General features: G+C 36.2%; 61 protein-coding genes, 2 other RNA genes and 5 pseudogenes (1 of these 68 running past the window's edge). 24 read left to right on the top strand and 44 right to left on the bottom strand.

Translation table 11 applies throughout. The annotated features are described in order from the left end of the window. On the top strand, positions 1-401 hold the 3' portion of the coding sequence (locus JMM81_RS08655) for a hypothetical protein (protein ID WP_256241163.1). It extends 286 nt beyond the left edge of the window; only the last 401 of its 687 coding nucleotides appear in the window; the start codon falls outside the window, past its left edge; the stop codon is at positions 399-401. A 60-nt stretch (positions 402-461) separates the two neighbouring features. Here JMM81_RS08655 and JMM81_RS08650 read toward each other — a convergent pair whose 3' ends face one another. Both JMM81_RS08650 and JMM81_RS08645 read right to left on the bottom strand, forming a co-directional pair. Continuing rightward, positions 462-926: a DinB family protein gene (locus tag JMM81_RS08650; RefSeq protein WP_256241161.1), complete on the bottom strand. Its 465-nt coding sequence runs from the start codon at positions 924-926 to the stop codon at positions 462-464. A gap of 199 nt (positions 927-1,125) precedes the next feature. Continuing rightward, positions 1,126-1,485, bottom strand: coding sequence for a group I truncated hemoglobin (locus JMM81_RS08645; RefSeq protein ID WP_256241160.1), 360 nt, complete (start codon positions 1,483-1,485; stop codon positions 1,126-1,128). Between the two features lie 509 nt (positions 1,486-1,994). Here JMM81_RS08645 and JMM81_RS08640 point away from each other — a divergent pair. Beyond that, positions 1,995-2,576: an LOG family protein gene (locus JMM81_RS08640; protein WP_256241159.1), complete on the top strand. Its 582-nt coding sequence runs from the start codon at positions 1,995-1,997 to the stop codon at positions 2,574-2,576. A 145-nt stretch (positions 2,577-2,721) separates the two neighbouring features. Here the strand turns inward: JMM81_RS08640 and JMM81_RS08635 are convergent, their stop codons facing one another. Then, entirely contained in the window at positions 2,722-2,958 is a 237-nt protein-coding gene (locus tag JMM81_RS08635; protein WP_256241158.1) for a hypothetical protein, read from the bottom strand. A gap of 182 nt (positions 2,959-3,140) precedes the next feature. Between JMM81_RS08635 and JMM81_RS08630 the strand changes: the two are divergent. After that, positions 3,141-3,257, top strand: a pseudogene (locus JMM81_RS08630) (hydroxyisourate hydrolase); the annotation flags it as partial. A gap of 272 nt (positions 3,258-3,529) precedes the next feature. Here the strand turns inward: JMM81_RS08630 and JMM81_RS08625 are convergent. From JMM81_RS08625 to JMM81_RS08600, 6 genes are all read right to left on the bottom strand, one after another. Then, positions 3,530-3,919 (bottom strand): thiol-disulfide oxidoreductase DCC family protein, encoded by a 390-nt coding sequence (locus JMM81_RS08625; protein WP_256241157.1) that lies wholly within the window; start codon positions 3,917-3,919, stop codon positions 3,530-3,532. A 290-nt stretch (positions 3,920-4,209) separates the two neighbouring features. Next, positions 4,210-4,740 (bottom strand): chromate transporter, encoded by a 531-nt coding sequence (locus JMM81_RS08620; protein ID WP_256241156.1) that lies wholly within the window; start codon positions 4,738-4,740, stop codon positions 4,210-4,212. Then, positions 4,737-5,324, bottom strand: a complete 588-nt coding sequence (locus JMM81_RS08615; protein WP_256241155.1) for a chromate transporter — start codon at positions 5,322-5,324, stop codon at positions 4,737-4,739. Before JMM81_RS08615 ends, JMM81_RS08620 begins: the two co-directional genes overlap by 4 nt. A 194-nt stretch (positions 5,325-5,518) precedes the next feature. Then, a complete protein-coding gene (locus tag JMM81_RS08610; RefSeq protein ID WP_256241154.1) occupies positions 5,519-5,752 on the bottom strand; it encodes a hypothetical protein in 234 nt (77 codons plus the stop codon). Beyond that, positions 5,749-6,945 (bottom strand): amidase, encoded by a 1,197-nt coding sequence (locus JMM81_RS08605; protein ID WP_256241153.1) that lies wholly within the window; start codon positions 6,943-6,945, stop codon positions 5,749-5,751. The genes JMM81_RS08610 and JMM81_RS08605 overlap by 4 nt, the downstream gene beginning before the upstream one ends. A 490-nt stretch (positions 6,946-7,435) precedes the next feature. Next, the gene (locus JMM81_RS08600; RefSeq protein ID WP_256241152.1) at positions 7,436-7,582 is read right to left on the bottom strand and encodes a hypothetical protein; all 147 of its coding nucleotides are present in this window, start codon (positions 7,580-7,582) and stop codon (positions 7,436-7,438) included. A 259-nt stretch (positions 7,583-7,841) separates the two neighbouring features. On the opposite strand from JMM81_RS08600, the gene JMM81_RS08595 reads away from it, so the two are divergent. Together JMM81_RS08595 and JMM81_RS08590 are read left to right on the top strand one after the other, a co-directional pair. Next, a complete protein-coding gene (locus JMM81_RS08595; RefSeq protein WP_256241151.1) occupies positions 7,842-9,305 on the top strand; it encodes a CoA-acylating methylmalonate-semialdehyde dehydrogenase in 1,464 nt (487 codons plus the stop codon). A gap of 166 nt (positions 9,306-9,471) precedes the next feature. Further along, complete coding sequence (locus JMM81_RS08590; protein WP_256241150.1) at positions 9,472-10,827, top strand: aspartate aminotransferase family protein; 1,356 nt, start codon at positions 9,472-9,474, stop codon at positions 10,825-10,827. A 97-nt stretch (positions 10,828-10,924) separates the two neighbouring features. Here the strand turns inward: JMM81_RS08590 and JMM81_RS08585 are convergent, their stop codons facing one another. From JMM81_RS08585 to JMM81_RS08555, 7 genes and pseudogenes are all read right to left on the bottom strand, one after another. Beyond that, positions 10,925-11,173 carry a hypothetical protein gene (locus tag JMM81_RS08585; protein WP_256241149.1) on the bottom strand — a complete coding sequence of 83 codons (249 nt, stop codon included), beginning with the start codon at positions 11,171-11,173 and terminating at the stop codon, positions 10,925-10,927. 174 nt (positions 11,174-11,347) lie between these two features. Further along, positions 11,348-11,773: pseudogene (locus tag JMM81_RS08580) on the bottom strand (amidohydrolase family protein); the annotation flags it as partial. Positions 11,774-12,054: 281 nt separating this feature from the next. Then, on the bottom strand, positions 12,055-12,219 hold the full coding sequence (locus tag JMM81_RS08575) for a hypothetical protein (RefSeq protein WP_256241148.1): 165 nt from the start codon (positions 12,217-12,219) through the stop codon (positions 12,055-12,057). A gap of 40 nt (positions 12,220-12,259) precedes the next feature. Continuing rightward, positions 12,260-13,630, bottom strand: coding sequence for an MFS transporter (locus tag JMM81_RS08570; protein ID WP_256241147.1), 1,371 nt, complete (start codon positions 13,628-13,630; stop codon positions 12,260-12,262). Between the two features lie 256 nt (positions 13,631-13,886). Next, entirely contained in the window at positions 13,887-14,045 is a 159-nt protein-coding gene (locus JMM81_RS08565; RefSeq protein ID WP_256241146.1) for a hypothetical protein, read from the bottom strand. 279 nt (positions 14,046-14,324) lie between these two features. After that, entirely contained in the window at positions 14,325-15,695 is a 1,371-nt protein-coding gene (locus JMM81_RS08560; RefSeq protein ID WP_256241145.1) for an MFS transporter, read from the bottom strand. Between the two features lie 491 nt (positions 15,696-16,186). Further along, positions 16,187-16,378 (bottom strand): hypothetical protein, encoded by a 192-nt coding sequence (locus JMM81_RS08555; RefSeq protein WP_256241144.1) that lies wholly within the window; start codon positions 16,376-16,378, stop codon positions 16,187-16,189. 211 nt (positions 16,379-16,589) lie between these two features. Here JMM81_RS08555 and JMM81_RS08550 point away from each other — a divergent pair, with 211 nt between their 5' ends. After that, the gene (locus tag JMM81_RS08550) at positions 16,590-16,805 is read left to right on the top strand and encodes a hypothetical protein (protein ID WP_256241143.1); all 216 of its coding nucleotides are present in this window, start codon (positions 16,590-16,592) and stop codon (positions 16,803-16,805) included. Positions 16,806-16,834: 29 nt separating this feature from the next. Here JMM81_RS08550 and JMM81_RS08545 read toward each other — a convergent pair whose 3' ends face one another. From JMM81_RS08545 to JMM81_RS08525, 5 genes are all read right to left on the bottom strand, one after another. After that, positions 16,835-17,704: a CheR family methyltransferase gene (locus JMM81_RS08545; RefSeq protein ID WP_256241142.1), complete on the bottom strand. Its 870-nt coding sequence runs from the start codon at positions 17,702-17,704 to the stop codon at positions 16,835-16,837. Between the two features lie 19 nt (positions 17,705-17,723). Next, positions 17,724-20,957: a response regulator gene (locus JMM81_RS08540; RefSeq protein ID WP_256241141.1), complete on the bottom strand. Its 3,234-nt coding sequence runs from the start codon at positions 20,955-20,957 to the stop codon at positions 17,724-17,726. A gap of 33 nt (positions 20,958-20,990) precedes the next feature. Next, positions 20,991-23,093, bottom strand: coding sequence for an EAL domain-containing protein (locus JMM81_RS08535; protein ID WP_256241140.1), 2,103 nt, complete (start codon positions 23,091-23,093; stop codon positions 20,991-20,993). A 76-nt stretch (positions 23,094-23,169) separates the two neighbouring features. After that, positions 23,170-23,352, bottom strand: a complete 183-nt coding sequence (locus JMM81_RS08530; RefSeq protein ID WP_256241312.1) for a diguanylate cyclase domain-containing protein — start codon at positions 23,350-23,352, stop codon at positions 23,170-23,172. A gap of 27 nt (positions 23,353-23,379) precedes the next feature. After that, entirely contained in the window at positions 23,380-26,187 is a 2,808-nt protein-coding gene (locus JMM81_RS08525; RefSeq protein ID WP_256241139.1) for a PAS domain S-box protein, read from the bottom strand. Positions 26,188-26,358: 171 nt separating this feature from the next. Here JMM81_RS08525 and JMM81_RS08520 point away from each other — a divergent pair, with 171 nt between their 5' ends. Next, a complete protein-coding gene (locus JMM81_RS08520; protein ID WP_305367760.1) occupies positions 26,359-26,697 on the top strand; it encodes a PCYCGC motif-containing (lipo)protein in 339 nt (112 codons plus the stop codon). A 114-nt stretch (positions 26,698-26,811) separates the two neighbouring features. Here the strand turns inward: JMM81_RS08520 and JMM81_RS08515 are convergent, their stop codons facing one another. From JMM81_RS08515 to JMM81_RS08505, 3 genes are all read right to left on the bottom strand, one after another. Beyond that, a complete protein-coding gene (locus tag JMM81_RS08515) occupies positions 26,812-27,039 on the bottom strand; it encodes a hypothetical protein (protein ID WP_256241138.1) in 228 nt (75 codons plus the stop codon). A 642-nt stretch (positions 27,040-27,681) separates the two neighbouring features. Then, a complete protein-coding gene (locus tag JMM81_RS08510) occupies positions 27,682-28,323 on the bottom strand; it encodes an MOSC domain-containing protein (RefSeq protein ID WP_256241137.1) in 642 nt (213 codons plus the stop codon). Positions 28,324-28,431: 108 nt separating this feature from the next. Further along, positions 28,432-28,650 carry a YdbC family protein gene (locus JMM81_RS08505; protein WP_256241136.1) on the bottom strand — a complete coding sequence of 73 codons (219 nt, stop codon included), beginning with the start codon at positions 28,648-28,650 and terminating at the stop codon, positions 28,432-28,434. Between the two features lie 214 nt (positions 28,651-28,864). On the opposite strand from JMM81_RS08505, the gene JMM81_RS08500 reads away from it, so the two are divergent. Continuing rightward, positions 28,865-29,302 carry a hypothetical protein gene (locus JMM81_RS08500; protein WP_256241135.1) on the top strand — a complete coding sequence of 146 codons (438 nt, stop codon included), beginning with the start codon at positions 28,865-28,867 and terminating at the stop codon, positions 29,300-29,302. Between the two features lie 124 nt (positions 29,303-29,426). Here the strand turns inward: JMM81_RS08500 and JMM81_RS08495 are convergent, their stop codons facing one another. Both JMM81_RS08495 and JMM81_RS08490 read right to left on the bottom strand, forming a co-directional pair. Further along, positions 29,427-29,909, bottom strand: coding sequence for a DinB family protein (locus JMM81_RS08495; protein WP_256241134.1), 483 nt, complete (start codon positions 29,907-29,909; stop codon positions 29,427-29,429). 198 nt (positions 29,910-30,107) lie between these two features. Beyond that, complete coding sequence (locus JMM81_RS08490; protein WP_256241133.1) at positions 30,108-31,349, bottom strand: cysteine desulfurase-like protein; 1,242 nt, start codon at positions 31,347-31,349, stop codon at positions 30,108-30,110. A gap of 585 nt (positions 31,350-31,934) precedes the next feature. On the opposite strand from JMM81_RS08490, the gene JMM81_RS08485 reads away from it, so the two are divergent. Continuing rightward, complete coding sequence (locus JMM81_RS08485) at positions 31,935-32,624, top strand: YetF domain-containing protein (RefSeq protein ID WP_256241132.1); 690 nt, start codon at positions 31,935-31,937, stop codon at positions 32,622-32,624. An 87-nt stretch (positions 32,625-32,711) separates the two neighbouring features. Here the strand turns inward: JMM81_RS08485 and JMM81_RS08480 are convergent, their stop codons facing one another. Next, positions 32,712-33,362, bottom strand: a complete 651-nt coding sequence (locus JMM81_RS08480; protein WP_256241131.1) for an SDR family oxidoreductase — start codon at positions 33,360-33,362, stop codon at positions 32,712-32,714. A gap of 283 nt (positions 33,363-33,645) precedes the next feature. Here JMM81_RS08480 and JMM81_RS08475 point away from each other — a divergent pair, with 283 nt between their 5' ends. Next, positions 33,646-33,855, top strand: a complete 210-nt coding sequence (locus tag JMM81_RS08475) for a hypothetical protein (protein WP_256241130.1) — start codon at positions 33,646-33,648, stop codon at positions 33,853-33,855. Positions 33,856-34,051: 196 nt separating this feature from the next. Here the strand turns inward: JMM81_RS08475 and JMM81_RS08470 are convergent, their stop codons facing one another. Then, the gene (locus JMM81_RS08470; protein WP_256241129.1) at positions 34,052-34,501 is read right to left on the bottom strand and encodes a hypothetical protein; all 450 of its coding nucleotides are present in this window, start codon (positions 34,499-34,501) and stop codon (positions 34,052-34,054) included. A gap of 444 nt (positions 34,502-34,945) precedes the next feature. Here JMM81_RS08470 and JMM81_RS08465 point away from each other — a divergent pair, with 444 nt between their 5' ends. Continuing rightward, positions 34,946-35,752, top strand: coding sequence for an undecaprenyl-diphosphate phosphatase (locus JMM81_RS08465; RefSeq protein ID WP_256241128.1), 807 nt, complete (start codon positions 34,946-34,948; stop codon positions 35,750-35,752). Positions 35,753-35,913: 161 nt separating this feature from the next. On the opposite strand, the gene JMM81_RS08460 is transcribed toward JMM81_RS08465, so the two are convergent. Together JMM81_RS08460 and JMM81_RS08455 are read right to left on the bottom strand one after the other, a co-directional pair. Further along, a complete protein-coding gene (locus tag JMM81_RS08460) occupies positions 35,914-36,141 on the bottom strand; it encodes a cupin domain-containing protein (protein WP_256241127.1) in 228 nt (75 codons plus the stop codon). A gap of 18 nt (positions 36,142-36,159) precedes the next feature. Continuing rightward, complete coding sequence (locus JMM81_RS08455; protein WP_256241126.1) at positions 36,160-36,513, bottom strand: cupin domain-containing protein; 354 nt, start codon at positions 36,511-36,513, stop codon at positions 36,160-36,162. A gap of 352 nt (positions 36,514-36,865) precedes the next feature. On the opposite strand from JMM81_RS08455, the gene JMM81_RS08450 reads away from it, so the two are divergent. After that, a complete protein-coding gene (locus JMM81_RS08450) occupies positions 36,866-37,351 on the top strand; it encodes a substrate-binding domain-containing protein (protein ID WP_256241311.1) in 486 nt (161 codons plus the stop codon). 55 nt (positions 37,352-37,406) lie between these two features. On the opposite strand, the gene JMM81_RS08445 is transcribed toward JMM81_RS08450, so the two are convergent. Further along, positions 37,407-38,186: a Cof-type HAD-IIB family hydrolase gene (locus JMM81_RS08445; RefSeq protein ID WP_256241125.1), complete on the bottom strand. Its 780-nt coding sequence runs from the start codon at positions 38,184-38,186 to the stop codon at positions 37,407-37,409. Between the two features lie 168 nt (positions 38,187-38,354). On the opposite strand from JMM81_RS08445, the gene JMM81_RS08440 reads away from it, so the two are divergent. Continuing rightward, positions 38,355-39,464 carry a GIY-YIG nuclease family protein gene (locus JMM81_RS08440; protein WP_256241124.1) on the top strand — a complete coding sequence of 370 codons (1,110 nt, stop codon included), beginning with the start codon at positions 38,355-38,357 and terminating at the stop codon, positions 39,462-39,464. A gap of 140 nt (positions 39,465-39,604) precedes the next feature. Further along, positions 39,605-40,030, top strand: coding sequence for an OsmC family protein (locus JMM81_RS08435; protein WP_256241123.1), 426 nt, complete (start codon positions 39,605-39,607; stop codon positions 40,028-40,030). A 164-nt stretch (positions 40,031-40,194) separates the two neighbouring features. Here the strand turns inward: JMM81_RS08435 and JMM81_RS08430 are convergent, their stop codons facing one another. After that, positions 40,195-40,386, bottom strand: a complete 192-nt coding sequence (locus JMM81_RS08430; protein WP_256241122.1) for a hypothetical protein — start codon at positions 40,384-40,386, stop codon at positions 40,195-40,197. A 219-nt stretch (positions 40,387-40,605) separates the two neighbouring features. On the opposite strand from JMM81_RS08430, the gene JMM81_RS08425 reads away from it, so the two are divergent. After that, positions 40,606-41,130 (top strand): hypothetical protein, encoded by a 525-nt coding sequence (locus JMM81_RS08425; protein ID WP_256241121.1) that lies wholly within the window; start codon positions 40,606-40,608, stop codon positions 41,128-41,130. A 66-nt stretch (positions 41,131-41,196) separates the two neighbouring features. On the opposite strand, the gene JMM81_RS08420 is transcribed toward JMM81_RS08425, so the two are convergent. After that, on the bottom strand, positions 41,197-41,520 hold the full coding sequence (locus JMM81_RS08420) for a BC1872 family protein (protein WP_256241120.1): 324 nt from the start codon (positions 41,518-41,520) through the stop codon (positions 41,197-41,199). Between the two features lie 756 nt (positions 41,521-42,276). On the opposite strand from JMM81_RS08420, the gene JMM81_RS08415 reads away from it, so the two are divergent. Further along, positions 42,277-42,954, top strand: coding sequence for a DUF3889 domain-containing protein (locus JMM81_RS08415; RefSeq protein ID WP_256241119.1), 678 nt, complete (start codon positions 42,277-42,279; stop codon positions 42,952-42,954). Between the two features lie 54 nt (positions 42,955-43,008). Here JMM81_RS08415 and JMM81_RS08410 read toward each other — a convergent pair whose 3' ends face one another. Further along, on the bottom strand, positions 43,009-43,506 hold the full coding sequence (locus JMM81_RS08410; RefSeq protein WP_256241118.1) for a YhcN/YlaJ family sporulation lipoprotein: 498 nt from the start codon (positions 43,504-43,506) through the stop codon (positions 43,009-43,011). A 342-nt stretch (positions 43,507-43,848) separates the two neighbouring features. On the opposite strand from JMM81_RS08410, the gene rnpB reads away from it, so the two are divergent. From rnpB to JMM81_RS08395, 3 genes are all read left to right on the top strand, one after another. Beyond that, positions 43,849-44,237, top strand: an RNA gene (gene rnpB / locus JMM81_RS08405) — RNase P RNA component class B. Between the two features lie 64 nt (positions 44,238-44,301). Continuing rightward, an RNA gene (gene ffs, locus JMM81_RS08400) (signal recognition particle sRNA large type) lies at positions 44,302-44,567 on the top strand. A gap of 144 nt (positions 44,568-44,711) precedes the next feature. Next, entirely contained in the window at positions 44,712-45,287 is a 576-nt protein-coding gene (locus JMM81_RS08395) for a biotin transporter BioY (protein ID WP_256241117.1), read from the top strand. 276 nt (positions 45,288-45,563) lie between these two features. On the opposite strand, the gene JMM81_RS08390 is transcribed toward JMM81_RS08395, so the two are convergent. From JMM81_RS08390 to JMM81_RS08370, 5 genes and pseudogenes are all read right to left on the bottom strand, one after another. Next, on the bottom strand, positions 45,564-45,716 hold the full coding sequence (locus JMM81_RS08390; protein WP_256241116.1) for a hypothetical protein: 153 nt from the start codon (positions 45,714-45,716) through the stop codon (positions 45,564-45,566). A 152-nt stretch (positions 45,717-45,868) separates the two neighbouring features. After that, positions 45,869-45,976: pseudogene (locus JMM81_RS08385) on the bottom strand (SDR family NAD(P)-dependent oxidoreductase); the annotation flags it as partial. 174 nt (positions 45,977-46,150) lie between these two features. After that, the gene (locus JMM81_RS08380) at positions 46,151-46,375 is read right to left on the bottom strand and encodes an SDR family oxidoreductase (RefSeq protein ID WP_256241115.1); all 225 of its coding nucleotides are present in this window, start codon (positions 46,373-46,375) and stop codon (positions 46,151-46,153) included. 176 nt (positions 46,376-46,551) lie between these two features. After that, positions 46,552-46,986: a hypothetical protein gene (locus JMM81_RS08375; RefSeq protein ID WP_256241113.1), complete on the bottom strand. Its 435-nt coding sequence runs from the start codon at positions 46,984-46,986 to the stop codon at positions 46,552-46,554. A 252-nt stretch (positions 46,987-47,238) separates the two neighbouring features. Further along, positions 47,239-47,781 carry a glutathione peroxidase gene (locus JMM81_RS08370; RefSeq protein WP_256241112.1) on the bottom strand — a complete coding sequence of 181 codons (543 nt, stop codon included), beginning with the start codon at positions 47,779-47,781 and terminating at the stop codon, positions 47,239-47,241. Positions 47,782-48,025: 244 nt separating this feature from the next. Between JMM81_RS08370 and JMM81_RS08365 the strand changes: the two are divergent. Then, positions 48,026-48,151 (top strand): annotated as a pseudogene (locus tag JMM81_RS08365) (sodium:calcium antiporter); the annotation flags it as partial. Positions 48,152-48,209: 58 nt separating this feature from the next. On the opposite strand, the gene JMM81_RS08360 reads toward JMM81_RS08365, so the two are convergent. Further along, positions 48,210-50,909 (bottom strand): DEAD/DEAH box helicase family protein, encoded by a 2,700-nt coding sequence (locus JMM81_RS08360; protein WP_256241111.1) that lies wholly within the window; start codon positions 50,907-50,909, stop codon positions 48,210-48,212. A gap of 299 nt (positions 50,910-51,208) precedes the next feature. Between JMM81_RS08360 and trhA the strand changes: the two genes are divergently transcribed. Then, positions 51,209-51,847 (top strand): PAQR family membrane homeostasis protein TrhA, encoded by a 639-nt coding sequence (gene trhA, locus JMM81_RS08355; RefSeq protein WP_256241110.1) that lies wholly within the window; start codon positions 51,209-51,211, stop codon positions 51,845-51,847. A gap of 49 nt (positions 51,848-51,896) precedes the next feature. Here trhA and JMM81_RS08350 read toward each other — a convergent pair whose 3' ends face one another. After that, positions 51,897-52,820 carry an AEC family transporter gene (locus JMM81_RS08350; protein WP_256241109.1) on the bottom strand — a complete coding sequence of 308 codons (924 nt, stop codon included), beginning with the start codon at positions 52,818-52,820 and terminating at the stop codon, positions 51,897-51,899. 437 nt (positions 52,821-53,257) lie between these two features. Here JMM81_RS08350 and JMM81_RS08345 point away from each other — a divergent pair, with 437 nt between their 5' ends. Together JMM81_RS08345 and JMM81_RS08340 are read left to right on the top strand one after the other, a co-directional pair. Next, the gene (locus tag JMM81_RS08345) at positions 53,258-53,422 is read left to right on the top strand and encodes a hypothetical protein (RefSeq protein WP_256241108.1); all 165 of its coding nucleotides are present in this window, start codon (positions 53,258-53,260) and stop codon (positions 53,420-53,422) included. Between the two features lie 329 nt (positions 53,423-53,751). Further along, positions 53,752-54,207, top strand: coding sequence for a hypothetical protein (locus JMM81_RS08340; protein WP_256241107.1), 456 nt, complete (start codon positions 53,752-53,754; stop codon positions 54,205-54,207). Between the two features lie 27 nt (positions 54,208-54,234). Here the strand turns inward: JMM81_RS08340 and JMM81_RS08335 are convergent. Beyond that, positions 54,235-54,477, bottom strand: a pseudogene (locus JMM81_RS08335) (aldo/keto reductase); the annotation flags it as partial. A gap of 257 nt (positions 54,478-54,734) precedes the next feature. On the opposite strand from JMM81_RS08335, the gene dacB reads away from it, so the two are divergent. Beyond that, complete coding sequence (gene dacB / locus JMM81_RS08330) at positions 54,735-56,201, top strand: D-alanyl-D-alanine carboxypeptidase/D-alanyl-D-alanine endopeptidase (RefSeq protein WP_256241310.1); 1,467 nt, start codon at positions 54,735-54,737, stop codon at positions 56,199-56,201. Between the two features lie 107 nt (positions 56,202-56,308). Here the strand turns inward: dacB and JMM81_RS08325 are convergent, their stop codons facing one another. Then, positions 56,309-57,475, bottom strand: coding sequence for a hypothetical protein (locus JMM81_RS08325; RefSeq protein WP_256241106.1), 1,167 nt, complete (start codon positions 57,473-57,475; stop codon positions 56,309-56,311). Continuing rightward, a partial coding sequence (locus JMM81_RS08320) for a hypothetical protein (RefSeq protein ID WP_256241105.1) occupies positions 57,454-57,671 on the bottom strand: 218 nt, incomplete at its 5' end. The genes JMM81_RS08320 and JMM81_RS08325, both read right to left, overlap by 22 nt.

The raw sequence follows: 57,671 nt of genomic DNA, 5'->3' as shown, positions 1-57,671 counted from the left end.
TAATCAGTGCTCCTGAGGTGATGGATTCCGGTTTACAGGCTACATTATTTGGGATGAACTTATCACTCTATTCTTTACTAATCGGAATGATCCTTTTTGCAGTCATTTCCCTTTGGAAAGGAATCGTTTCACCTTTTGGGTCATCTCTTCTCCTGATTGGGTCAATAACTGAAATCTTTAGACCCTTCGTCGGAACGGGTTCCTATGAATCAATAATAGCACCTATCATAATAGGCCTTGCCTTTTCTTCGTTAGGATATTCCCTTTTTCTAAAGCAATATCAAGATCAAGATATGTTTGAGGACCTATCTGAGAATAAGACTGCCGATATACGTGACGCTAACCAGGAACAGGGAATCTCAAGAAGTCAAGTTCAAGCTGAAATGAGTTCGTCTGTATAATTGGAATACAATAAGTAAAAAGCTGGAATCCAAATGAAAGAGGGTTCCAGCTTTTTATCTTTAGTTCGATTTTGCTAATGAAGCTTCAATGAGGCGTTTCATCGCATGAATTTGTCCGAAATGATAGGTTTCATGATAAAAAGAAAAACCAGCTAATTCTCCAACTGTTGAACAACCCAGCTTTGGTTCCGGTAATGCTTCGTTAAAACGTTCAGTTGGAATTTCATTAATACGTTCCTGCTGTTCCTTTAACTGCCCTATGAGTGTTGCAACACTTGGAACCTCACCACTCCAATCGGAAGGCTTTGTACCTGGAGCAAATAACTCTTTATAATTAACAGGAAGTTGTCCATTTTCTGCAAATAGAAACACTTCTGTAACGGTTAATAAATGCCCCAAATTCCAACGAATCGTATTATTAAACCCTTCTGGCTGTACATCAATAATTTCCTCTGATATTTCCTCAACCCTAGGATATAATCTCACTCTTAGCAATTCAAATTCCTTTTTGATTAAATCTCCCATTCTATTACCTCCACATTCTTTTTTCTTTCTCTACTATTATGTAATATTATGAATAGTAAGGCAACAAATAACAACCACCCTATCTCTTATTTAAATAGCGGACGTCCCAAAAGCAAAGGTGTCAAATGCAATTTTGTGGATGTCAGACACCTTATGGGACAGCCCCTCTACGTAACTATTTTCAAAAAATGAAGGGACCTTATTTATACAAAATATCGCCTTTTAAAGAGGCTACTTTTGTTAAAGCCGTGTCAATATCGGATTGCTCGATCCCAAAGTGTACCAGTGCATCATGCAGATGTGTCGCAATCGCCTGAAAATGTTCCGTTTGTAAATTCATTCCTTCATGTGCTTTTTCCATCGATTTTCCTGAATATTGTTTAGGCCCCCCCAATGCAAAGCTGATAAATTTTGTTTGGTGGCTGCGTTGTTCTTCCATATCTGTATGCTCGAAAAAGTGACTAACTGTTTCATCCTTTAAAACGAGTTCATAAAAATAATCCACAACCTTCGATATCGCTTCTTCTCCACCTACTTTTTCATATATTGATTCTGTCATAACAATCATCTCCTTCTAAAAAGTTCGTACTGAATTATTATTCCAAAATACGTGACAATTATTCAACTTTTAGCAAAATGAAATTCAAATGAATATTTACCCAACTCTTCCTAAATTTAAACTTCTTTAATACCTATCCTCACAAACCCGAGTAGATGGTATAATTTTATATTAGAAGAGTTAGAGATTCTGTATGCATACTAGAGTAAAACAACTGATTCGTTTCTCGATTATTTTCATAACATCGTTTGAAAGGAAACTAAAATTTATGGAGACCAAGCCCATTTGAATATACAAGTGGAAACAACGAAAGTGTCCGATAACCTATACAAACTTAGTCTTTGAATCCTCCCAAATAGCTACAGTACTAACGGCCAAACAACGAGAAAGACCTTTACGATTGACTTAGCTGAAAATAAGATTTTACAACTAACAGATGTGCGCTGATATTCTGAATAACTTCCGTACGATCATAAAAGATGAAGTAACGAAAAAGGAGGAGAAAATCATTGAAAAGTATAGCTGTTTTTTGCGGATCAAGAAATGGAGCATCTGATGTTTACATTGAAAATGCCAAAATACTTGGTGAAGAATTAGCGAAACGAAAGATTACACTTGTTTATGGTGGTTCAAGCGTTGGAATAATGGGTGCTGTTGCTGACTCTGTTTTAGAAGCAGGTGGAAAAGCAATTGGTGTCATGCCACGTTTTCTAGATGCAAAAGAAAGATCCCATAAGACCTTGTCAGATCTAATTATTGTAGAATCCATGCATGAGAGGAAAGCAAAAATGAGTGAGTTGGCCGATGGTTTTATAACTTTACCGGGTGGAGCGGGAACCTTAGAAGAATTCTTCGAGATTTTTACTTGGGCCCAGTTAGGACTCCATCAAAAACCTTTAGGTCTCTTAAATATCAATCATTATTATGATCCTCTTGTCGCTTTATTTAATCATATGACAGATGAACAGTTTATGGATGAAAAGCATCGTTCTATGACACTTGTAGATGCCGAACCAGGTGGCCTACTTAATCAATTTATCCAGTTTGAATCACCAATCCTCAAAACACACATGACTGAAAATCAGACCTAATGATAAAAAACAGGGGGCTATCCCAAAAGCAAAGGTATCAGACACCACAATACACGATCTAGTATCAATAGATTGAACATGATTCTAGATGAATGCAATTTTGTGGATGTCAAACATCTTATGGGACAGCCCCTGTTTTTAGATTTTATACTCTTTTTAATACTTTATCGCTTGATGTAAATCCTTTTAACCAACTTCTTTGCCCTTTCTGCTCCACCATTCTCCCATTGTCATAGATCACTTTTCCATTGTTGATGGTGGTGTTAATCATACAAGGAAAAGTCTGTCCAAGATAAAGACTTTGTTTATGTTTAGCAAAAAAGGTCTTTTCCGTGACTGTAGAATCGTCTTCTAAAGAAACAATCGCAAAGTCAGCGTCCATTCCAACCTGAATCTTTCCTTTAGAATCAAGACCAAATCGTTCTACAGGCGCAGAAGCTCTCCATACTTAACTGTTCTGATACCCGCTCAAACTCAGAAAAAATATCTGTGCAATACCGATCAAGTACCTCTTCATTATAATGACGAATGTCTAAACTACATTCCACTTTACCTGCTACGACAGAGCCTATTTTCTTGGATCAAGTGCCTGTTCGATTCGGCATAGCCAATCCAAAGAGCCACTATCACGTACCTTTACTTGTCTCTCCATGGGGCTATCAAGTCTATCGTGGTAGGTAGCTAAACAAAAAACTCCTTCTGTTAACGCAAGTCTAAGACAAGCGCTAACAGAAGGAGTTTTTTACTATAGAAAAAAGCGAAAGGTATCTCACTTATGAAGAATACCAAGTCCACATACCTTCTTCTGCATGGACCACCATTCTACAGAGCGATATGCTCATAAACCAATGGCACCTGGAGCTAGCGTGCTATCTTCGTTCAGAAAAGTTCTTCTTTAAAAACTCTATGTTTCTAATGACTATACCGAATGCCAGATGCCCCCCTCCACGCCTCTATAAAAAACGTTTTCGAACGTTCGAAGGTAACCTCGTACAACTTTCCTTTTTTCTAAACCACTTATATCGGTTCTTTGCGACCCAATCATAGATACTATTTCTAACAGAGCTTGGAATTATATGAAACATATAAAGGAACTTCCACACTCCCCTTAAATGACGACAAATTCTTAATGCTGCATCGGATTGAACATACGCTTTTCCTTTTTCAACGACTACCATACTGTCGATATCCACTGGAACCTCATACTTCTCTAATAACTCCTGCCCTATTTTACTCTGCAAAGAGGCGAAACGAAAAATTCCTTTAGGATCTCTCTTTATGATAAACTGTACACTCCAATTACAAAAATGACATTCTCCATCAAATAGTACGACTCGTTCCATAGCTTTCATCTCCCGCTGAAATCCTTTAAAATCAACCATATTGAAGACGCTTCATATTCTTTGAGACTTCGAACTAGTCCTCTCCATTAACTAATTGTTCTTTCAATAATACCATTCTATTGTATATCCTATCGTTTTGCGGTTATTTTGATCTATTCTATTAACTATTTTAACGAAGATCAAGTTAAAAAAAACATCTTCATTTTTCAACCAACAAAAACAAACACGACATTTTATCGTGTTTGTTTTTGTTCTATCTATTATGGCTTTTCTGTTCATCCATGAACACGTTAAATCAAAAATACTGAACCGAAAGCTAATCCCCCAACAATAACAAACGCTGGATGTACCTTCCACTTTTCTAAAAGCAGCAAACTTAAGATAACTATAATGAATGTTTCCCAAAGTCCATTTGAGGAATAAGAGGTTTTAAAAAAGTCAAATGCAAGTGCTCCCATTAAAATGGCGACAGCTGGAAGAACGATCTTTGACAACCGCTTCACCTTTGGTGAATCTTTATAGCGATAAATCAAACTTAACAGAACAATCATTAAAAATAACGAAGGTCCCACTGTGGCAAAAACAGCCACGACTGCACCGAGTGCTCCTCCTACTTCAAATCCAATATAACCAGCCATCTTGGTCGCAATTGGACCTGGAAGAGCATTCCCTAATGCCAGTACTTCACTAAATTCACTTGTTGTCATCCAATCGTATCGATTAACAACCTCATGTTCTATTAACGGAATAGAAGCAGGTCCTCCACCATAACCAACAATACCCGGTATAAAAAACGCTAAAAATAATTGTATATAGATCATAAGCTCTCACTTTTTCCTTCAACTTGTACTTGAATTTTATTTTTACTTTTCTTATCTGGTGTTACCAATGCCGCAACCAATAGCGCCGCTATGACCATACCAGGATGTATATTTATGATCTCGATTAAGATAAAACTACCAACAAGAAGGATGATACCCACCTTCCACCCTAATCCATCTTTCGTTTTTTTCAAAAATCCCCAAGTCAAAACGGCCAGCATCACACCTACTATTGGGACAACCGCATTTGTCATTCCTTGAACCCTTGGGTTATCCTTAAATTGATTAAAGGAAGTCAATAAAATCATCATTAAAATGATGGTTGGTAAAATGGAGGCAATAAGAGCATTCAACATTCCTACTACCCCACCCACTCTATATCCTATATATCCGGCCATTTTGGTCATAATAGGACCCGGAAGCGTATTTCCTAAGGCTAAAACATTACTAAATTCCTGATCATCCACCCATTTAAATGTACCGACAACCTCTTTATGAACAAGGGAAATCGTAGATGGACCTCCGCCAAACCCGAGCATCCCAGACCGAAAAAATGCAATAAAAAGATTTAATTGAAGTTTCATGTCATAACTACCTTTCTACTTGAAGTCATATAGCTAAAATGATGTAGTTTAATAGTAATCATTCACCTATTCTATTAAAAAATTAACATCCGAGTGCCGCTCCATCTCCTCGAGGGTCAGCTCCACCATATTTAACCTTATTTTTCAGATCAATTTTAATCACACCAGCATGGCCCATGACATCCGTGAATTCTTCAAGAACCTCTATATTTCATTTGAATGGATCGTTCTACCATTAATTTATCTATTCCTTCTTGCTGATACCAACGATTGAGTTGTTCTAATTGATTCTTTTGTAACAGATCAAACACATCGGTCTCCCACTGTGCTTCTTCTATTCTATTTATATCACGAATTAAAATGACTCCTTCATTATATACAATCGCAGCCTGCTCCATGCTATTAACTTTTACGGTTGCTAATTTCATAATTCATTTTCTTTCCCTTCAAGTGATTTGATAAAGTGAGTCGCCCATTTTAATAATTTCAGATCTTGATTTTGATTGGCGATAAAAGATAGTCCAATCGGTAATCCATTATCTTTACATACTGGTATCGTTAGTTGTGGAAATCCTGATAGCCCCGCAATACAGGTTAACATCATCGTTCTTGAGCGATATTGTTCCATTTTCTCGTTTGACAGCTGACGTTTCGGCGCTTCTCCTGGCGCTGTCGGAAGGACTAACAATCCATTATCTTTTAATAGGTTTGACAAGTCATTCTTTATTTGCTTTCTTAATAGTTGATTCGGTTCTAGTTCATTTGAATCCAATGTACTGGTCCATGAAAAACGCTCCGCAATACCTGGTCCGAACTTTGGATTCACCTTCTCGATCCACTCTCCATGTTCGTTCCAAATTTCTATCCCTTGAATGTTCCGAAAAGTGTTAGCCCAATTTGAAAGTCCTTCCACCGAAACCTTGATCCATTGACTCAAGTCGCTCTTATCTTCTAAAGTAGAGGAAGCTTCTGTTAACTTTTCTGTTGATTCTTCGTCAATGAATGACCATGCTTCTTGTTCAAAATATAGATGAGGAAACGAAATCTCCTCCGATTGATCCTGCTGAATAAGAGTTTCACCAATTTGAGCTAATAATTCTGGATCTCTCGCCATCCACCCCACTGTGTCAAAGCTTTTAGCAAGCAGAATCACACCCTCTATATCAACGACACCATAGGTAGGCCTAAATCCATATAGCCCACAATAAGAAGATGGAATACGAACGGATCCCCCTGTATCTGTTCCAAGAGCAAAGTCTACTAAACCAGCCGCAACGGCTACAGCAGAGCCACTTGAAGAGCCGCCAGGAATTCTGTCATGTGCACGCGGATTAACAGGTGTACCATAATGAAAATTTTCCCCGTTTAAACTGTACATAAGTTCATCTGTATGCACGGTCCCCTTTAGAGTAGCACCTTGTTTTAATAGTTGATCGATCACAGGTGCATTTCGTTTTGCAGGAGAATGTGTTCGATACCAGTCAGGGTTGCCAGCCGTATTCGTATAATCTTTTACTTCAAATACATCTTTTACAGCAAATGTTAATCCATTTAGCTTACCTGAACCCATAGAACTCACATCCAGATTGTCTTTTACAAATGCATTCCAGTTATCTTTCATTTTGAGTCCCTCCCACCGTTTTACTTTTTCATGATTTTTTGTTAAATTGATTTGTTTTTTCATATGATTGTTTCTCGTTTGCTTAAAGGTACCACTTATGTTTAAAGAAAGGGACCAACTCACTGAATACGAGTTAGTCCTTGACCTTTCATTTTTTCCTCATTTAAAATATATTATATTTATTCATTATTAAAACCTTTTGTATCCTGAATGAATCATCTCACTCGCTTCACCACTTATATTAGGTTTCCTAACACGCATTTATTATAGTCGGAAAATTTCAATACGTCTTTAGTGACTTTAACTAAAATTTTTAAATCATTTTGTATAACTTCACTAAATGCAGTTTGTGAAGTTATAGACTTCCCCACGATCAACTCGATTGGCTGAGATTATTCGTCTTGGCAGATCTCGTAGAAGCTAAGTTGACAGTGATTGATCCTAATTAGATAATCCATTCCCTTGAAAAAAGTTCCATTACTGACGTTTTTTATTCCCTACCACTTTCATGCTTATTTTCATTAACAAGATTCTTTGCATCTTCTACCATTTGATCAAAAGTTTGATTAACCCGATTCATGAGTTCATCTTGAGAATTACTCTTATGTTGACTACTGTCACTACGATCTTTGTTCAAGTTCAATCACCTCCACTTAAATAACATTTGAAGAAACCAAAAAAATATACAGGTTTTCAACATGTAAATACATAGTAATATGAAGTTTGTCATTTTATATTAAACATCAGAATATCAATGTTATTAATGGAAATAAAAATACATACGTAAAATATTTCCTTCTTTTTTCAATCTATCTAATTATTTATTTCGAATATTATTTATATTAATAATGCTAAGTTATTTCATTGGATGTCTATTTTAAAAAGGGGATATTTACATGACAATTTTTACAAAAAAAGTGAAACAATTAAAAAATTATATTGGAGGCGAATGGATTGGCTCTACTTCCGATAAAACAGAAATTATCATTAATCCAGCAACCGGTGAAGCCCTTGCCGAAATTCGACTTTCTACAAAAAAAGATGTTGACCATGCGGTTCAAGTAGCCCACGAAGCTTTTAAAACATGGTCGAAGACAGCTGTTCCAAAACGGGCCCGTATCCTATTCAAGTATCAGCAGTTACTTGTTGATAACCAGGAGGACCTTGCCAAGCTTGTCACGATTGAAAATGGAAAAAGCCTTTCAGAAGCAATGGGAGAGGTACAGCGCGGGATTGAATGTGTAGAATTTGCCGCTGGTGCACCGTCATTGATGATGGGGAAACAGCTTCCCGATATTGCAACAAACCTTGAATCTGGCATGTATCGCTACCCGCTTGGCGTGATCGGTGGTATTACACCATTCAACTTTCCAATGATGGTCCCATGTTGGATGTTCCCACTTGCCATTGCCTGTGGAAATACATTCGTCTTAAAGCCCTCTGAACGTACACCCATCCTTGCAGCACGTCTTGTTGAATTATTTGAAGAAGCCGGTCTTCCGAAAGGGGTTTTAAATATTGTCAACGGTGCACATGATGTGGTCAATCGTCTCTTAGAACATAAGGATGTCAAAGCCATTTCATTTGTCGGCTCACAGCCTGTTGCTGAATATGTATACAAAACAGGAACAGCAAACTTAAAACGTGTTCAGGCACTCTCTGGAGCAAAAAATCACTCAATCGTATTAAAGGATGCAGATCTAGAACTTGCAGCAAAAGAAATTACTAGTGCTGCTTTTGGATCAGCTGGTGAACGCTGTATGGCAGCGGCTGTCGTTGCTGTGGAAGAAGACATTGCCGATGAATTAATCAGTAAATTAGTTCAATTAGCTAATCATATTACGATTGGCAACGGCCTTGATGACGGGGTTTTCCTTGGACCTGTCATTCGTAAAAGTCATAAAGAACGGACGATTCATTACATTGAATCTGGTATTTCTCAAGGGGCTATACTTGTTCGTGACGGACGTAAAGATGAAGCAGTAAATGGTGGGGGCTATTTCGTCGGACCAACCATTTTTGACTATGTCACACAGGAAATGAAAATCTGGCAGGATGAAATCTTTGCACCTGTTCTTTCAATTATAAGAGTCAAAAGTTTAACTGAAGCGATTGATGTGGCCAATGCTTCAAGGCTTGCAAACGGTGCTTGTCTATACACAGACAGTGCAGCTGCCATCCGTGATTTTCGTGAAACGATCAATGCTGGAATGCTCGGCGTAAATATAGGAGTACCAGCTCCAATGGCTTTCTTCCCTTTCTCTGGTTACAAAGATTCCTTCTATGGTGACTTACATGCGAATGGTACGGATGGTGTTGAATTCTATACTCGAAAAAAAATGCTAACTGCACGCTATTAATAAGTAGATTGTATAAAACCATTATGAATATAGTGCATACAACGAAATTAAGTTTCACACTCTTGATTTTGATGTGATCAATTGAATAGAATAGGTATTTGATTTAGACACCTCAGAAGAAGCCAACCATGTATTTTTGACAAATGTTGCGAGAGGGAGAGAAAATATGTCCATGAAACAGAATATAGGAGAGATCATGGAAACAGACCACAAGTATTTATGGCATCATATGACTCCATATAAAGAAAATGGAGCTCCAACGGTTGCTGTAGAAGGAAAGGGTTCTTGGATCACAGATATAAACGGCGGGAAGTATTTGGATGCGATGTCTGGATTATGGTGTGTAAATGTGGGATATGGCAGAGAAGAACTCGCAAAGGCTGCGTATGATCAGTTGAAAACCATGCCCTATTTTCCACTCTCGCAAAGTCATCTTCCAGCGATTGAATTAGCTAAAAAATTAAACGAATGGTTAGAAGATGATTATGTTATTTTCTTTTCAAACAGTGGTTCTGAAGCAAACGAAGCAGCCTTTAAAATGGTGCGACAGTATCATCAGCAAAATGGAGAACCCAGCCGTTATAAATTTATTTCACGTTATCGTGCCTACCATGGAAATTCAATGGGAGCATTAGCGGCAACAGGTCAGGCCGTCCGAAAATATCATTATGAGCCACTAACCGCTGGTTTTATTCATGTCAGCCCGCCTGATAGTTATCGTCGTCCAGAAGGATTATCGGTTGAAGACTACAACCTGCAATGTGCCTTAGAAATTGAGAAAACGATCATTTGGGAAGGAAAAGAAACCATTGGAGCTATTATTATGGAACCGGCTATTACGGGCGGAGGCATTCTTGTTCCACACCCTATCTATATGGAGAAAGTCCAAGAAATTTGTCAACAGTATGGTGTCCTCCTCATCATCGATGAAGTCATATGCGGCTTTGGCCGTACCGGGAAAAAATTCGGTCATATGCACTTTAAGATCAAACCAGACATCATCACCATGGCGAAAGGGTTAACAAGCGGCTATCTTCCGTTGTCCGCAACAGCTGTTCGTCGTGATCTTTATGAAAAGTTTCAAAATAGTGATGAGTTTGGCTATTTTCGCCATGTGAATACCTTTGGCGGAAATCCCGCAGCCTGTGCCTTAGCATTAAAGAATATAGAGATCTATGAGAAAGAAAATCTTATTGAACGTTCCCGTATATTGGGTGAACGTTTAAGACAAGAAATGAAGGAAGTAGAGAATCATTCTCTTGTTGGAGATATTCGAAGTTTTGGTTTTCTTCTAGGCATTGAACTAGTAAAAAATAAAGAAACAAAAGAACCTATATTCCCTTCAAAAATAGATCAAATTATAGCTGAATGTAAATCCAATGGATTGATTATCGGCAAAAATGGTGCAACGGTAGCGGGCTTTAATAATATCCTTGCGTTGTCGCCACCATTATCGTCTACCGATGAAGATGTAGACTTTATTGTCACAACATTAAAAAAGGCCCTATACAAAGCAATTTAAGCGCTATTCACAAGTGATATAAAATGAGCATTACAAAAAAGTAAAGCTGAAACCCCCAATCTAAAAGGGAATTCAGCTTTATTTTTTTCCCTTCTAACTATTCGCGCTCCATCATCTTCTCATTGCATTCCTGTTGTTGGAGCAATCTCACAGAAAAATACATTCGAGCATTCGGTGTTAATATGTGTAAGGTTTCTCTCTTCATTTCCGTCTTATGACTCTCGCTTTTTTCAAATTCAACAACCGCACCACTCAAATTTTCGATAATATTTTTGATTTTATACCCTTTTTGAATTAAAAAATCAATTCGATCGCGTTCTTGTAAAAACTGTTCGTATTCTGACATCGTCTCTCCCCCTAGAATCATTTCTCACTTACATTCTGTCATCCATAACCCCTAGTACAACGAACAACGACCACTTCTTCTTCGACAGCAATATCCCAAATCCCTTTCTCTATAGATCTGTAGAACGGCAGTAACCTACACCTAATTTCACTCTTATTTGTAATAGAAAAATAGTTAAATCGTTAATGTATTGATTTCAATGCTTTGTTGGTTTACACCATATTTAGCACGTTTTAAATACTGTCCAGCACCTTTTCTTCCGACAAACTGTCTATCACGAATAACGAATTCTCCACGAGATAATACAGAAATAGGCTCCCCTGTCACTTTCATTCCTTCAAACGCGTTATAGTCTACGGCCATATGGTGTGTTTCTGCAGAAATGACTCTCTCCACTGTCGGGTCAAAAATAACGATATCTGCATCCACACCAATCGCGATCGTTCCTTTCTTTGGATAGAGCCCAAATAATTTGGCTGCTCTTGTTGAAATAAGATCAACAAATTAATTTAGAGTAATTCGTCCCTTTTTTACCCCTTCTGAGAATAGGATGCTGACTCGATCCTCGATCATCGGTCCCCCGTTCGGAATTTTGAAAAATCATTCTTTGTAAACTCCATTTTATTCCTATTTTTTTAAAAGAAAATTTCATCTCCTCGCACAACGAACTTTAATAAATATAAATGAATTATATTCTGATTCTTTTGAATATTAAATAAAAAAGAGAGGTTATCTGACATAAAATTTTGTGAAAACGTTAATAATATAATGAAACAAGATTTTATTTTCCATTGAAATCTAATTTTGTATTATTTCCACTAGAAACAAAAAACGCTCTCTATTAGCCTAAATAAGACTAATAGAGGGCGTTGCTTTACGGTTTAATTGTCAACTATACTTACTGTATTATTCATGTTTGGGTAAGAATTCTGTCGTAAAATTTCATTTGCATCAAATACTTCATCTACTAAACCTAGTTCATGTAACTGTTCAATCAGTGTGCTCCATCTTTCTTCCTTCATATAGCAATAAAAAACAAGCGCCAAGCAACATCCAAATTTTGGATGTATCCTGGCACTCTTTACTCTATTCGGTAGATGTTGCTACTTCTTTATTCTTACTTGACTCGATATCCTCATCACTATCAATTAGATTGCTAGCAGAGTATTTATCAGCAATCATTAATAGAGCAAGGGCAGCGACAACACCAATTACTGCAAATATCATGAAACTCATGTAAGTCGGTAAAGTGAGCGTTAACAAGAATCCGCCTAAAATTGGTCCAATCATACCACCTAATCGTCCGATCCCCGATGCTACACCTAAACCTGTTGATCTCATTTCTGCAGGGTAGTACGCTGTTACATAAGCCTGGATAAGAACTTGAGCTCCTGTTGTAGCAGCACCTGCAATCGCTACTAATCCTAAAATCACTAACATACTTCCACCAAATCCAAGTGATGCCAAAGCAATTGCTCCTGCAAGATACGTTGGGATAAGCACTCTTTTAGAACCAAATTTCTCACAAAGTTGACTAAGAACAAGGATCCCAGCAACTGCTCCACTTTGAAGGGCAATAAGGAAACCTAAACTTGAATTCAATCCATATCCAGCTTCAATCATTAACTTAGGCAACCAAGTATTTAAACCATACACCATTAATAGGGCACAGAAGAAGACAAGCCAGAACATAACAGTACTTAAAGCACGACCTTCTTTAAACAAGCCTGCAACAGGAGCTTTCGTTGCCGTTAATTTCACTACTTCAATTTCATCATCTTTACTAAAAGTTAACCCAGGGCTTACTTTAGCTAATGTAGCAAATAGTTTTTCTTTTTGGCCAGTTCGAATCAGATAGCTTGTTGATTCTGGAAGTTGCTTCATCATAAATGGTATAGCCAAAAGTGGTATTCCAGCAACAATAAACACAGACGCCCATCCAAATGTCGAGATTAAAATAACACCAACTGTTGGTGCAAGTGCTCCACCAAGTGCAAAACTGACTAATGTAAGAGAAACTAATCGAATTCTCATTGATTTAGGAGCATAGTCCATTGTCAAAGCGGCAATATTTGGCATAATGCCTCCAAGTCCTAGTCCTGCTATAAAACGAAAGATAGAAAAAGCCACTGCAGATTCAGCAAAACCACATAATAATGTAAATGCGCTAAATAGGAATACATTTAGCATAATAACTTTCTTTCTTCCAATACGGTCAGCCATAATTCCAAATATGATAGCACCAAACATCATACCAAACAGTCCATAACTCCCCATCGTTCCTGCTGCAACAGGAGACAAGTTCCATTCTTCCATCAAGAGCGGTAAAGCTGTCCCGTAGACGGACAAGTCATATCCATCAAACAAAATGATCATAAAACTCCATATGAACAGACTTAAATGAAAGCGGGTAAATTTACTATCGCTAATAATTTTAACTGGATTAATTTTCGCCATTACTATCTCCCTTTCTCCATGTAAACTAATGTCTTAAAACCCTACCTTTTATTGTCAACTATACTTATTGTATTATTCATGCTCGGATAAGAATTCTGTCGTAAAAATTTCATTTGCATCAAATACTTCATCTACTAAACCTAGTTCATGTAACTGTTCAATCAGTGTGCTCCATTTTTCTTCCTTCATATAGCAATAAAAAACAAGTGCCAGGCACCATCCAAAATTTGGATGGTGCCTGGCACTTGTTTTTTATTTAACAGCATTCACTACCTAAAAAGGCGAAACTTCTTCTTTCTTTATCATAATCAAATACTAGACCTTTTGTATATTCTTCTAAATCCTGTTCAATCGCTACTTGGATTTGATTAATGACCTGTACATGATCATTTAATTGAGGCTCATCCAGAGACACTCCAAAATTCGGGCCACCTCAGCCAAAGCCATTAAAATATATGCGAATTCCAGAAGCATTCTGCGACTGTAATACTAAGGTTAATTCATCGCGAGCAATATCAGTAATATTCATATCTCATCACTCCTTTAGATTCTTATAATTTCATTATATACCATATAAGGTATATAGAAGAGTGATTTATTTTCCTCATCACAAAGTTAGTCTTACCGATTTTTTCGGTAAAAAACAAGTGCCAGGAACCACCCAATTTCTGGATGGTGCCTGGCACTCTTTACTCTATTCGATAGATGCTGCTACTTCTTTATTCTTACTTGACTCGATAGCCTCGTCACTATCAATCAGATTGCTAGCAGAGTATTTATCAGCAATCATTGATAGAGCAAGGGCAGCGACAACACCAATTACTGCAAATATCATGAAATTCATGTAAGGTGGTAAAGTGAGTGTTAACAAGAATCCAAACAAAATCGGTCCGACCATACCACCTAATCTTCCGATTCCTGATGCTACACCTAAACCTGTTGATCTCATTTCTGCAGGATAGTAGGCTGTTACATAAGCCTGAATAAGAACTTGAGCTCCTGTTGTAGCAGCACCTGCAATCGCTATCAATCCTAAAATCACTAACGTGCTTCCACCAAATCCAAGTAATGCCAAAGCAATTGCTCCTGCAAGATACGTTGGGATAAGCACTCTTTTAGAACCAAATTTCTCACAAAGCTGACTAAGAACAAGGATCCCAATAACTGCTCCACCTTGAAGGGCAATAAGGAAACCTAAACTTGAATTCAATCCATATCCAGCTTCAATCATTAACTTAGGCAACCAAGTATTTAAACCATACACCATTAATAGGGCACAGAAGAAGGCAAGCCAGAACATAACAGTACTTAAAGCACGACGTTCTTTAAACAAGCCTGCAACAGGAGCTTTCGTTGCCGTTAATTTCACTACTTCAATTTCATCATCTTTACTAAAAGTTAACCCAGGGCTTACTTTAGCTAATGTAGCAAATAGTTGTTCTTTTTTGCCAGTTCGAATCAGATAGCTTGTTGATTCTGGCAGTTGCTTCATCATGAAAGGTATACCTACAAGTGGTAGTCCAGCAACAATAAACACAGATGCCCATCCAAATTGCTCGATTAAAAGAACACCAACTGCTGGTGCAAGTGCTCCACCAAGTGCAAAACTAACTAACGTAAGAGAAACTAATCGAATTCTCATTGATTTAGGAGCATAGTCCATTGTCAAAGCGGCAATATTTGGCATAATGCCCCCAAGTCCTAGTCCTGCTATAAAACGAAAGATAGAAAAAGTCATTGCAGATTCAGCAAAACCACATAATAATGTAAATGCGCTAAATAGGAATACATTTAGCATAATAACTTTCTTTCTTCCAATACGGTCAGCCATAATTCCAAATATGATAGCACCGAACATCATACCGAATAGCCCATAACTCCCCATCGTTCCTGCTTCAACAGAAGATAGACCCCATTCTTCCATCAAGAGCGGTAAAGCGGTTCCATAAACGGACAAGTCATATCCATCAAACAAAATAATCATAAAACTCCATATGAACAGACTTAAATGAAAGCGGTTAAATTTACTATTGTTAATAATTTTAACTGGATTAATTTTCGCCATTACTATCTCCCCTTCTCCATATAAACTAATGTCTTAAAACTCTACCTTTTTAGGTATTACTTGAAACCTACTCTTCATAAAATTTGTTTTTCTTTTAACTACTTTTACTTCAGATAATCTTTTGTACTATAATAATCTAAAAAATATTATAAAATTTTAAATTATTGCAAATACTATTTCTCTACCTTTTACTCTTTAGTATTTTCCTACTATACTGCATTCCCCCTTGTAAATATAATATTATAACTTTAATAACATTAACAACATCAATATATTAAAAATTATAATATAAAATTAACAATTAGTATACTAAAAATTTATAATAATTATTTAGCTATACGTATTATATCTAGTATTAATTGAGAACGCAATACAATTGTGAATAATTTTCAAACTTTTTTAAATAGACTAAAGAAATAGATTTTTCTCCTGAATATTCGACACTTTTCACGTTATTTTTCACTTGAAATTAAGATAAACCCAAAAAGGACCTACCCTTTGGGTAAGTCAAGTGCTTGGTATGCTAACTGATACTTGCCGCCTTCAGCAACTTCTGAATGATATAAAGCCTTAAGAGCGAAATTCTTCTCAAGCTCGTGTTCTTTCATCAACTCTTTTAAACGCTTCTGCAATTCAGTATTATCTTTGATCAGTTGTTTCATTTGCGATTTCATATACTTCATGGGATATCACCTCTTTTCAAATCCTCATCGACCAAGTATACCACTAATCACCTTAGTATTTTATCAACAAATAATGATAAACATGCAAAACTTATCAGATTCTTTAATCTATCATTTCCGATTCTCTTTTCACTTACCAATATTTATCTAGGATAATCCTGTCATAGGAGGAAACAATATGACTAATCTCAATTGATAAGGAGATTTCATCATGTGGAATTGGTTTAAGAAAAACAAAGTAGAAAAAGATCATTCTAAAGAGCTATTAACAAAGTCTCGCGATTATACAGAAGTTCAATTCACAAATGAAAAAACGAAGGCTTCTTTTTGTTTAGCTTACCTATCCACGCTCGTTGATGAAATAATAATAAATGAAAGTGCTCTGAAGGAAAACTTTAGTCACATAGACACGCTATTCCCTCTATAATCGATAATGAACCAACCTACTCCACAAATTCATTTGATCTTCTTATAGAGCTTATTCTTTCTGCTTATGTCTTCATAACTCCCCATTATATCTGTATAGTAAAGGGTTTCTTTATCACCGAGACCAAGAATTCCAAACATGCCTAAGCTTTCATAAAAGAGTTCATGTACCTTCTTTTGCAATGATTTATTAAAATAGATTAATACATTTCTGCATAGTATGACATGAAAGGTATTAAATGAGCGGTCTGTCACAAGATTATGCTGAGCAAAAACCACATTTTTCGTTAAAAACGGATGAAACTTAACTCCATTTTTTGTAACACTATAATAGTCCGAAAATGCCCTCTTGCCTCCCGCTTGCAAATAATTATTTGTATACTTCCTCATATTTTCTAGCGAGAATAAACCACTTTTGGCTGTTTTCAACACATTCGTATTAATATCCGTTGCATAAATTTTCGCATTTTCATATAAGCCTTCTTCATGAAGCAACATTGCCATAGAGTATACCTCTTCACCCGTTGAACAACCCGCATGCCAGATTCGGATAGATGGATACGTGCGCAACAAGGGTACAACTTTTTCCCTGAAATCCAAGAAAAAGAGAGGATCTCGAAACATCTCTGTTACATTGATTGAAAAGTCAGCGATCAGCCTTTGTAAACAGGCAGGATCATGTAGAACCGTATCAAGTAGCCCTGTAATACTCTTTAATTTTTCCTCATGAACTCTGTGCCAGACTCTCCTTTTTACCGAATGATAAGCATAATCTCGAAAGTCATAGCCACACCAATCATATAAACCCTTTAATAACAATTCAATTTCGATTTTCTCTAATTCACTATTAGATGCACTTTGTTTTGAACTTATACTTGTTGTATCCATTGAATCGTTCATACCGTTACAATTCTCCTTCTTATTGGTATAGCCAAACTCTTATTAAAGAGATCAGTTGATCAGGATCAATAGGCTTTACGATATAATCTGATGCCCCTACCTCCATACACTTCTCACGGTCATCTTTCATTGCCTTCGCAGTTAAAGCGATAATAGGTAGATTCTCGAATTGAGGGATTTCTCTTATTCTTTTAGTCGCTTCATATCCATCCATCTTAGGCATCATAATATCCATTAATACTAAATCAATATCCAGGTTTTCCTGTAATAACTCAAGACTTTCAATTCCATTTTCCGCAAAAACAACCTCTATACCACCCATCTCAAGGATACTAGATAAAGCAAATACATTTCGAACATCGTCATCTACAAGAAGAATCTTCTTCCCTTTAAGGCCCGAGGTCAGGCTTATTTCTTCATAATTTGACTGATCACTCATTTTCACCCGTTTACTACTTTCATTTAAATATAGCTCGAGCTCGTCCTTCAATCGTTGTGGAGAATGTTCATTTTTGATGATAATCGTATGAGCGTGCTTATTTAATTGCATTTCCTCTTTTGAGGATAAATCACGTCCCGTATAAACGAAAACTTTTACTTCATTATTTTCGTCACTTTCTTTCATTCTTTCCAATAAATCAAAACCGCTTGTATCGGATAAACCTAAATCAAGAATCATACAATCAAAGTGATTGACCTTTAATTCTTCTATTGCATCACGACCTGTAGAAACAGCTTTGATAATGATATCCATGTCACCAATCAGTTCCATTAAGCTGTTGCGCTGTGTTCGATCATCGTCTACAATCAATAATCTCTTAATGTGACTCTTTTCTATTGCAGACTGTTTTGGTTCCAAATCTAGACTTTCACTATTTTCCAGGTTTGGGGTTGTTTTTTCAATCGAAACAGCAGCCTCATCTGTAGCAAGTATAATGTCTTCCTTTCCTTCACTCTCATAGTCACCTACATAGAAAGAAAATGTACTTCCTTTCCCCACTTTACTTTCAACAACAATCTTCCCACCTAAAAGAGCAGCAATTTCTCTACTAATCGACAATCCCAAGCCTGTTCCACCATAATTACGACTCGTTGTACCGTCAGCCTGTTGAAAGGCTTCGAAAATGAACTCCTGCTTTTCCTTTGAAATGCCTATTCCAGTATCCATAACAGAAAATACAAGAATGTTTTGTTTACTAGATTTTGAATGTAAATCGATTTCTACTGTTACTTCACCTTGCTCAGTAAACTTAAAGGCATTTGATAACAGATTTTTCAATACTTGCTGCAATCGGACTCTATCACTATAAATAAAACGTGGTAAACCTTCTTTTTGTAAAATATTAAAATTCAAATTCTTTTGATTTGCGATCGGTTTAAAACTACTCTCAACAAAGTTCACTAGATCTGTTAGCATGACTTCACTTGGATTCACTTCCGTTTTTCCAGACTCAATTTTTGCTAAATCCAGTATATCGTTTATGAGTAATAATAAGTCATTCCCAGAGGAATAAATGGTTTTTGAGTATTCTACTTGTTTAGGTGTAAGGTTTCCACCTGTATTATCAGATAATAGTTTTGATAGGATTAATAAACTATTTAACGGAGTACGTAGCTCGTGCGACATATTAGCGAGAAATTCTGATTTGTATTTCGAGCTTAATGCAAGCTGCTTTGCTTTTACTTCAAGCTCATCTCTTGCTTTTTCTACCTCTCGATTCGTACGTTCAAATTTCTTGTTCTGTTCCTCTAAACTCTTGGCCTTTTCTTCTAAGTTCGCATTTGTTTCTTCTAGTTCTTCTTGCTGCATTTGGAGTTTTTCCTCGGATTGACGAAGAGCTTGTGTTTGTTCCTCGAGTTCTTCATTTGTCGCTCTTAGTTCCTCTTGTTGATTTTGTAGTTCTTCCGATTGTGCTTGAATTTCCTCCATTAACGTCTGTGATTCTTCTAATAATTGGGCTAATTGAATTCTACTTATAACACTTTCAAGAATAACCCCTACGTCATGTATCAATTCTTCTAAAAAGCTTTGCTGCATTTCACTATAAGGTTTGAATGAAGCGATCTCTAACACCGCTTTTACTTCTCCTTCAAAAAGAATTGGTAATACGTATAGATTGATAGGAGATGCTTCACCTAGCCCTGATGAAACACGAATATAATCGGATGGAACTTGTGTAAGAATAATCGGTGATTTTTCAAAGACTGCTTGTCCAACTAGTCCTTCACCTAAACGAATTGTATTCGAGAGATGCTTCCTTTCTTTGAAAGCATAGGATGAAATAAGTCGATAAATAGGCTCGTTATTCTGTTCATCCATATCTTTCACATAAAAGACAGCATGACTTGACTCCAGCAATGGAACAACCTTTGAAAGGAATATACTCCCTAATGTTTCTAAATTATGTGTGCCACTTAAGCTTGAAGTAATCTCAGCAATATTTGCTTTCATCCAAGTCAGTTCTTGTTCCTTTTTCATTTGTTCTTCTAAAGATTCAGCCATTCGATTAAATGATTTTGCGACCTGATCAATTTCATCATTTGATATTACTTGAATCTTTGTACTTAGATCAGTATTTTCATTTGCTATATTACTCATTATTGTAGACATTGAATTTAATCTAATAGAAAGTGTCCAAATACTTTTAAACAAGATACCCATAATAAGGATTATCCCAACGGCTAGTACAGCTGAGCCTATTATAATTCCATTCTGAAAATCTTTTATTAGCTTTATTAAAGACGATTCCATATTGGAATCAAAGGTATCTGTTATATTCGAAATAACTTCAAAAAAGTCATCATGTAAGGAAACCGAACTCTCATCAATGAGCGCTAATGCTTCTTCCTTTTTTCCTTCAGAGACAGCTGCAATGACTGTGTCTTGATAAACATTAAATTCATTGTTTGTGTTTTTTAAAGTTGCAATCAACTCTTTTTGTTCTGAAGTAGCTTCTTTTGCTTCTAAAAGACTTATCTTGTCCTTTATAGCTTCACTTTCCAATTGCAGAGCAGTTACTTCTTCCTGTATGGCATCCTCATCAGTAAAAACCACTAAATTTCTTAATCGAATTCCTTCATTTTTAATATCCGTATGAATTTGTGCAGCTATAATCGATAAAGCATAGTTTGTTTCTAGTAAACGACTTTCCTTATTGAGATGAGTAATTTGAATCCAACCTGTTCCAATGAGAATGAACAGAAGGAGGGGTAACGTACTAAGTGCCAATAATAGCTTCGTTCTGATTTTCATCCTTGCGCTCCCTTCCTATTTCTATGTTTCACACTAAATAAAGAGCTTATCCCCTTCATGAATACATGTTTCGTATACCATTGCGATTGCTTGTACTCGGTCCGTTACATTTAATTTTTGAAGAATATGTGTGATATGATTTTTAACTGTATGTTCACTGATAAATAGTTGTTCTGAAATTTCCTTATTGCTTAGACCACTCACAATTAATTTAAATACATCCACTTCCCTTGAAGAAATGGAATGTATTTCTTTTATATGATAGATAGCGGCTTCAATGATTTCTTGTTTAAGTTTTTTTTCTTGACTATGATATAAATTTAATAGGTCACTATGATGATTCGACATGGATTGCTTGATCGCTTCATTATTACTTTCTTTTTTATACGAAACCTGATGTTGAGACTTATTGGATAAGAATTCCTCCAAGTCTTTTGCTAATATAGGAGGACTACATAAATATCCCTGAAACTCTTGGCAATGATAATTCCTTATAATATTCAATTGTTCCTCTGTTTCCACGCCTTCTGCTACTACGGATAGATTTAAGCTGTTCGCCAATGAGGAAATGCATTCTACGATTGCCCGACTATGATTCTTATTTTGGGAAATATCTTGAATGAAGGATTGATCAATTTTTATCGTATCGACAGGAAAACGCCTCAAATAATTTAAAGAGGAGTATCCAGTTCCAAAGTCATCAAGACTAATAGGGATCCCTATTTTTCTTAGTTGTTGTAATGTGTGTGTAATCATGTCTTCGTTTCCTAAAATAACGGATTCCGTAATCTCTATTTCTAAAAATTCTGGGTTTACACTCGTTTCAGTTAGAATCTGTTGAATATGATCAACTAAATGTTTTTGTAAAAATTGTTGAGCAGAGAAATTAACCGCGATCCGAACCGGTATAATGGTTTTCTCTTTCCAAGCATGTATTTGTTCACAAACCTTCCTTAGTACCCATTCACCTATTTCAACAATTTGACCAGTTTCTTCGGCTATTGGCATGAACTCTACTGGTGATACCGTTCCCCAACTTGGATGATTCCACCGTAATAAAGCCTCTGCACTCGTTACTTTTCCCGATTCAATACTTACTCTAGGTTGATAAACAAGTACAAGCTCCTCTCTTTCAATCGCTTTACGCAAGTCGTTCTGCATATGGAATGCACGGTAAGATTGAATATTCATTCCCGAGTGAAACACTTTATATTTATTCTTGCCTTGTTCTTTCGCACGATGTAATGCTACATCAGCGCTCTTTATAATCGAAATAGAATCTTCACCATCATAAGGAAAGATACTTAATCCAATACACGTTGTCATAAATAATTCATAACTATCAATAAAAAAAGGCTTTTTAAATGCCTCCAAAATATTTTCGGCCACCACTAGAGAGCTCTCCCGATCCGTTTTTGGTAGGATAATATTGAATTCATCGCCACCCACTCGTGACACGAAATCGCTTTCTCTTACAGCAGAAACCAATCTTTTGGCAATTTCTAAGAGTAGTTTGTCTCCTATAACATGGCCAAGCGAATCATTTACATATTTGAATCGATCCACATCTAAATACATAACCCCGAACGTTTGGTTCATTTTCTTTGCTTGATTCAAATGTAAGAGTAATTGGTCGTTAAACATTCTTCTATTTGGTAAATTCGTTAAACCATCATGATAAGCCATATATTCGATTACTTTATTCTTTTCGGAAAGCTCATCAGCTTGCCTAATCAGTTTTTGCTTCATTCGATACAGCTCAACGAACCCTTCAACCTTTGACTTTAAAATAAAGGGATCAAAAGGTTTACGGATATAGTCAATCGCTCCTACAGAATAACCCATGAAAATATGCTCTGAATCCATATGATTTGCTGTAATAAATAAGATCGGGATGTTTTTTGTTTTTTCACGTGTCTTGATGATCTTAGCTGTTCCAAAACCGTCCATTCCTGGCATTTGAACATCTAATAGAATAGCTGCGAAGTCATATTTCAATAAATATTTAAGTGCTTCTTCACCTGAAAAAGCTTTAATTAAATGATAATCATCACTCTCAATAATAGCCTCCAAAGCTAATAGATTTTCAGGGCGATCATCTACTAAGAGAATATTAATTTTTTCTTCCATTTTCATAGCGCATAAACTCCATTCCCAATAGGTACATATTCTTATATATTAGAATATCATAATTATAGTAAATGGGTCAGAGTTAATACTTGGAGTGCACATACAATTCATTCCATGAATAAATTTGGTAATTATTCTTCCTGCTTACCTTCGCTCGATACAATGCTGCATCTGTATTCTTAATCATTTCCTCTACCATTGTTCCATCAGAAGAAAAGGTGCTAATTCCTATACTTGCTGTCATATATAATTCAAAACCCTCAATAAACTCATTGAGTTAAAAATTCTATCCTTATAATGAAAATGTATTTCCACCACGGTCTTTAGATTTATAAAGGTTTTGATCGGCCTCTTTAAATAACTGATCAACATGATCAGCATCTGTTGGATAAAATGAAATACCAATACTCGTAGTAATCTGTAATTCATGACCTTTGATATGCATAGGTTCTCTAGTCACTTCCACAACTCTTTTTGAAACTGCTATTATTTCATCTGTACTCGTTAATTCTGGGAGAACGATGGTAAATTCATCACCGCCCACTCTTGCAAGAGTATCCATCTTACGTAAAGAAGATCTAACTCGTCTGGCAAATTCTTTGATGACCTCGTCACCTATATCATGGCCATACGTGTCATTAATTGGTTTGAATTTATCACAATCAAGAACCAATAAAGCGGTTAGTTTACCCGTTCTTTCCGATGTGAAAATGGCTTGATTAAGTCGATCTGTGAATAACCGTCTATTCGGAAGTCCAGTTAAATAGTCGTAAAACGCCATCTTAGCTAACTTTTCTTCTTTTTGTTTTGATTCCGTAATATCACTTGATATGACGATGATTTTCTCCATATCCCCTTCTGAAGAAAGAACCGGTATAAAATGTGAGTGCAGCCATATAGAATATCCGTCTTGATGTACATGTCTAATATCAATCTCAAAATACTCTTTCGACCTTTTCATTTCTTCCAGAATGGTTATCGCTTCACTTACATCATCTTGATGAATCTGATCTAAAAATGACTTTCCAATTACATTTCTAATTGGATGACCTAAAGTTGTTTCAAAGGAAGGAGATGCATAAAAAACTTTTCCTTCTAGATCTAGTATTTTTATAATATCTTTAGAATGTTCAGCAATGATTCGAAAACGTTCTTCACTTTCTCTCAATGCTTTCTCTGCTCGCCTTTTTGTTGTAATATCCCGAAACATGACTATAACTGATGTTTTTCCTTGTTCTTGAATCGGTGCAGATGCTGTTTCTACGTATATCTTATCTCCCTCAAAGGTAAGATATTTCTCCTCCACTAATTCACCTTTTTTTCCATTTTTAATGGCTTTCTCTATGCGTTCCGCTACTTGTTTTCGATTACTATCATGAACAAAGTCTAAAACGGGTTTGCCAATTACTTGATTTGTATTCTTTGCTTTTATAAGGTCAAGTCCAGCTTGATTAACATAAGTAATTTTCCCTTCAGTGTGCATAACCAAGGCATCGGGTGAAAATTCTAGAACTTTTCGGTATCTTTCTTCACTTTCTTTCAGTTTCAACATCACTCTTTTTTCTTCAGTCACATTTTTGTAAGTAGCAATCGCTAACGTTTTCCCTTTGTTAATTGGTCGATAGGTTGCCACTACATCTATGATCGATCCGTCTTTATATTTTCTTCTAGTGTCGAAACTTAATATTTCTTCGTTCTCTCGTAAACGTGTTAGTAATTCTTCTTGTTGATTTAGCTGGTAATCAAGGTAAATACGTGATAAAGCCATCCGGTCTATTTCCTCTTTATTCCAACCAAATAGAGCTTCAAACGCTGGGTTTGCTTGGAGGATGGACCCATCTTGTCCGATCATAAAAATAGCGTCTGTTGAATAATTCCAAACAAGTTCGAGTTCTTCTTTTATTTTCATCATTTCGATTTCCGTCTTTTTATTTTCCGTAATATCACGGCATATCGTGGAAATACCTGTCACATGCCCAGATTCATCATTAATGGGAGACAATGTAATACTAATATCACGTAATTCCCCAGATTTCTTCTGTCTTTTCACATGAATATCTTGCACTTTTTTCCCTTTTAATACCTGCTCAACCAGTTGATCTTTTTCTTTTTTTAACCAATCAGGAATAATGGGATTCTCTTTCCCTAATACATCATTTTCTGTATATCCAAAGGTTTTTGTAAAAGCCTCATTGATAAATTCAACTTCTCCATTTAGATTTATCAGGGATATGGAATCAGTACTATCATTTATAAAGGACTCTAGCTGTAATTTTACACTATGGAGTTCTTCTAATGCTTTTTTCTCATTTGTAATGTCCCTTGCGATTCCATATACGCCTATGATTTGGTCTTCTATAATAATGGGAATGTTTTTCACATTTAAATAAACGTTTCTTCCTTCTTTATGATAAATAAACGATTCGTAACGAACCGTTTCTCCTTCAGTAGCCTGTTGAAAAAGCTTCTGTACCCTTTTAAGTTCTTTTTTGGACGTGATTTGCGAAAAATGAGTTCCAATCAATTCTGTATGGTTATATCCAGTAATGTGTTCGGCAGCAGGATTGACTTCTAAAAAAGTTCCTTCCCTATCAAACATAAATACAGCATCTTCGTTATTCTCCATAAGAGAGGATAATCGTTTTTCATTTTCTTCTAGTAGTTGTTTAGAAAGCTGAAGTTCCCGTAGTTTTTTACTCTTATCCGTCACATCTCGTACAACAGCAATAATATAAATATCATCATCGTCACAAATAGGCGTTAGAACCGTTTCACAAAACATCGTTTGTCCATCCTTAAGCTCGACTTCATCCTCAAATGTGATAACTTTTTTCATTTTTGCTGCTTTTCGATAATAACGCTCTAAGCAATCTGCTTTGTCTTTTTGTAAAACTTCCTCAAATGTTTTTCCAATTAGCCCTTGATTGGTATTCAACACTGATAAACCTGCTTGATTAGCAAACAAATAGGTGAATTTCTCATTTTCAACACCAATAATGTAAATAAAATCTTGTAACGAGTTAAATGCGCTTGTTGCTAACGTGAATAATTGTGACAAGTCCTTCGTCAAAAGCTTATTTATAGTTTGGTTCATTTGCATTCTTCAATCATCCTTTTGTATAATCATCCCCCATTTTCTATCTAGAGGAGATTTTTTTCACGCTCTTTTTCTTATTATTTATCCTTAGCTTTATTTTGCTTAAATATAACAGGAATAGATATCACCATGTGTTCTTATTCTTCATAGGAGGCCATTCCTATTTCTATCAAAATGATTCCAGACTTTCTAAAAGAGAAACCTGAAGAGATGAAAGTAATTTATACAACTGTAGCAAGCCATAAAGAGTTACTCGAAAACATCCCATGCTATTGCGGATGCGGTGATTCCGTCAATCATAAAAATAGTTATGATTGTTTTATCAATGAGAACAAAGAAAATGGAGCGATCATTTGGGATGATCATGGAACGAAGTGTGGGGTTTGCTTAGAAATCCCCGCTCAATCCATTCTAGATGATAAAGATGGAAAAACGATAGAAGAAATCCGCACAAAAGTAGATAATACATATAGTGATGGATATGCTGCCCCTACCCCGACTCCTGAGGTTTAATCAATAACAGAAGAACCCTCACACCCCTGTGAGGGCTTTGTATTAACGAATGGGTAGAATAATTGTGTCATTTACTAAGTTTAGTAATCTATTTCCGAAAGTCTCGCCTTAGAATTATGAATAAATTAAATTGCCACTTTCCATAAGTTCATCTTGTAATGCCTTCATTTTTTCTTCCATATATTCCTGTACAAATAAATCTAACTTAATTGACAGTGTTATGTAGTCAGAACTATTTGGCCCACTTTGAGTATATAATTCACTTAAAAGCATTCTAAGCTTAAATATTTCCATTAAGAGTTTCTTGTTTTCACTTCGAACATGTTCTCTTGGTTCCATCATACACCTCGTATAAGAAATTTTTATAAACCGAATTTGGAATGTATGATAATTTAAATCTCATTCTCATATCCTGATGTGTATATCTACTAATTCCAAAACCTCTAAGATAGTATCACAGCACCGTTTTTATGAGAATATGAAAAGGAAAAATAAAAGTATTGAAAAAATTCGTTTGGATTATTGATATAATAGTTTTATCAATAAATTATTATTAAGTCCTTAGCTAATGTCTTGATAATAAGCGATTTCTTTTTTGCATGAATTTCAATAGCAGTAAACCATTTTATATTATAATAATAGTGCTCCTAAAAATAAAAATAATCAAAAAATAATTATTACGTACGTCCATTGAGAGAATGAGTTCAGCAAGCTACTTTTAAATCACTTAGCTCCTTAGATTTACACTCTTTATTGTTGATGATTACCTTCCCATTTTTTTCTCCGAACTCGAAACTATTTTTTAGACCTTTCAATTTTTCTAAGTCGTTTTTTCTACGGTGCTAATGGTCGATGTAATTTTTCTAATGGTATTCATACTTCCGTTTGCTTTGTCTAGTTCAATATTTTTAGTTGACTTTTTCAACTCTTCTTTTGACTCTACAAATAACTGTTCAATAATTACATCTAAACAGTCTTTCTTGTTTACTCTAGTCCTTCTGACCGTTGTGTAAAGGTCTTTCTCCAGGAATCGGAGAGGGCATCCACTGCTAGAATTTTCTTTATTTCTTCCATATTCTTTCTATTATGATGCATAATGTGGTTAGCCCATTGAATGGATATTTGCTTAGGATGCTTCTCTATTATTTCAACCCTTGAATCCGGTTGAACCCAGCCTTCTTTCAACACTCTAAAATAAAACCCCGTATAGCCCGTGTTTTGAAACCTCAGTGGTAAATCAGAAATATCATATCTTTTTGCCAGCTTGAAACATGGCTGTCTTGGTTGACTAATTTGAACCATTGCCGCACCTAGACGATATATATCGCCAACATGTACATCTGACTCTAACATCCCTTTAAGCGTTAAATTTTCCCCAAAGGCACCAAAAACTAATTCCCTGTTCATGTCTTTCTCCCAATGAGGGTAATGCTCATATGGATAAACACAAACCGCCTTGTCTTCGCCACCATGATGAACTAAATCAGCCTGTCCGTCCCCATCAAAATTCAATTTCCCAAGAAAAATGGGTTCATTCGTTTGAGTTTTATATATACCACTTTGTAATTCTTTGCCTTGATCCTTTATCGTTTTAGGCTTCCCAATATTAATGGATACGATTTCCATGTATATCATGCTCCCCCTTACTTATATGGTTTAATCTGTTTTTCGTTTTGAAGAATTCGTGAATCATGCGATTTAAGAACATAGTCAGAGTTTACAGTAATTATTTGATCATTCCATCCCATTTAAAATCTCTCGCAACGCCTTCAAATCTTCATCTGTTAACGTGATCCCTTTTCCCATTTTGCTATGATCTGGTGCCCAATCACGCAAATCATACTTTGGGTCTTTTCCATTCCAACTAATCAGGTTTAATTCCTTGTTCCAACCTTTAGGGGATGTTGATAAAATTCCTACCGTTTCTTTTATCTCGAATTTGATTTCTGCCATCGTTTTACCTCCATTTATAATGATGTAAAATTGTTCAAGCATCCTAAACCTATTATAATCCTTTTTTCTCGTTAATCTAAAGAAAGGTTACCTTATTACATAACCATTCTTAATCGTATTGAACACCGTTGAAATTTTCTCTATGTTACCATAAAAAGAAAGTGATATTTCTGTAAGTACTTTGTATAATAGAAGGCAGAAAGGAAGGTACAAAATGGAACAAATACTAAAAGCCATTCAACAAATGGAAGAAAGAATGAACACAAAATTTGAGAACATGGATGAAAAATTTGAGGGTATTGACAGAAAGTTTAAGAACATGGATGAAAACTTCGAAGGTATGAACAAGAAGTTTGAGAACATAGATGAAAAATTCGAGGGTATGAATGATAATTTCGAAGGTATAAATGGAAAGTTTGAGGGGATAGATAATAACTTCAAAGGTATAAATGGAAAGTTTGAGGGGCTGAAAGAACAGCTTAATCGAATGGAAAACACTTTAAATATAGTTGCTGAAACAGCTACTCATGATACAATGGCTATTCTTAAGAAAATTGACAAAAATACAAAAGACTTGAATCAAGATATTGAGTTTCTTTCCGAACAATCTGGGAAACATGAAATGTACCTTAACCGTATCAATAAAAACTAGCGGATAGAATAAAAATCAGTTACTCTACCCGCCGATCTCTCCGCTCCAAATATAAGATCTTCTAAGTACTTATATTAACTTCTTTTAACTATTCTTCTATCGTTGGCAAAAGTCATAGAGCCTTTTATGATCTATCTCGTAAATACTGAATATAATCTGTCGACGTTCCCTTAAATCCACATTCTCTTAGCATAGAAGCGATATTCCCTCTATGGTAAGTACCATGGTTTGCTAGATGGTGGATGATTTCATTGATCGTATTTTTAAAAGTAGTCCCCTTAGGATTTTGATAAACAATCACATCAAGTTCATCATAATAATGGTGGATAGACTCTACCATTATTTGATGGAGTTCTACAAAACTTTTTTCCGCATGTTTGATATCCTTAAATTCAGTAATACTCTCATCAACCACTAAATTTGGAATACATCTTTTAAACCAAATTCGATCTCCTCTATAAATATGATAAAAGGTTTCAGCAATGGATGGGAATACACTATTCATGGGTTTATGGAATACATCCTCCGAAGTATTATTGATATGTTCCAGTAATTTCATGTTAGCCCAATGATCATATTCTAGTAAATGTATATAATGTTCTTTCAAAATAACCCCTCCGATAATTTTAAAATCCGAAAAAACAACCAGTCAAATGACTTTAATCAGGTCCATTATTTAGTGATATTTTTTCTGGTTTTACACGTTCTTTCCATGTTCGTTTCTCCATCCTATTAATTATACCTATAATTAAGTTAAAGTGCCAGGCACCATCCAAAAATTGGATGGTATCTGGCACCTAGTACACTATTTCTTGATAATATGAATCTCTTTAACATAAGCCTTAATGGCTTCAATTAAACAATCTATTTCTTCTGCAGTATTATAAGGGGCAAGACCGGCACGAATCCAACCGCCTGAATGATTTATTTCTAGTTTGTCCGCAAGAGTGGACGCATAAAAATCTCCACTTGCTATGAAGATAGCATAATTCTCAATTAACCACTTACATACCTCTACAGGATCCGTACCGTTGATCGTAAAAGCAATGGTTGGTGTTTTTCTAATAGAATTAGGTGCTTGATAGAGTGTAATTTCTGAAATGCCCTCAAGTGCATGACGAAGTTTACGTGACAATTTATTTTCATATTCTTCAATTTCTGAAAAAGCATTTTCAAGTCTTTCTCTACGAGTAGAACCTGTCCCTAAGCTTGCAATAAAATCAACTGTGGCTTCAATAGCAGCGATTCCTTCATGATTTTGTGTACCGGTTTCCAATTTATCTGGAAAATAAGTAGGTGCTGGCTCTAATTTGTATACGTGAAGATTTTCAAATACTTCTTCCTTAATAACAGCTATTCCAACATGTGGCCCAAAAAATTTATACGCAGAACAAAACAAGAGATCAGCACCAAGTTGATCACGGTTCATTAAGAAATGTGGCGCAGCATGGACAGCATCTACTGCTAAAAGTGCACCCACTTCATGTGCACGTTCGGCAATGGCTTTCAAATCAGTAATCGTACCTACAACATTTGAGGAGAGTGTAACAGCAACGAGCTTTGTCTGTTCATTAATTTGTTCATAAAGATGGGATAAATCAAGTGTTAATGTCTTAGTATCTACCGGGATAAAACGTACTTCTGTATTTGACTCTTGTGCAGCCGTGACCCAAGAATCCACATTGGCACGATGATCAATCTCGGAAACAACAATATTATGTTGACTCGTCCAGGTATTTTTCAATGCACGCGCAACAGAAAACATTAATGAAGTCGAGTTTTGACCGAATGCCACCTCAGTCGGTTTCGCGTAAACAAGGTCAGCAATCGCTTTTCGAGCATCTTCAATATGTTGCTCCGCTTCCTTGCTTGTTGGAAATTCACCATGCAGATTAGCTCCACCTTTTGACATGTATGAAACCATCGCATGAATAGCAGCTTCTACTACCTGTGAACCTCCTGGACCATCTAGATAAATTACTTGTTTACCATGATAAGTACGTGCTAATGCTGGAAATTGTTGACGGATTTCTTCAATTGGAAACATGTGGATCATTCTCCTTTTAACAATAGTTTAGATGAATTATGTATGATTTTTAAATAGTAATAATGAGTTATTACTGCTAGTAAAAAAACGATATAAAGCTACAATTGATAAATGGTTGCTATCTCATATAATACAGCTTTTTTCAATGCAACGGTATTAACGGATACTTTAATTGACATTTCCCTAAAATAGATTGGATTGTATAACCAATATTTCAACATAATACTAATAATATCCTTTATAACATATGGAAAAGAAATAACGATTCTCTTTTTCATTACAATAAGCGAACAGTTGACGCTACTCGCCTTGAAAGTAATTTCACGTGATCCGTCTTTATTCAGTACAATCATTTGTTATGGGAATAGCACTTTTCGGGACTAGGACAGGAAACCCAATTAAAACTCTAACGGAAAAATCATTTCCAATCCCGTTGCGAATTCATTCAAATATCAGTACAACTCCAACCTTTTTCAAAGACTATTTTTTTCTTTAACTATAAAATGGCATTAAAGTTCAATTTTTTCTAAGTTTTAGACATACTAAATAATGTTGCATTGATGATGAATGTGAGGTGGAATTTATATGTGGAATAACATTGGACAAATAACAATTGAACTCTTAATTGGTTTTTTCGTACTATTGGCTTCAACTAAATTATTAGGAAAAACGCAAATTTCTCAACTTACTCCTTTTGACTTTATTTCTGCTATTGTACTTGGTGAACTTGTAGGAAATGCTATTTATGACTCTGACGTCAAAATACTTTCGATCTTATATGCAGTCATTTTGTGGACCATATTAATCTACTGTATATTACTAATTACACAGAAATTTAGAAAGACACGAAAAATACTTGAAGGAAGGCCCTCCATAGTAATACGCAATGGCCATATTGACAAACAGCAGTTAAAGGTCAATAAATTGGATATTAATGAGTTACAACAGATGTTGCGACAAGAAAAAGATATTTTCTCTCTTAGGGAAGTTGAGTTTGCGGTATTCGAACCCAATGGGAAAATAAGTGCTTTGAAAAAACCTAAATATGCGTCCCCAACGATTGAAGATTTACATTTAAATCAGCAAAAGGTTTATTTGCCTATTTCATTAATCAGTGATGGTCAAGTGGATAAAGACAATTTAAAAAAAACAGGTTTTGATGAAAATTGGCTCCTTAATCAGATTAAGGCAAATGGAATAACAGAATTTTCGAATGTATTATATGCTGATTGGAAAGAAGATGAAGGTTTTTTCTGTATGAAAATGAAGCAATAGTGACAGAATCTGTTCGCTATAAAACAAATAAAGTATCGAGGTCTCAGTAATCTCGATACTTTATTTGTTTTATACAAAGGGATATAACTAGAATTTCATTGCTTTTAAAGCCTCTATAATAGGTGTGTCTCCCGCAGTAAGGTCAAATGCACGCTTGAAAGTGTGTTCCTCAGCTAATGAAGCAACGATCGTTTTAGCCACATCTTCACGTGGAATGAATCCCCTTTGTACATTTTCACCGGCAGATACTTTACCGGTACCCGGTTCATTTACAAGACCTCCTGGGCGGATGATCGTATAGTTTAGATCACTTTGAACTAACATTCTGTCTGCATAATGCTTAGCGACATAATAGGGTTTTAACTGTTCATTCCAATTTTTTCGGTTATGTGCCTGCAATGCGCTCACCATAATAAATCGTTTGACCCCTATTTTTTCAGCTGCTTCAATGGTTTTAACAGCACCATCAAGATCAATTAATAACGTTTGATCAGCTCCTGTATGCCCGCCAGATCCTGCTGAAAAAACAATCGCATCACAATCTTTTGCTGCTTCTGCAATCTCTTCTATCGTCCCCAATAGATTGGCTACTGTCGCTTCTATCCCTTTTTTAGTAAAATCCTCTATCTGTTCTTCTTGTCGGACCATCGCTTTGACGGTATGCAGATGACCTTCATGGATCAGTTGGACTACCTTCTTTCCAATTTGACCATTTGCTCCAATAACAAGTACTTTCATATGATCAATCCCCTTTCATGAATATATTACACCAAGTGCCAGGCACCATCCAAAAAATTGGATGGTGCCTGGCACTTAACCTCACTTACAAACCTCTTTGTTAAGTTATCTTACAAAAGGGTTTTCAAAATTAAATAAATATTCTAAAATAAAATAAATCAACTACTATGTTTAAGGCTGAGTTGCTGATTATTGTTGGAAAATTACCTTTGGTGTATGCGGGCATATGTTTTAACTCCATGTAACAAAGCTATTTTAAAAATAAACGAAGGGGGGATAAGATTTGAAAAATTTAATTGAATTGTACAAAAAACATTTTATTCACCCATCATCATCTATTCAGCATCAACAAGAAAAAGAATCTAAAATAGCTTTTAAGAAAGGCAATAGGATTGATGTAACTAATGTGAATAGACGTGAATACAAAGATGACACGTCAGCGTTACAGAATCCCAATATATTATGGTGTCAAATCAATTCCATGATGTATTAAAGAGAAATGAAAAGATAACCCATTTCATCATTTTACTTATAGCGGGCATCCAACTATACAGTCGTTGCATGAAAAAGTATTGAAATTATTAAATGACTCGATACTGTGAACCTCACCCACCAAACAAGTTTGGTGGGTGTATTTATTTGATTTACATACTACAACAAATTTGAGGATGCCTGGCACTTAGTTTTTTCTATTCCTCTTTCTGTTTTTTTCGCATATTGTTGAAATAAAGAAAAATAGGCAGTGGAATGACAATAAATCCTAGACTTTTAATCATTTGATTTTGGGCATTTTCTTGTGTTCGATTTTTTTCACTTTGGACTATTTTTTCGTAGTTTGCAAGCATTTCCTCTTCCGTTAATACTTCTTTATTGTCTTCCTTCATTTGATATTCTTGATTAAACCTCTTATAATCCTCAAAACTTTGATAATAGCTTGTCGGACTAACCAAATCAGCAGCAGCCATAAAAATAGAAATACCTCCACCAATCACCATCATTAATGTAGCAAACAAAACTAAATAAGTATAAAGATGTCGGATCATCAGTTCTTCATCCTTTCCTTTATTTTTCGCCGTATAAACGACGACAAATAGAATAATGACTAATGGCAAAAAAAGAACCAGAAGACTAAAAGCCAAAGCTGTCTCCCCCTTTTGTTTTCTTCACAAATATTCTAAATGCTCATCCCACAGACCTATTATTTCATGAACAGGAAATCATTCCAACCACTTTTTATTCCATCAGAAATTAAAAAACGAGATAAATTCTGTTAATATTAGAAAAGCATCAGCCACTATCGTTGATGTCTTTCTTACTTTATGAAACTCCTTCATTCCTATTATTTTATCAATCTAACTTTTTTAATAAACGCTTATGCAGGACAATTAAAATCATAGGGCTGAGTAGTTACTAAACTTCAATAATTTGATGATGATCTATCAATCAATTTTACTCTATTGAAATTATAAATCTTTCTACTTAAAGCTAGAGAAAAAAATACTTTAATAAAGATATTGAATAAGTTTTCAACTTTTGAGATGATATTTCTTTAGGATTAAAGTAAAGTAGGAGTGATTCATTCAATGGAGGAATTAATTATTTTAATGAAGTATGCCTTTTTAGGTGCACTACAAGGTTTTACAGAACCCATTCCTATATCATCAAGTGGCCACTTAGTTTTAGCGCAAGAATTATTTGGTATTAGTGTTGGTGAAAGTGATTTTAGCTTTGAGGTATTAATGAACTTTGCATCACTAATCGCAGTCTTGCTGATCTACCGAAAAGATTTAATTAGGTTAGCTGAAAATGGTAGTAAGTATGTAACTAAACGTGATTCAGTCTATAAAAATGACTTTATGTTTATCGTTTACTTAATAATTGGGACCATCCCTGCCGGTGTGATTGGCTTATTATTTGAAGATATCATATCAGATCAGTTTAGAGGTGTTGCCCCAATTGGCGTAGCTCTATTAGTTACTGGATTGGCACTTTGGATGATTCGAAACCTAAAAGGGAGAAAAAGTGATCGAAATCTAACTGTTAAAGACGCCATCATTGTTGGTTTTGCACAAGCTGTCGCTTTAATTCCAGGTATAAGTAGGTCAGGTGCAACCATTGTTGCGTCTATGGGACTTGGGATGAAGAGAGAAACAGCCTTACGTTATTCATTCTTGCTTTATATCCCTGTAAGTTTAGGTACGATTATCCTCAAAATAACCGATATCAATTTTGGTGAACTACTTATTCCTTATACTGTTGCATTTATTCTATCTCTTGTTTTTTCTTACTTTTCTCTTAAATGGTTTATGGGAATTATGGAACGAGGAAATTTAAAGTACTTCGCTTACTACTGTTTTGCTATTGGAGCACTCATATTAATTATCACATAATCGTTAAATTACAGACAAAACCCTATTTCTTCTATCATATACATAGGGGGTCCCATAAGGTGTCAGGTACTAGGTATGAAACCCTAGTATCTGACACTTTTTCTTTTGGGACCCCCTTTGTAAATAACGAATAAAACATCATTTTTTATCATGACCTTATTTCAAAGTACTCTAGGTCCAAAAAGCCTTAAGGCTCTCATAGCCTCATTCCCCTGATTGTGTATCTCAAATGTAGAAACCGATGGAGGAATAAAAAATTGATCTCCTTTTTGAACGAGTTGACGCTCTCCATCTGCTATCATTTCCCCATTGCCGGATAAAATATATAATCCTGAGAATACGTCATCATGGTTTACTACTATTTGGCGGTCAATCTCAACTGATGTCATTCTAAAATAAGGAGTATTCTAATATCCAATCAGTTCAACTTCTCTACTCTCCTTAGACTCATTCAATAAACTAGGAGATACATGCCACTTGTGAGCTGTCTCTTCCTTTGTAAAACCTTCATAGTTAAAACAATCAAACATCTTTTCAAATACTAGACCTTGGTGACACATAAAATCATCTATTTCAAGACCAGAAGGAGAAATTCGTTCTATACGAATCGTATAGTCCGTTGTTTTTTGAATCTCAACTAAGAAACACCCCTCACCAATCGCATGAGGAATTCCTCCTTCTAGTAAAAAGGTATCTGCTGGTTTCACATAAAATTTATGCATACGCTCCAACATACCTTGTATATTTTGTTCATGAAACAATTTCCCCCTTTCTCTCGTAATACCTGGTTTAAACCCAATAACCGGTAAAAACCTTGAACGATGGGGGCAGTTTCTGACTGTTGAGTTGACATTTTTACCGTATAAACTTTATCATCAGTTCCAATAGAAACTTTTTAAAAAATAATATGATTTTTTAAGGATTTAACTTAAAGTAGCTATAATCACACTTTGAATATAGATGAAATATAGTAAAAAAGCGCTCCTCTATCCTTTTAATAAACTGTTTTAGTTTTATTGTTGTCATACATTCCCATCCGTTTTATAATTGTATCTATAACTTTATAGATACAATTATCATTTATTTCTTTCGCTAGTCTATTCCTTCCCCTCTATATTAGTTCAGAGAGGTTTTGAGCAAATTGTCATGATCACGCTTCCCGTTAATCGTCATATTTCTCCTCGAATCGAAAGAATTGAAGGTTTTAAGAAGGCATTGTCCTTTTTCGATATAGAGTTCCGTGAAGAAATGTTATGCTCAAATAGTCTACCGTTGTTACAGAAAGATTTAGAACGTTTGTTTCAAATGAATAAAAAGCCAAATGGAATTATTGCAGGGAACGACCTCGTTTTAATGGAAGCTCTCAGTTTTATTAAAGAGAAAAAATTGTCTATCTCAAAGGATGTGGCAATCATTGGAATCGATGATGTACCGTATGCTGATATTTTTCAGCCTGCATTAACAACGATTGCTCAACCTACAGAGGAAATGGGATTAAAAGCTGCCGAAATTATGCTTGGATACATCAAAGAACATACACCTTCTCGCCCAATCGTTTACAGATTCTCTCCTGAACTGAAAATGCGTGAATCTTGTTAATAACAAAGTGCCAGGCACCATCCAAAAAATTGGATGGTGCCTGGCACTTTGTTTGTTATAACAGACCCACCATTTGAAGACCATGCAGTATTCCATTATCTTCAACTGATTTTGTTACGTGTTTTGCGACTGATTTTACCTTTTTTTTTGCATTGCCCATTGCTACACTATTTTGAACACTTGAAAGCATTTCCATATCATTTAATCCATCTCCAAAAGCGTATTGTCTTTCTTTTGAGAATCCTAATTTTTCAACGATCATTTCAATACCTTTAGCTTTTGAACCTCCCTTTGGAAGGATATCGACTGAAACAGGATGCCATCTGACAAAATCAAAATCTTTAAATTCCTGTTCGTATTGTTTCTCTTCTCCTTCTGGACAAAAAAGGAGTGTTTGATACAAATCACGCCCTTTATAATAATGCGGATCATACGTTGGGAAACGGTCAATTTTCAATGTATCAATGCTTTCCTTAATATAGGCATGCTCTGGAACATTTGCTTTCATATCTTCGTGATCCATATAAACAACAGGATGATTACGATGAAGAGCAATTGCTGTTAATTTTTCTAGAGATGGGATCTTTAATGGATTTGTATATAACACTTCACCATTTAACACAACGTACTGACCGTTATAGCTAATAAAAGTATGGATATCCAATTCTTTTCGCAAATCCTCAAACATAAAAGGAGCTCGTCCTGTTGCAATTGCTACTTCATGACCATGTTCCTTTAATGTAAAGATAGCCTCTTTTGTCGAGGAAGGTAATTCTTTTTCATGAGTAAGTAAGGTTCCATCTATGTCAAAAAAAATAATGCTTCGTTCAACCATATTTGTTCCAACTTTCCTTATGTAATTTAATCAGATTTCTCCTTTAACACTACTGTAACATACTGAAAGTGAAAAGGTGTCAGGTGCCATCCAATTTTCTGGATGGTCCCTGGCACCTTATTTTGATACAATCAATTTGACATTTACGAATGAAGGGAGAACTTTTAAATGAATCTAAAAGAAAAGGTTAACAAACTTCCTTCATCTCCTGGCGTTTATCTTATGAAAGATTCACAAGGTAGTATCATTTATGTCGGTAAATCAAAAAATTTGAAGAAAAGAGTACAATCTTATTTTTATCACTCAAAAGCACATTCTCGAAAAGTTGAAAAGCTGGTCAAAACTTTAAAGGACTTTGACTATATCCTTACCGATACAGAATTTGAAGCTTTCATGCTAGAATGCCAACTAATCAAAGAATTAAGGCCCTTTTTTAATGCGCAAATGAAAAATCCGCCCGCTTATACTTATATTGTGATCAAAATGGATGAAGAAATTCGAAGTTTAGAAATCACGAATCATCCTATTGAAAGGAAAGACCATCTGTATTTCGGTCCATATACAAGCAAGAACACGGTGGAAAAAGCCATCCAAGGAATCAAGGAATTCTATAAAATCAACTGCAGCAACCCTACCAAAAAGAATTCCCCCTGCTTGAACTATACCATAGGTTTGTGTATCGGTATGTGTCTTGGAGGTTCCGCCATTGATCAATACAATACCATCATCGATAAAATCATCGCTTTACTTAGTGGGTCTGACATGAGACTACTTGAAGAAATGAAACAAAGAATGTTATCTGCATCAGAAGATTTCGATTTTGAAAATGCGACAAAATACCGAAACTGTATCCATTCGATAAACACTCTTATCCATAAAGAGAAGATGATCGAGTTTACTGAAGAGAATCATAATATCGTCATGATTGAACATTTAAGTGCTGACGCCAGTAAACTCTTTTTTATTAAAAGAAACAAAATACTGTTTAGTAAAACATATTTTCTTCAAAGTGAACAGATGGAACAGCTATGTACGAGGATCAAAACCAATATGTTCACCTATTTTCACAAGGAATCACCACCTTCATCCCTAGAACTGAACAGAAATGAAATAGATGAAGCTCAGATCATCTATAGCTACTTGAAAAACAGCAACTGTAGCTATCTCATCATTCCAGAAGAATGGCTGAACTCAGAAAGAGTTACTACTATTGATAATGAGCTTATCAAATTACTATCTAGCGGCTTAAGGCCCAATAATAACATTCATCTATCCTAAAAAAGTTCCTATCCCTTGGGGTGTTTACTAAACAATCCCCTTAGATTTCCTAAGCCATTTGATAAACATAGTGACAGCTGATTGGGATAACAATCTCTCAATCGTGTCAGAATAACCAAGTGAAAGGAGTTGAAAAATAAATGGAATCGACTATAAAGTGGACAGGACATATGTCCTTTTCAGGAGAGACACCCTCTGGACATCAAATTAAAATGGATGCTTCAGAAAAAGTCGGAGGACAAAATTCTGGAGCAAGACCCACAGAACTTGTGCTAAATGGGATTGCCGGCTGTACAGGTATTGACATTATTTCAATCCTGCATAAAATGCGTTTAGAACCTACATCCTTTCAAATGGATGTAACGAGTGATCGTGCTGAAGATCATCCTAAACGATTCACCCATATTCATATCCACTATACACTCGAAGGACAACTGCCTGAAGATAAGGTCGTTCGGGCCATTCAGTTATCCAAAGATAAATACTGTTCTGTCTCTCATTCCTTGAATGCAGACATTACCACCAGTTATTCCATCAATGGTACGAAAAGTCAGACTAACTTATAGTAAAATAATACGATGAGGGACAGGTTCACTGTCCCAGTTTGCTTCAATGTAATTCCTTCAAATAAATATTTTAAAATACTTCCTATTCTTCTTTCTGTTTTTTTCTCATATTGTTGGGATAAAGAAAAATAGAAAACGGAATCACGATCAACCCCAAGCTTTAATCATTTAATGTTTGGCATTTTCTTATGTTCAATTTTTTCACTTTGAACGACTTGTTCGAAGTTTGCACCCATTTCCTTTTCCGTTAGTACTTCTTTACTCTCTTCCTTCATTTGAAATTCTTGATTAAACCTCCTATAATCTTTAAAACTTTGATAATAGCTTGTCGGACTAACTAAATCAGCAACAACCATAATAATAGAAATACCTCCACCAATTACCATTATTATGTTGAAAAAAATACCTATTCATTATTCAATATGTAGTTTTATCAAAACCTTTCCCGATTACTTTTGCAAAAAAAGTCGATAAATGTAAAACGATTACACAAGGGAATTAGTTCATTTTGTAGAAGTCTGTAGTATAAGGTGAACGGTATAAAATAGACATAATAAAGAAAGAAGAGGAATGATATGTTCATAAGAAATAGTATGTTCATGAAGAGTCGTATGTTCAAATGGATGCCACATAGAGAACAGCATATATGTGAAAGAAAGCTTATCAAGATTATGAAACGTTTAAAAATTGAAGAATATCATTTCAATTGGGATCGCAGTAGTTGTTTTATTGAATTTCAATATGAGGAAACTTCGTACAGGATGGAGCACTCCGTTCAAAAAGCAAAAGAAAAAGGTGTGATCGTGTTAAGGAACGGATTGGATTGTTTAATGGAGTTGGTCCAATCCCTTGAAGACCTGTGTCAAATCATTGAAAGAGGAACTTATAGACTCGAGACTTGGGTATCTGGCATGAAACAGTCATCTCCAGTAGAAGACGCCCCTGAATTTCTAGAAGAAGTTCCTATCAGATACAAGTCATTAGGAAAACAAAAACATTCCGAATATAACAGGAATGAGGAAATGATTCATGTTGCGCCTGAATCATCTCTAGAGGATTTTGATCGACACCCGATCCTCCAACGCTCTCACAGTAAATAGAGACTAAGTGCAGACTAAGTGCCAGGCACCATCCAATTTTCCGGATGGTGCCTGGCACTTATCTTATTAGCATAATTGACGCCACATACTATGGCTATCAACTATTGTATTATTTTCAATGATGGAATAGGCTGCATCCGTGATTGCCTGTGCTAACGTATCACCCTTTGCGGAAACGTTATTAAAGCGAACCTCAGAATCTCCATTTGTGGTAAATCTATACCCTAACTCCTCTAATTTTTCAACAATTAGCATCGCATGGCCAAGGTTTTGCTCGGGTTGAAACTCAGAATCGCGAATGAAAATCCCCTTTTCGTAATCATACCATCTATCCCATCTATTTTGTTTCCAACCTAGTATTCTACGTGCGATTGAGTCTGTTTTATTCATATTCAATAACCCCTTTTCTCTAGATATTTTTTATTTTTCCATTTTCATCCGTTTTAAACCTATCTTACAATCATCAAAACGTTTGAAGACTAGTTAAATTGCTTTGTCAACTCTAAATACTGTTCTTAAAGTAACAACAAATATTCAACCATTAAAAATAAATCTATAACACTATTTGAAAAGGTTTACTTATGTAATGTCATTCGATGTAAAATAAAGCAATTAACTTATGGCAATGACCGAGGGCCCTTCTACACCTCCTACCCTTACTGTTATATAACAATTTTATTAAGTTAATAACATTATATAACAGTTTATAAGTGATTGCTAGTATTTATTTTTAAAATCCCAAAAAAATATTCCTTTAAAATGTGATGGAATAAAAAATGCTTCTCTCTACAGTTTCGTGTTTACTGTAGAGAGAAGCATTTTTTATTCTTTAGTATATGAGGAATGGATTGCTTGGGAGCGGTTTTAAACTTATGGTAGAAATTCAATTTAATATAAACCTAAAAACTAGAAAAACTTCCTACAACTAAAGCAAGTTCTGGAAGCCGAATAGCATCTATTCTTATTCTCATCTTAACACACAGAACATCACATTTCGTTTTTGTAGCATTGGATGATTGGTACAGAGGTTAATTAAAAATCTATAGAGACCCGCTAGAATCACGTAATTCATAAGCTGATGGTCACAGGTCAACCATATTGAATCATAAGGTAGTAAGGAGTTTTTAGACAGAGGAGGAACAAACGATGTATCCTAGAAACCCCTACTTACCAAACGTATATCCATCTGCTTATCATCCCTATGGACCTGCTATTCCGTATAGTCAACCTTCTTATTATGACTACAACCGAAGTTATTCTCTTTATCCTTACGATCAGTACCGCCAACAACCTGTTAGTGGGCAAGCGACATGGACAGATGGAGGTCAAATCACACAATGTGGCATCCCGTGGTCGGATAATGAATATATGACTGCATCGGTTGGAACGAATACTCCTTATCGCTGCGGTCAAACACTTCGAATACGAAACCTGTCTTCACCAAGCCCAAAAGATATATTGGTAAAAATCGTTGATCAAGTTCCAGGCTATCCAGCAAATAAAATCAATCTGCATCGAAGAGCTTTTCAAGCACTTGGATCAGATCTTAGTGTGGGGGTCATAAATGTAGAGATCACTCCATCACCTGAGATAGAACAAGAAGAATGGGGAAGATATTTATTGAACATTACGCAAACTGCCTATCCAGGTTATCAAGTAACCGATTATCAATTTGTCAAGAAATCACAAGAATCTCCAACACGAACAACACAAATGTATGAATTCACTTTACAATCACCCCAAGAAACCATGAAAGTACAAGGAAATGTAATCTATGATCCAAACACCAATCGAGTGATTTCATTTGATCTAAACGAAGTATAAGACCGGGTGCCAGGCACCATCCATTTTTTGGATGGTGCCTGGCACCTTTCCTTTTTACGTAAGTTCTTCTTTTAATTTTATGATGGATTTAAATTTCTCCTTAGATTTTTTATCAGAGACATCATGATCCTTTAGCATTTTATTAAGCCGCATAGATTCTAGGAAAATTTTATAGTCGCTAGAAACAATAAAATGATACTCCGGAAAACCTTCTTTTAATTGCTGTTTTAATTCTTTTTCAATTTGTTTCATTTTAAATCTCTGTAAATGCTTTACCTTGTAAGCCACTAATATGTCTTTGCCGCTTTTGACAACAATGGCATCATATAAATGCTCGTTCTTTTCCACCTTGTTTTCAACTTCTGTAATAAGACCGTCATCCGGATTATCTTTACGATAATCGTCCCCATCTTGACCATAAATAACATCCATTGGTTCAGGATCAACCTTTTTCATTAATGACAGTTTTTCATCCGTACCATCTTCCTTATTTGCACAGGCAGTCATAAAAATCATGAGAAGAATCATAAAAAAAACCCTTTTATTTCGCATAATATATCTCCACTTCCTATAATGAATTTTTCTCCATATATAGTATTTTATTTTTTGGATCATATTATGAATTAAATCCTTTTTAATTATTTATAACTGCGCTACTAGTGCTTCTTCTAATGAGTAAACATTAAGATGATAAGCACAAATTCCACCCACCCATTGCGGAATCAATCACTATAACCCTACATGTCATTCCAGCCAAATGAACTTTCATTATCTAACAATGATTAAGTATGCTTATATCCAAAAAATCCTACTATTGGAACTGTTATACTAGTGACTTCTTGCGTTCATGTATGATAAATTAGTTCTCGTAGCTGATAAACAAAACAAATATGAAATGGTGAGTAGTCGCGGCTCATGTTTACATGAGTTGAGGAAAGTCCAGGCTCGCCCGGTGCTGAGATGCCCGGAGTGTTCGTGCCATCTGCAAAGGTGGGCAGTAGATTTCGTATCTGCTGACGGCGGAGAAATCATGCTAAGTCCTAAGAGGATATGCTGAGAGTAACCTGAAAGTGCCACAGTGACGGAGTTCTTCTGGAAACGGAGGAAATGGAACGGGGTAAACCCCACGAGCGAGCAACCCAAATTTAGGTAGGGGCACCATCCAGCGGGAATAAGGAACCAAAAGGATGGATCGATGAAACAAATCGATAGTCATATGACTACACCTGTTGTGCGAGATTGGCATCGCTAGAGCACGCAGGAACAGAACCTGGCTTACAGCCATTTCATGAGCCGAATTCAGCAACATGATTTCGATATAACATAGGTATGTTTTTCATATACATACCGTGCTAGACGGGGAGATGGCGGTGCCCTGTAACCCGCAATCCGCCATAGCGGGGTTGAATTCCTACTTGAGGTACGAGCATGTGAGGTCTGCCTTGTAAAAGTAGTGTTGACAATTAGGTCCTTCGCAATGGAAACCTATGAAGTTGGTCAGATCCGGAAGGAAGCAGCCATAAGTAGTCATTTCCATGTGCCGCGGGATAACCTAATTAGAGCTAACGTTTACAAGTAACGCTTGGTTGTTCGTATCGATAGTAGGTGTACGGTCATAAAGTGCCAGGCACCATCCAGAAAATCGGATGGTGCCTGGCACTTTTTATATTTAGCTATTGACAAATTTTTCTGCTAATTTTATAGTTTAATTGTAAACTTGCTTTAATAACGAGTTAACCAAAAGGAGGATATTCTAAATGAGTAAAGAACAAATAAAATTAAGATCGATGATTATGATCGCGTTATTTGCAGCCATCATTGGGGTACTCGCTCAAATAACGATTCCATTACCACTTGTTCCAATCACAGGACAAACGTTAGCGATTGGTTTAGCTGCTACCATCTTAGGCGCGCGAAATGGTACGCTTTCCGTTCTATTGTATTTACTGATTGGATCTGCAGGAGTTCCCGTTTTTGCTGAATTTTCAGCAGGAATCTCCAAGCTTGTTGGCCCAACTGGTGGTTTTTTAGTCGGGTTTATTCCAGCAACCTTCATAATCGGTTTATACATGGAAAAATGGGGCTTTACTTTTAAAAATGCACTTATCGCGAATATAATTGGTATGCTTATTACACTGATCTTTGGAACCGTTTGGTTGAAAATATCTGCTAGCCTATCTTGGACAGTTGCTTTCGCCAGTGGATTTACTCCCTTTATTATTGTAGGGATTATCAAAGCACTCCTTGCTTCTTGGGTTGGTATCCTTGTGAGAAAACGATTAATCGCTTCTAAGCTTTTATTTTCACCTAATACAAATGCAAATGTCCACTAGGCATAAGGTGCCAGGCACCATCCAGAAAACTGGATGGTGCCTGGCACCTTAGCTATTATAATTTCGGGTGGATATTTGGCTCTGTTTCATATGCGAATCCCTTGGCAGAACAAGGCTCACCAACAATAAGGTCATCGCAATCACAGCTAGTAAAACAAAACTAGGCAGCCATTGATCAAAATATTGATGCAGGCTCCCGATAACAATCGGACCAGATGAGAATATTCCCCTTATTCCCGGTTTCTTTCATGTGCTTTAGACGTTTGGCTACATGTTTCATACGGTACTCTCTTCTACTATAGAATGATACTCTCCCATATACTCATCCATAGAATAGAACGTTACCCACTGTCGCTGGAATTGACGATCCTCGTTTCTACGAACGTCACAAACAAGCCATTTTAGCTGATTACGTATGAATAACAACAATAGATTCCCTCCCCACTCTCATAAAGAAGACTTCCATCAGCGGGGGTTTTCTTATCACACTTATCGGTCTTTACGAGCAATTGATCCCCACCTATCTATCCTTCCTCAATTTCTTGAAGTCTTGAGGTGGGGTCTTACTGCCCGTTAAGACCTACATCACCGATCACCACTTTCGCTCCTTCTTCAGCTAACAACCGTGCCGTCGCTTCACCAATTCCAGAGCCAGCTCCCATAATGACAGCCACTTTGTTTTTTAACATTCCGTCCACTCCTAACAGAAGATTTTAAATAAGAAATTTATCTTTGCTGTATATTCATGCTAAATCAAATATAGAGTCCTATACATTAAAGATCATTGATCCACAATCATTATGAATATAGCCAATAAGAAAAAAGCCATTAAGTACATTCCTTAATGACTATAGGTGAGCATTCTATACGAGTGTGTAACCGCCATCGATTGTCACGATCGACCCGTTCATAAATGTAGCTTCATCAGAGGCTAGGAACACAGCCAAATCCGCTACTTCATAATCATGACCAAACCGATCCAAAGGAATCTTGTTTGTTGGACGCGTTTTTAACATTTCTTCCGTTAACGGTGTTTGAATTATACCAGGTCCGATCGCGTTAATTTTAATTCCTTTAGAAGAATACACCGCATTTTGCGAAATGTTTTTTCAAAAATCTCATCTGTAAATGCTTGTCTATTCTCAAAAATGAAAGGAAGGTAGAGACTATCTTCTTAACTAAAGAAATCTGTTTTGCAGGAACCACAAATCATCCGCATCTTTGGAAGATGCGGATGATTTGTGGTTTGTTCTTTTTCTGATAGCTAGTCTATTTGTTTGAATCCATCTGCTAGTATATTGGACATTCCCTTACTTGCTGCCGAAATGAGTTGGTCTTTTGAGACATTTCGTTTTTCTTCTTTTCTAGGTTCAATACCGTTTCGATAGACGTACTTTTTTCGAAGGACTCCTTTTTTCTGATTGTAAAAAAGGACAAACCGTTTCAAATTGGATTGCATATCTGTATTTTTCCAAGTGATATAAAAGGACGGTTCATCTTCCCATTCATCCACTGTAATCATGGAATGGAGTAAACTTAACTGTAAGATGTTAAAGTCACTATTAAAAACTTTTACGTCCCTTTCCAAGATTACTTTAGGTGAATCTATTGGCGGCAAATGTTCATCTGTGACTCCAAACTGCGTAAGATTTTCGATTAATTGATTATAACTAATGATTGAACACCTCTCCTCGATCATGTTGTCGACATATGCCCCTGTCACTTTTATTGTAACATTGCGGAAGTTGTTGCGAAATGAAATGTCTATATTGGTTATAGGTTTCCTTATTGGCTATTGGCTGTATACGTTGATGAATATTCTTTTAGAGAAAACGAGCAGTGACAGGAACGGTTCACTAAAAAGGGCTGTCTCTAAGCCACTGAAATAGACTTATCAAGCAGTCTCTATAGTTAAAATCGAGATAACGACTTTGGTCTTACTATTACGAGGTCATTTCGCTAATATTTTTTCAATATCCCCTTCTATTTCTTCAGGAGTAGTAGTTGGCGAAAAACGTTTCACTACATTTCCATCTTGATCAATTAAAAATTTAGTAAAATTCCATTTAATCGTTGATCCTTCCAATAATTTCGGGGCATTGGCACGTAAATGTTTATATAAAGTACCATTTTCATCAAGCTTTTCCTCTTCTGGTGCTTGTTCACGTAAGTATTGATACAAAGGATGTGCATTCTCACCATTCACTTCTATTTTTTGGAAAATAGGAAATTTTACATCATAATTTAATGAGCAAAAGTAGCTGATTTCCTCATCTGTTCCTGGTTCTTGCCCACCAAATTGATTGCAAGGGAAGCCTAGTACAGTAAATCCCTTTTCCTTGTAGGTTTCATATAATTTTTCTAGTCCCTCGTATTGAGGGGTTAATCCACATTTACTCGCTGTGTTCACAATCAACATCACTTTCCCTTTAAATGTGTCTAGACCAACCTCTTCCCCATGAGATACATTTACTTGAAATGAATGAACTGACATTTTACTTCTCTCCTTCATCAACTAATTTGTTCCTTCCCTAATATGTATGATAACTGTAACAGGCGACTTTTTAAAGGGAGTCAAGGCCCGTTCATGAAGGGAAGTTTAGGGTGTTTAAGTTTATAGACGATTGCACTTTTAATATCTGCAAAAAACGGGCATCCAATCCATTCCTAATCATTTTTGCTCTAAAGTGCCAGGCACCATTGAGCATGAAGGAAACTATAGGTTAATTCCCGAAAAAATGATTATTTTAACGTTTTTATTGCTCACTTTTTCGAGAACCCACTATAAAATTGGCAAGTTTGAAGGAATAATATTAGCTATCGCTTATGTTCTGTATATGATTTATATTATCATTAGAAATTAGGTGCAATTGAGGTACCAAGCACCATCAAAAAAATGGATGGTGCCTGGCACCTTTTAACTTACCTCCATACGCTGATTCGTTCGGACTTTTTAACAAAGGAACCCGACATGGCTTTCATTCTGGCTTCGACTAATCTTTTTCTTCCCTCGGTATTACGGGTGTAGATTAATTGTGCAGGACCCATTGTTTTCGTCCATTTTCCCAAAAAAACTTCCGCATATTCTTTACGACGACCTATTTCTTCTGGAACGGCATGATAATCCTTTTTCGTCATCATTCCAACAGTTTTAGACTCACGATATAAGAGGTATCTTGGATTTTCAATCGGTTCTAAAAATTCTTGTAGCGCGTTTAAAAATAGAGTCTTTTCATAAGTCGTTCCGCCGTTCATCCAACACGCGATCACTCCGGCTTCTTCTTCCACTTTTATTCGCTTCGGTGACGGTACCTGTTCTACCACAGTCAATTCATACAAAGTTTCATATAAGACCAATCCGACATCATGGACATTTGACTCGAGAGATTGATGTGTGATCGCTAAATAAGCCGCTTTAAATACACTCGGCCCAGCATAAAGAGAGGCAATCACAAAAGAGAGTCCTACAACAACAGAGAAAGGAAGATCAAAGCCGCGACGATAAGAATCACCGATCCCTTCCAAAAAAACAGCTAAAAATATCATGATCCCTGCTAAAAGGATGGATTTAATCGTCCGGTTAAACACATATCGTTTTGGAATTCGTTCTTTAGGTGTTTTGATTTCTTCTGTCATTCGTCCTTCTTCGTAAATCGATACCGCTCGATCCCAACGTTCCTTCAATAATTGCCGATTTCTCGCACGATCAATCGTTTTCTTATTATTCTCATGAACGATATTTTTCGATACACGTTCCATCCTAATCCCCATACGCGAGATGCCAGATTCAATCGTGTCGTGTTCAACCGATAAACCGATGAGGGAGCGAAAACGTCTATTTAACGAATATAAATCATATCCTCCTCCAGCTTGTTCCGGATCCACACATCCAAGATGCCAAATCGCCCCTGTTTTATTTGGATTACCTTGGTCCACACGAATTGCTCTTCCTCTCATTTGATTCGATAGCATAAACGAACCGACATAAGAAGCCATGATAAGCGAATTAATACAAGGTGCATCCCAGCCCTCTCCTAACAAGGCAGCTGTACCCACAATAACAGTCATCCCCCCTCTAGAAAAAACCTCTGTCATAATACCAACAATAGAAGAACGATTACGATCATTGATATCAACACTAGCGTAGTGAGAATCAAACGTAAGCTCACGGTAATGTAATGTTACCCCTCTTCGTTTAGCACAATCATTGGCTATTGGAATGGCACTTTTCGGGACGATAACAAACGACCCAGTCAAAATCCCAACCGGAAAACCACTCCCAAACCTACTGTGAATGAGTTCAAATATCGGTACAACGCCAAGCTTTTTCAAAACAGACTGATCTTCTGTCCCGTTTCGGAGAGCATCCTTCCGAATATAATCGGTTAGAATCACCATCCTCAAATCTTGCCCCAATACGCTATTCTCTAATTCTAGTATATTTGTAATACTATTTAATTTCGAAGCACTTTGTACGAGTTGACGATCCCATCTAGGAGTACATTGAAGATAGATCTTTTTCTTTTCCTCAGCTCCAATCCTTCTCAGCTCTTTGTGCAAGATTTTAAATTCAGACTGTTCGTGATCCATGTAAGCATCTTTATACAGAACCCCATTTAGCAATTCTTCGGCCCATTCACGATCGTAGGATGGTACTCCCTTCTCCTCTAATCCTAAAACCGCTAATGCTTCTTTCCACTTTTTGTGATTGATCGCTTTTAAAAAAATAACCATGCTAGAGTAATAGGCAGGCTGTGAAAGAATCTCTTCCAGATGCTCATTAGGCTCTACCACCCAAGGATGATCTTCAATGGTTTTGATCAAAAAAGAATTCTTCAGCATGTCACCACAAAATCTAGCAACGTTTTGATGATATTGACTTAAGGCAGCCATCTCTTCTTTTTCCGGTGAGGATAAAAAGATATAATCTTGGTGCGGACAAAGATCTCCTTCACGGACAAGCTCAGCGACACTAATTTCAGCATCAATTGGACCACATAGATCGATGTAACGCTGCCATTCTTGTGGTGTCACATCATAGGGCGGTGTTGCCGTTAAAGAGACCATCGTTGGAGTTGTCAATTCTGCACGAAAGTCTAACGTACTCTTCCACCAAGAGGTCCGTAAATGATGGGCTTCATCTAAAATGATGGTTCTAAAACCAATCTCTTGAATCTTTTCGGCTATTGTTGATGGATGATAGATTTCCTCAGCCGGCTCATCACTCTCATCGATAGGATCGTCTATAAGTTCCTCATCACCTTCTTCTTCACTTTCACTCGTTTTATACACGCTATGTAAGGCTTGATAGGTCGTTATCGTTAAAAAGGCAGGATTTTTGATATCGATAGAAACCCAATCCGGCTGCTGATCCTTTTGCAAAAAGAGCTCCATAAAGCGACTGACCCATTGATTTTTGATGGTTAATGTCGGAGCTAGAATAATCGTGGGTTGATTCACCCGAAGCATAACTTCCAAACCGAGCACGGTTTTTCCTGAGCCAGGCGGAGCGACAAGATGCAAGTGATGGTTTTTCAAATGGTGATCTAACTCGTCTAGTACTCGCTTTTGATACTTTCTCCACGAGTAGCGAAATGAAATCTGTTTTGGGAAATGCTTCATTTTTTATACCTCCTACACCTGTTTCCATCTCCGATTTTAGTTAAAATTATATCATAACCAGCTTTGGGTGGTCGCTAGAGCATAAACTAAGGGCACTAGTAAAGGCTAGCGATAATGGAATATAATAAGGGCAAGCTCTCATAAGTTTGGAGGACTTTTTATTATGATGTTTATGAGAAAAAATGAAAAAGGGTGCATTTGGGACCTGACTATGTAAGGATGAAATAAATAAGAACCATCATTTTTTCATAATTTAAGTAGGAAATGGTTAGACGAGAACGGAAAGGAAGGGAACAAACTTGGCAGATACGCATCTATTTTCAAAAGGAGAAGAAATATCGAATTCCATCACCCACGGAATCGGAGCATTACTAAGTGTGGCCGCTCTTGTTATTTTAATCGTTTTTGCATCACTTTATGGGACCTTATGGCATATTGTTAGTTTCACTTTATTTGGCGTTACGATGGTTCTTTTATATACCTCTTCAACGCTTGTTCACGCCCTTCGTCCCGGACGAGCGAAAGACTTTTTCGAGGTTATGGATCATTCCTCCATTTATTTCTTTATTGCCGGTACCTACACTCCTTTTTTATTCATTGCTGTTAAAGGCTGGATCGGATGGACATTGTTTGGAATTGTATGGGGTCTTGCTATTGGGGGAACCGTATTTAAATCTTTTTTCGTGAAAAAATTCCTTTTTACTTCTACCATTGTCTATGTCGTCATGGGTTGGTTGATCGTCTTCGTGTGGAATAGTTTAGCAGCGAATCTTCACCCAACTGGTTTACTACTATTAGCCCTTGGCGGGATCTTCTATACAGTAGGAGCTGTCTTCTATATTTGGAGATTATTCAAACATCATCACGCTGTTTGGCACCTATTTGTCTTATGTGGCACCGTTTGTCACTTCTTCTCCGTGCTTTATCTACTCCGTTAAAAAGTGCTAGGCACCATCCAAAAAATAGATGGTGCCTAGCACTTTTTTGTTACTTGACTAACACAATAAGAAACGGCAAAACAATAAAGGAAAGGAGTGTCGTCCAAAGAATACATTTGGTGACAATTTTGGGGGCAGCATTAAACTTTTCAGCTAGAATTCCAGCATTCACTGCGACCGGCATACATGCCAAGACCAATAGAACCGAGTGTAGTATTCCTTCGATATTTAAGAGATATAAACTAATTAAAGCAATGATCGGTGAGACAAGTAATCGAATTCCCATGCCTGTCCAAAACGTAGTTTGAGTTGTCCGATCCAGCTTTTCTGTTTTCACATTCATCATCTGGACTCCTAAAATAGCCAACACAACTGGTGAGTATGCTTCTGCAATCATGGAAACACCACTAGCTATCCCGATCGGCAAGGATAGATGTAAGCTGCGAAACAAAAGAGCCAACAAGGCAGCATAAATCGCTGGGAGAGAAAATACGGATTTAACCGCGTTTTTAATCGTAAAATGTGAACGTGCAGCAAAATAGATTCCTACCGTATTCACAATAACCATTTGAAGGACAACGTAAACGGATGCCTTGTCCAGCCCTAGCTGACCAAAAGCCAGTAACACGAGCGGGATTCCATAATTGACACTGTTCGTAAAAGCGGAAATAAGCGTAAGGCCTGCAATATCAGTGGATGGCAATTTAAATAGTTTCCCGACACCATTAGCGATCGCCCAAAGCAGCAAAAGATTTACTAGTGAAAAAGTAAATGTTAAATAGATATCCTGCTGTGAAACTTGCGCAGTCATTAGTGTATCAAAAATTAAGGCTGGGCTTAAATAGTATAATACTAGCGTTAATAGCGGCTTTATTTCCAGTTGCTTATAGTGACTAAGCAGTGCCCCAACCATAACAGGTATAGAAAGCGGAACAATGACTTGAAAAAGTGTTGAAAAAAGATTTTGAATCATGATAAGATTTCCTCTCTGTCTACTAAAATAGTATAGAATCATCCGGCAAATACATTTCGAATAGGCAGAATTCATACAGACTGACTATTTTAGTTGATCCCCAACAATCCCTCCTCCATTTTCTCGAAGTCTTGATGTAGGGATTTTACCGCCGTTAAGACGGGATAAAATTCAACCAATGGTTACTCCTTCTAACCTATTCATACAGTCAACAATACCATAATTAAAATAAAAGTTGGTATATTACTACTAAGCGATTCATTCTTATGCAAACACAACAAATTTAACAAAAACGATTACTTTAAACGAAGACTAAGAAACTATTTTTGTAACTTTTTGACTTATTTTGTTGAAAGTATTTCCATTTCATTTTGAATTGTGCATAATAACTTTTAGTAACAAAAAAATATTTTTTTATAGGAGGATGTAAATTAATAATGTGGGTAATCACCGTCTATTTGAAGGATAAAACTACTATGTTTGAATTTGACACAGAACATGAGGCAAGGGAAGCTTTTAAGAGCATTTATGGTTTCAAAATACTTACCGAGGTGATTAACTATCATTATCCTTCTCCTTCTCCTGCATTAGTTGCTGTGTAGAAGGACTTTCATGCTGATTATGATATCATTTTATAGATTCATTTAACCGTGAAGTAATAAAAAGGCTGTTTCAAAAGTAAAGGTGCCTGTCACCTTTGGCTTTTGAAACAGCCTCTTTTTTTCATTCGGCTTTGTTAAATAGCATTGTTGATGCCTTTAATTTAAAGAAACACGATTCTTCTCTATATTTTTTTAGTTCTTGGAAGTACGAAAACCCTCTCCTGCTTCTATCGAGGTAATTCATTTGACAAAAATAGAAAAGTCTTATTATATTGATGGTACAAAAAAACTTTAAGTAATAACGTTATTTAAAGGAAAGGGATACTAAAATGCTTTATATATGGGATATCGAGAAGATCATTAAAGATACATTAAATGAGCACAATTTAACTATTCATTATGAGTTCAACAATGATCTCACTACACCTATGAGTTATAACGTGTCGACCAATACGATCAAATTTAATTATCTTAAAGTGAACGGATATATAAGTATAATGAAAGTTAATATTAAAGAGACTACTGAAAACTACGTTAAAATAATCCTTTACCATGAGATTGGGTATTATTTAGATTTCAAGAGGAACAAACATGATTTAAGGATTCTCATGTATGGTCACGAGGAAGAAAAAGAAAAGCTTAAATCTGAAATTGAAACAAATGCTTGGGAATATGGGAGAACTTTGGTACCCCAACGACTATTAAAGTCATATGATCAAATGCGCGAGTTAGATAAAACACTCATAAAGAACCCTAAAACGAATGGAACAGATAGAGAACAGTAACAAGGACTGTTCACTTTTTTATCATTTCTATTGTTTTTGAAAAATCCGATCTATTTCTTGAATCTCTTCTACTGTTAATGAAACTTCTAACGTTCTTAAATTTTGAATCACTTGGTCTGCTCTCTTCGCTCCTGGAATAATGACATCTGTGGGATCACGTGTCAAATACCAAGCAAGAACGACATGAGCCACTTCTATAGCCTTTGCCTCAGCTATCTTTCGAACTTTCTCTACTTTTTCCAGAGTTTGTTTAAACAATTCCTTTTCAAAGAACTTTCCACTTTTCTCATCCAAATTCGTGTTTAATAAATATAAGATAAAAAGAAAAATTCTTGCGGTTGTTGGATTGGTTGCCTTTGCACTAGGCTTGTATTAACAAACAGTATCAGAGACTATGCGCTTTTTAATTTAAAGTGATTAGCTTGCATAGCTTTATGGAATAATGGGGATATATTACCAATAATGATGGGTGTGATAGTTTTTTGTATAATAGTCTAATTTCAAAGAAATGGTTGTTGTTATTTCACATGATAGTGGTTGTGTTTTTACCATTACCTGTTCAAGCTGTTCCTACAACAACATTCGAAGAAGCTACACAAGAAGGAATAAATCAAGCTTCACTAGTAACGGCTCAAATAGAAAGCATTCTAAAGGATGAACGTTTGAATGGAGCTATAACAGGCGTAAGCATTCGAAAAGGGGATACAGGAGAGATCATATACTCTTCTTTTGGTGATACACGATTACACCCCGCTTCCAATATGAAGTTGCTGACAGTTGTCTCTGCTTTAGAAACATTAGGAATTGAGTACCAATTCTCAACAGAAGTATGGATAGATGGGAAAATAAAAGAGAATATCCTTCAAGGGGATGTCTATGTAAAAGGAAAAGGAGATCCGACCCTTTTGAAAACAGACTTTGATCAATGGGCTAAAGATTTGAAAGAAAGCGGCATTCATCAAATAAACGGGAATATAATCGGGGATGACAGTTGGTATGATGATGTCAGGCTATCCCAAGATCTGAACTGGTCCGACGAGTCGAACTACACGGGTGCCCAGGTTTCAGCTTTAACTCTTTCTCCCAATAAAGACTATGATGCCGGGACCGTGATCGTTGAAGTAAGTCCAGCTTCAAAAGTCGGAGAGCCTGCTAGGTTAGCCCTAACACCGGCTACGGAATACGTGAACATCATCAATCAAACGAAAACGGTTGATCAAGAAGCTCCAAAAAAGGTCTCAATCGAAAGAGAACATGGAACTAATACCATCATCGTAAATGGTACGATACCGTTAAATGGGGAAGTATCAAGATCATGGGTGGCTGTTTGGGAACCAACCAAATACGCACTAGATGTATTTAAAAAGTCTCTTCAAGAAAACGGTATAAAATTCAGTGGGAAAACAGAGTTAAAAATAGGCATTACGCCAAAGAATGCAACATTACTTACTGATAAAAAATCAATGCCTTTAAAAGATCTGATCATTCCCTTTATGAAATTGAGTAACAATGGACACGGTGAAATTCTTACAAAAGAAATAGGAAAGGTCATGTACGGTGAAGGTAGTTGGGATAAAGGTCTTCAAGTGATAGAGGAAACGGTAACTAGCTTTGGAATTGACCCGAGAACATTCCTGCTTCGTGATGGTTCGGGAATGTCCCATAAAAACATGATTCCAGCCAATGAACTTTCCCAATTCCTTTATGCGATACAGAAGAAAAGCTGGTTCCATGAATTTGAGCATTCCTTACCTGTTGCTGGCATACCCGATCGCTTAGTAGGAGGAACGTTGCGTTCTCGTTTAACGGAAAAACCTGTAAAAGGGAACGTAAAAGCAAAGACAGGAACAATAGCTGGCGTTTCCACATTATCAGGATATGTCACAACAACAAGTGGCGAAAAATGGATATTCTCCATTATGATTAATAACCATCTGAGCGACTCCGTAAAATCGATAGAAGATGAAATCGTTAAAATCTTGACCGGGCTATAAACAAAGAGGAAACAGAAAACCGGCCCCTGATTCCTTCTATTGTACCAAAAAACAAAAAATAAGTGCCAGGCACCATCCAAAAATTGGATGGTGCCTGACACTTATTTTTATAAAGAAAACTCCACTTGATTTTGCTTTTGATGTGGCCAGTACATATACTCATCTTTAAAAGCTTTTTCTAATTCACGATAAAAATGGGTATCCTTCAAAATTTCTTCTGTTATATCCTTAAATACATAATAAAACTCAATCCGTTTCAAGACTTGTTCAGAGGTAGGGATTTCCCTGCCAAGAAGCCAATCAATATAGTTTTTTACTTCTTGCTCCTTGGGCTTCCTTGCCCACTGTAGCAGATGTTCCGGAGGATTTTCCATGATGACGGGTGTAAAATAATCCATTAGTTCCTGTTTCGTCCTTTGAATTTGTTCATGGACTTGATGATTTAAATCAATTTTATACTGTTCCATTTTTTTCATAATCACTTGGTATTCCTTCTCAAACTCTACTTTATTTTTCATCAAGATGACGCGGCCATAGTTTTTTGAAAGAGCACGAGTATACCTTTCCCGCAAATCATCAACCTCTCCCTTTAAAGGTTTTGTGATCTTAAGAAAATCCTCATCAAATAATCGATAAGAGGCTTTCATTTTATCCTCAAAACCTTTTTTCTTTGTTACATTTAATAATTCACTTGGAATTTTTATCGTGGTTTGTCCTAAGTGCGCTCCCTTAAAGGTGATTTCGACAAACTGAATAAGGCACCGATATTCTGATAATAAACGTTGTAAGTCAAAGTTTGGTAAAGGTTGTTCTTTCAGCTCTTTCTTTAATCGCTCAACCCTTTCTTTCCCTAACGTTTCTTCTTGTGTAGTAGTACCTTCAAATAGACGGTCTTCCTTTTCACCCCCTTGAAGGATGGCATTTTTTTGTTGGACTTTTCCATTCCTAAGAGTTAATTTAGATGTCGGTGAGAATACCCATCCCTTGTCATCGACTAATAAGACACCTACTCTTAACCCTTGTATATCTGTGACACGTATCCCCTCTTTCAGCAAAGTATCAAGAGCATCCTCATCACCAAATCCTTCTCGATACACATCTGCACTAAGATCTAAATGCACAGCAACCTGGTCGATACAGGTTCTCTTTGCAAATTGAACAATTTCATTCGCAACGTCATAATCCATTGCTGGAGCAGTATAAACCACTTGGAATTCCGCATATGAAATCAGTTCTACAATCTTTTCCTTTGTCAAAGAAACAAAATGGTCCATAGAGCCCCTCCCCCTCTTATATAGACAAAATGACGTAATGGTTCTCCTATCATCGCACGATTAGATAGTTGAACAATGCAGAAATAATTAAAAAACACTTCGACGTAATAAGTCTGATTTCCTTTATAAACAGAGAAAAGGCATAGTAACCATTGAATAGCAGTGTATTTAGCATACAAAAACGCTTGGGCTAATG

Source organism: Bacillus sp. V3B, from assembly GCF_024494465.1.
Lineage (GTDB): Bacteria > Bacillota > Bacilli > Bacillales > Cytobacillaceae > Bacillus_BD.
Note: the sequence above shows the minus strand (reverse complement) of the source record. Positions and strands in the feature narration are given on the sequence as shown.

What these genes read in the sequence shown, in the direction of transcription:
- JMM81_RS08420 (WP_256241120.1), bottom strand. Translation starts at nt 41,520, where the DNA reads ATGAATAAAACAGACTCAATCGCACGTAGAATACTAGGTTGGAAACAA.
- JMM81_RS08430 (WP_256241122.1), bottom strand. Translation starts at nt 40,386, where the DNA reads ATGGTTGTTGCTGATTTAGTTAGTCCGACAAGCTATTATCAAAGTTTT.
- JMM81_RS08505 (WP_256241136.1), bottom strand. Translation starts at nt 28,650, where the DNA reads ATGGCAGAAATCAAATTCGAGATAAAAGAAACGGTAGGAATTTTATCA.
- JMM81_RS08410 (WP_256241118.1), bottom strand. Translation starts at nt 43,506, where the DNA reads ATGCGAAATAAAAGGGTTTTTTTTATGATTCTTCTCATGATTTTTATG.
- JMM81_RS08395 (WP_256241117.1), top strand. Translation starts at nt 44,712, where the DNA reads ATGAGTAAAGAACAAATAAAATTAAGATCGATGATTATGATCGCGTTA.
- JMM81_RS08460 (WP_256241127.1), bottom strand. Translation starts at nt 36,141, where the DNA reads ATGACATCAGTTGAGATTGACCGCCAAATAGTAGTAAACCATGATGAC.
- JMM81_RS08340 (WP_256241107.1), top strand. Translation starts at nt 53,752, where the DNA reads ATGCTTTATATATGGGATATCGAGAAGATCATTAAAGATACATTAAAT.
- JMM81_RS08540 (WP_256241141.1), bottom strand. Translation starts at nt 20,957, where the DNA reads ATGAAAATCAGAACGAAGCTATTATTGGCACTTAGTACGTTACCCCTC.
- JMM81_RS08485 (WP_256241132.1), top strand. Translation starts at nt 31,935, where the DNA reads ATGTGGAATAACATTGGACAAATAACAATTGAACTCTTAATTGGTTTT.
- JMM81_RS08435 (WP_256241123.1), top strand. Translation starts at nt 39,605, where the DNA reads ATGGAATCGACTATAAAGTGGACAGGACATATGTCCTTTTCAGGAGAG.
- JMM81_RS08490 (WP_256241133.1), bottom strand. Translation starts at nt 31,349, where the DNA reads ATGTTTCCAATTGAAGAAATCCGTCAACAATTTCCAGCATTAGCACGT.
- JMM81_RS08325 (WP_256241106.1), bottom strand. Translation starts at nt 57,475, where the DNA reads ATGGACCATTTTGTTTCTTTGACAAAGGAAAAGATTGTAGAACTGATT.
- dacB (WP_256241310.1), top strand. Translation starts at nt 54,735, where the DNA reads ATGATAGTGGTTGTGTTTTTACCATTACCTGTTCAAGCTGTTCCTACA.
- JMM81_RS08570 (WP_256241147.1), bottom strand. Translation starts at nt 13,630, where the DNA reads ATGGCGAAAATTAATCCAGTTAAAATTATTAGCGATAGTAAATTTACC.
- JMM81_RS08465 (WP_256241128.1), top strand. Translation starts at nt 34,946, where the DNA reads ATGGAGGAATTAATTATTTTAATGAAGTATGCCTTTTTAGGTGCACTA.
- JMM81_RS08585 (WP_256241149.1), bottom strand. Translation starts at nt 11,173, where the DNA reads ATGTCAGAATACGAACAGTTTTTACAAGAACGCGATCGAATTGATTTT.
- JMM81_RS08415 (WP_256241119.1), top strand. Translation starts at nt 42,277, where the DNA reads ATGTATCCTAGAAACCCCTACTTACCAAACGTATATCCATCTGCTTAT.
- JMM81_RS08350 (WP_256241109.1), bottom strand. Translation starts at nt 52,820, where the DNA reads ATGATTCAAAATCTTTTTTCAACACTTTTTCAAGTCATTGTTCCGCTT.
- JMM81_RS08440 (WP_256241124.1), top strand. Translation starts at nt 38,355, where the DNA reads ATGAATCTAAAAGAAAAGGTTAACAAACTTCCTTCATCTCCTGGCGTT.
- JMM81_RS08500 (WP_256241135.1), top strand. Translation starts at nt 28,865, where the DNA reads ATGGAACAAATACTAAAAGCCATTCAACAAATGGAAGAAAGAATGAAC.
- JMM81_RS08635 (WP_256241158.1), bottom strand. Translation starts at nt 2,958, where the DNA reads ATGGACGCTGACTTTGCGATTGTTTCTTTAGAAGACGATTCTACAGTC.
- JMM81_RS08345 (WP_256241108.1), top strand. Translation starts at nt 53,258, where the DNA reads ATGTGGGTAATCACCGTCTATTTGAAGGATAAAACTACTATGTTTGAA.
- JMM81_RS08515 (WP_256241138.1), bottom strand. Translation starts at nt 27,039, where the DNA reads ATGATGGAACCAAGAGAACATGTTCGAAGTGAAAACAAGAAACTCTTA.
- JMM81_RS08645 (WP_256241160.1), bottom strand. Translation starts at nt 1,485, where the DNA reads ATGACAGAATCAATATATGAAAAAGTAGGTGGAGAAGAAGCGATATCG.
- JMM81_RS08615 (WP_256241155.1), bottom strand. Translation starts at nt 5,324, where the DNA reads ATGAAACTTCAATTAAATCTTTTTATTGCATTTTTTCGGTCTGGGATG.
- JMM81_RS08605 (WP_256241153.1), bottom strand. Translation starts at nt 6,945, where the DNA reads ATGAAAGATAACTGGAATGCATTTGTAAAAGACAATCTGGATGTGAGT.
- JMM81_RS08375 (WP_256241113.1), bottom strand. Translation starts at nt 46,986, where the DNA reads ATGATCGAGGAGAGGTGTTCAATCATTAGTTATAATCAATTAATCGAA.
- JMM81_RS08425 (WP_256241121.1), top strand. Translation starts at nt 40,606, where the DNA reads ATGTTCATAAGAAATAGTATGTTCATGAAGAGTCGTATGTTCAAATGG.
- JMM81_RS08360 (WP_256241111.1), bottom strand. Translation starts at nt 50,909, where the DNA reads ATGAAGCATTTCCCAAAACAGATTTCATTTCGCTACTCGTGGAGAAAG.
- JMM81_RS08370 (WP_256241112.1), bottom strand. Translation starts at nt 47,781, where the DNA reads ATGTCAGTTCATTCATTTCAAGTAAATGTATCTCATGGGGAAGAGGTT.
- JMM81_RS08595 (WP_256241151.1), top strand. Translation starts at nt 7,842, where the DNA reads ATGACAATTTTTACAAAAAAAGTGAAACAATTAAAAAATTATATTGGA.
- JMM81_RS08610 (WP_256241154.1), bottom strand. Translation starts at nt 5,752, where the DNA reads ATGAAATTAGCAACCGTAAAAGTTAATAGCATGGAGCAGGCTGCGATT.
- JMM81_RS08520 (WP_305367760.1), top strand. Translation starts at nt 26,359, where the DNA reads ATGATTCCAGACTTTCTAAAAGAGAAACCTGAAGAGATGAAAGTAATT.
- JMM81_RS08480 (WP_256241131.1), bottom strand. Translation starts at nt 33,362, where the DNA reads ATGAAAGTACTTGTTATTGGAGCAAATGGTCAAATTGGAAAGAAGGTA.
- JMM81_RS08560 (WP_256241145.1), bottom strand. Translation starts at nt 15,695, where the DNA reads ATGGCGAAAATTAATCCAGTTAAAATTATTAACAATAGTAAATTTAAC.
- JMM81_RS08620 (WP_256241156.1), bottom strand. Translation starts at nt 4,740, where the DNA reads ATGATCTATATACAATTATTTTTAGCGTTTTTTATACCGGGTATTGTT.
- JMM81_RS08510 (WP_256241137.1), bottom strand. Translation starts at nt 28,323, where the DNA reads ATGGAAATCGTATCCATTAATATTGGGAAGCCTAAAACGATAAAGGAT.
- JMM81_RS08535 (WP_256241140.1), bottom strand. Translation starts at nt 23,093, where the DNA reads ATGAAAATGGAAGAAAAAATTAATATTCTCTTAGTAGATGATCGCCCT.
- JMM81_RS08545 (WP_256241142.1), bottom strand. Translation starts at nt 17,704, where the DNA reads ATGAACGATTCAATGGATACAACAAGTATAAGTTCAAAACAAAGTGCA.
- JMM81_RS08555 (WP_256241144.1), bottom strand. Translation starts at nt 16,378, where the DNA reads ATGAAGTATATGAAATCGCAAATGAAACAACTGATCAAAGATAATACT.
- JMM81_RS08650 (WP_256241161.1), bottom strand. Translation starts at nt 926, where the DNA reads ATGGGAGATTTAATCAAAAAGGAATTTGAATTGCTAAGAGTGAGATTA.
- JMM81_RS08550 (WP_256241143.1), top strand. Translation starts at nt 16,590, where the DNA reads ATGTGGAATTGGTTTAAGAAAAACAAAGTAGAAAAAGATCATTCTAAA.
- JMM81_RS08590 (WP_256241150.1), top strand. Translation starts at nt 9,472, where the DNA reads ATGTCCATGAAACAGAATATAGGAGAGATCATGGAAACAGACCACAAG.
- JMM81_RS08625 (WP_256241157.1), bottom strand. Translation starts at nt 3,919, where the DNA reads ATGGAACGAGTCGTACTATTTGATGGAGAATGTCATTTTTGTAATTGG.
- JMM81_RS08445 (WP_256241125.1), bottom strand. Translation starts at nt 38,186, where the DNA reads ATGGTTGAACGAAGCATTATTTTTTTTGACATAGATGGAACCTTACTT.
- JMM81_RS08525 (WP_256241139.1), bottom strand. Translation starts at nt 26,187, where the DNA reads ATGCAAATGAACCAAACTATAAATAAGCTTTTGACGAAGGACTTGTCA.